This window comes from Nocardioides dubius (genome assembly GCF_039528155.1).
In the GTDB taxonomy this organism is placed as follows: Bacteria; Actinomycetota; Actinomycetes; order Propionibacteriales; family Nocardioidaceae; genus Nocardioides; species Nocardioides dubius.
In genome coordinates this window covers 152985-208256 of the sequence record NZ_BAAALG010000008.1, presented here as the reverse complement: position 1 = coordinate 208256, position 55272 = coordinate 152985, and the positions used below count along the sequence as shown (strand labels likewise).

Genomic DNA, 55272 nt, shown 5'->3' with positions numbered 1-55272 from the left:
TCGGCGAGTCGGTAGGCGGCGCGACGGTCTTCATGGAGGAGGCCTTCATCACCGCCCCCTTCTACCCGCCGCAGAGCCTGGTCAAGGGCATCGTGGTGAACAAGCTCGGCCAGCGCTTCGTGGCCGAGGACTCCTACCACGCACGCACCTCCGGCTTCGTGATGGACCAGCCGGACCATGCCGCCTACCTGATCGTCGACAGCGAGCACATCGAGCACCCCGACTTCCCGCTCGCGCCCTTCATCGACGGCTGGGAGACGGTGGCCGAGATGGAGAGCGGCCTCGGCCTGCCGGCCGGCTCGCTGGCGGCGACGCTGGAGCGCTACAACGAGCACGCCGCCCGCGGCGAGGACCCGGACTTCCACAAGCAGCCGGCCTGGCTGGCGCCGCAGAGCACCGGTCCGTGGGGCGCCTACGACCTCACCCTCGGCAAGGCCCTCTACGCCGGCTTCACGATGGGCGGGTTGACCACCGACGTCGACGGCCGGGTGCTGCGCGCCGACCGCTCCGTGATCGACGGCCTCTACGCGGCCGGCGCCTGCGCCTCCAACATCGCCCAGGACGCCAAGGGCTACTCCACCGGCACCCAGCTCGGGGAGGGCTCCTTCTTCGGGCGTCGCGCCGGACGGCACGCAGCCGCGAGCTGACGTCGTTCTCATCGGCCGGCACCCCCGCGGCTCGCAACGGACGACGTCCCCGAGAGGGGACGGCGAAAGGGCAGGCAGACTAGGCGCATGAGCGACCGTTTCACCGTGGCCAGTCGGGCCGCCGTCCCTCCGTTCCATGTGATGGACCTGCTGGCGGCTGCCGAGCAGCGGCAGCGCAGCCATGGCGACCTGGTGAACATGGTCGCCGGACAGCCCAGCACCGGCGCCCCGGGCCCGGTGCGCGACGAGGCGATCCGGCTGCTCGGCTCCGGCGACCCGCTCGGCTACTCGGTCGCCGTCGGCCTGCCGGAGCTGCGCGAGCAGATCGCCGGCCACCACAAGCGCTGGCACGGCGTCGACGCCAGCGCGGACGACGTCGTGGTCACGACCGGTTCCAGCGGCGGCTTCCTGCTCGCCTTCCTTGCCGCCTTCGAGATCGGCGACCGGGTCGCGATGGCCCGCCCGGGCTACCCCTGCTACCGCAATGTCCTGCAGGCGTTGGGCTGTGACGTCGTCGAGGTCGACTGCGGACCGGAGACCCGGTTCCAGCCGACCGTCGCCCAGCTGGAGGAGCTGGTGGCGCGGACCGGCCCGATCAAGGGCCTGGTGATCGCCAGTCCGGCCAACCCGACCGGCACCATGCTCGCCGCCACCGAGCTGGCCGCTCTCGCCTCCTGGTGCGAGACGCACGGCGTGCAGCTGATCAGCGACGAGATCTACCACGGCATCGAGTACGACCCCGCGCACAGCCGTGCCTCGGCCTGGTCCACCTCGCGCGAGGCGATCGTCTTCTGCTCGTTCTCCAAGTACTTCTCGATGACCGGCTGGCGGATCGGCTGGATGCTGGTGCCCGAGCGGCTGCGCCGCGCCGTCGACGTGCTCACCGGGAACTTCACCATCTGTCCTCCGGTGATCGCCCAGCGCGCCGCCGTCGCCGCCTTCACCGAGGAGTCGTACCGGGAGCTCGACGGGCACGTCGCGCGCTACGCCGAGAACCGCACCCTGCTGTTGGAAGGCCTGCCCCGGCTGGGGATCGACAAGCTGGCCCCGGCCGACGGTGCCTTCTACGCCTACGCCGACGTGTCGCACCTGACCACCGACTCGATGGCCTGGTCGCTGGACCTGCTGGCACGCACCGGCGTCGCCGTGGCACCGGGCATCGACTTCGACACCCGCGACGGCGGCCACCACGTGCGGTTCTCCTTCGCCGGCTCCGCGGCGGAGATCAACCGCGGCCTGGAGCGGCTCGCGGACGTCGTCTGAACCGCGCCTCTGCTCGGGGTCGTCCCTAACGTTTTGGCTGCTGGGGATCGGCGATCGCAGCCAAAACGTTAGGGACGACCCCGAGGTGGGATGGGTGCCTAGGCCTTCCAGGAGCGCGTCGTGCCCTCGTTGCTCCCGCTCACCCGCAGCAGCTTGGCGTAGCAGTGCGCGGGCTCGCGCCCGGACTCCTTGCACCAGGTGATCGCCGGGCCCGGCTTGGCTGAAGGCACCCCGGCCACGCTGACCCAGTAGTCGTCGTGCTCGAAGGCGGCGAAGTCGCCGCTCCAGATCAACCGCACCTCGGGGTACTCCAGACGGAGCCGCAGGTGCTCCTCGTAGATCGCCGTGTAGTCGTAGGTCTGCTGGTCGATCCGGTCGTGGGTGCCGTCCTGCTTCGACGACAGCTGCGGCACCCAGGAGCCGGCGAGATCCGCCTGTACCGCGGGACGGTCCTCAGCGGCCAGGCGCCGCAGCGCGGTGAGGCTGTTCTCCTCCCGGGTGTCAGGATCGACGACCACGTCAGTGCTCCCCGAGTCGGCACCGCCCGAGTCGGTGGCCTCCGGGGTCACCGGCAGGTGGCGGTCCTCGGCCTGGCCTGCGGCCTCGTCCTCGCAGTCGACCACCACCGAGCCGCCCTGGATCGCACTGCCGATCTCCTCAGGCGTCGCCCAGACCTGGCTGACCGGGAACCGGAGGGCCACCTTGGAACCCTCGCCCGACTCCGCCTGCGGCACCCAGATCGGATCGTCGGAGAAGTCGAAGAAGCCCTGGGCCAGGGTCTGGACGCCGACCGCAGTCGCGGGCATGCCGGTGACCGACATCCGGTAGCCGGCCGAGTCGAGCCACTGCCCCTGCGGACAGGTCGCGACCACGTCGAAGGTCACCTCGACCGCACCCTCGGCGCTGACCGCCTCGACCGGCACGAACTCCGGCTCGCTGCCGCACTTCGTGACGTACTCGTCGCTGAGCTCGAGGTCGTCCGCGGCTCCGGTCGCCGAGTCGCGCACCGCGCCGTCGGCAAGCAGGTCCTCCGCCGGCGTGCCGAAGTCGCCGTAGCCCCACATGGACGGTCCGGAGGTGACCACGATCGCGTCCGCCGTGGTGCCGATGTCGGCCCCGCGGCTGTAGGAGTCCTCGCCGGTGCCCTCGGTCAGCTCGATGTCACGTCGCCAGGCCAGCTTGCCGTTGCGCAGGCTGCGGACCTCGAAGACCTCGCTGCTCTCGCCGATGCTGAGGAAGGCGTCCTCGGTCGCTCCGTAGTTGCCGCGGCCCTCGGCGTCGGTCCACAGCACCGTTCCGGAGTCGACGTCCTGGAAGCTGATCTCCTCGGTGTACTCCTCGTTGCCCGCCTCGTCGTAGTCCGACCACTCGGTGACCCGCAGGACGTCGTCGCTCAGCCAGCTGGCGTGCACGTTGTCGCTCGGCGCGATCTCGCGCACCAGTTCCTGGGCCTCGAGGTCGTAGAGCCCGTTGCCGGCGCCGACCAGGCCCTTGCGCACCACCGCGCCCGAGGTCAGGTCGCCCCACGGGTAGTCGTCGAGGACCAGCTCCTCGTGGCCCGCGAACCAGAACCGCTCCCAGTCCTCATCGTGCTGGAGCGTCAGCGCTGCGCCGTTCTCGTCGAGCACCCGGACGCCGCTGCCGTCAGGGCGGGAGCTGCCGTCGTCCGGATCGAGGACGTAGCCCGACGAGAGGGCGATGTGGACGCCGGCCGCATCCGCGCTGAGCCCGATCCCGCCGTCGCCGCCGCCGTTGTCCGAACGGTCCTCCAGCTCGGTGGTCCACCCGCCGTCGGGGTCGTCGAGCGTGCCGGCCGAGACCGTCGCCGTGGTGACCTCGGTGACGGAGTCGTAGCTGGTCCCGGCTGCGTAGACGGCGTCCCCGCGGCCGGTCACCTCCTGCACGATGTGGTCGTAGCCGGCCTCGGCGATCGCCTTGCCGCTCTCCACGTCGTGGATCCACACCTGGCCGGTCTCGGCCTCCCAGTCCCCGTTCCAGCAGGCGAAGCGGGTGGTGGTCAGCTCCGCGCAGGCGTACGCCTCGGTCTCGACCAGCCAGCGACGCTTGCCGGTACCCGAGTCGAGCCCGACGATCCAGCGCTTGCTCTCCTCGGTGACCTCGTCCCAGTAGCTGACCGCGGCGACCACCGTGTGCGCGAAGAGGAAGGGTCGGTACGACTCCCCCTCGACCGGGACCATCGCGGTGAATGCAGCGCCCGGTTGTCCGGTCAGCTCGTCGGCAGAGGCCGTCCACTCGCGGTCCGGGGTGCCGAGGACCGACCCGTCGGGCTCCGCTGCGGCCGGCGCGCTGCCGGGGTCGTCGTCCTCGTCGGCGAGCACGAACGCCAGCCCGGCGGCGCCGACTCCGAGAAGCAGAACGGCAGCGAGGACGCCGGCGATCAGCCTGCCGCGGCGCTTGCGCGGGGCTGCGGCCGTCGGGAGCGGCGCAGCGGCCGTCGCAGGCGGTTCGGGGGCAACCGCGGGCTCGGGCGGAACCGGCGGCATCCGGACGGCGGTCGCCTCCACCGGCGGGACGTCGTCCGCTCCGGGTGCCGGGGCGACGTCGCCCACCGGGGGTACCGGGGACACCGGGGGTGCCGGGGACACCGGGGGTGCCGGGGACACCGGGGGTGCCGGGGACACCGGGGGTGCCGGGGGTGCGATCGCCTGGGTGCCACACCCGGTACAGAAGCGGGTGGTCAGCGGCTGACCACACTCCACACAGAAGTTCTGGGCCACGGGGTCCCCCGACATCGCAGTAACGACCAAATCGGAAATATGAGACCACGCGGATCGGCCGCGGCGCAGCCGTTGAACCAACTGGCTAGTGCCACCATCATGCGCTGCCGAACGTTTCGCCCCTGAGATCGCCGATTTCAGGGGCCGAACGCCAGGGACTATCGGGAACTGCGGGCGGTGCGACCCCGGGTGATGCCGACGAAGGTCTGGGTGTCCTCGCCGTCGCGGTCGATCAGCCAGATCAGGCCCATCTCGGTCGGGTCGAGGTCGCTGACCGGGCGCTGGACGACGTCCTTGCGCTGGTAGAGCCGCGCCACCGACATCGGCATGATCGCCACTCCCGTGCCGGCGGCCACCGTCTCGACGGCGTCCTTCTCGGTCATCTCCGGCCAGGCCAGCTGCTCGGCGTCCGGGGTCCAGCCGCTGGCGTGCGGGCGCACCAGCTGCTCGCCGGCCAGGTCGGCAAGCGCCACCTCGTCGTCGGCGGCCGCGATGAAGTGCTCCTTCGAGGCGACCACCACCGGCACCTCCTCGTAGAGCCGGATGCAGTGCAGGCCGGCCCGCTCCACCGGCAGCCGCACGATCGCCATGTCGACGCGCCCCTCGCGCACCGCCTGCTCCTGCTCCGGCTCGGTCAGCGGAACCAGCTCCAGCGGCTCCGGGCGACGCTCGCGCCAGGCGCGCGCCCACTTGTCGGGAGTGGCACCGGTGACGAAGCCCAGGCGGAAGGTCATGGGCCCAGGCTATGTCGCAGGTTTGGCCGCCGGAACTCGTGGGCAGGTAGTTTGCGACGAGGGGTTTGGGCTCTGCCGCGCTGGGGAACGTGGCTCGTTGAGGCGAGGTAGGTGATCCATGTACGGCGATACCGCCGCGATGCGCAAGCGCGCATCACAGTTGCGCGAGCAGGCGACCGAGCTGCGCACCATGGCCGACCAGCTGGTCGGCCAGATGGAGACGATCGGCTGGCAGGGGCGCGCGGTCACCGACCTGCGGGGCCGGGTCGCCGACCGGGCCGCTCAGCTCAAGGACGCCGCCGACCGGCACGAGACGGCCGCCGACTCGCTCGCCAAGCACGCCGCCGAGATCGAGCGGCTCAAGGAGGCGATCGACGACACCGAGCGCAGCGCCTCCTCCTTGATCGCCGAAGCGCGCAACCGGATCGCCCGACTGCCGTCGGCGTTCGACGGCGTCCGGGTCGAGGCCACCGACGCCGATCGCCAGCTCGACCAGTTCGCCCCGCCGGCCAGCGGCCACAAGGACTGGCTCACCGTCACCCTCCCAGGACTCTGAGATGCCGACCATCGACCTCACCACGCCGCCTCCCCCGCCTGCGGGCACCTTGGAGGGCCTGCCGCGCCGGATCTCGCTCACCCTCGCCGAGCTGCAGCTGCTCGCCGAGCGCGCCGGCAACGCGCCCCTGCCGTTCGAGCTCGCCGAGGTCGCCGCCCCCAGTGCGCTGGAGGGCCGCCTCGGGGCCTCCGCGCAGAGCGGTGACGACGCCCGCTACCGAGCCGCCGTCGCCGAGCTGTCCGACCCGCTCGACTCGCTCACCCGCCGCGGCCTCGCCGACGGCGACGCCACCGACCCGGGCGCCCTGGGCGCGCTCGGCCTGCTCGCCAAGCCTGCCGTCGCCGTCGACCTCGACGTGACCATCGACGGCGCCCGGGCGCGGGCCTGGCACCGCACCCGCGGCGGAGCCGTCGCCACGCTGGCCACCGCCGACGGCCTGGTCTTCGAGCTGGCCTGGTTCGACTCCGCCCAGTGGGCCACCGAGCTGGGCCGGGTCGCCGCGCTGCCCGCCGAGGCCGGCAGCACCGCCTCCCAGGTGCCCGCCGACGCCGACCTCCCCTTCGAGCTGCTCGACGCCGGCTCCGAGGCGATCCGCTCCGGACGCACCGACCTGCTCGCCGCGATCGTCGGCCACCACCACGCGGCCGCGCACGACGGCAGCGGGGCTGCGCTGACCGACGCCCAGGTGCAGGCCCTGATCAGCGCTCTCGGCGCCGAGACCCACGGGCGACTGCGAGCACTGGTCGCCGACGTCGAGGCCGGTGGCAGCACCGTCGGCGTCGTCTCGCTGGTCCTGCTCGCCGACGGCTGGCGCGCACTCACCCCCTACCGCGACGGCAAGGCCAACCGGGTCCGGATCCGCGCGGTGCAACCGAATGATCTGGCGGGGCTGCTGGCTCCGGTCCTGGCAGAGGTGTCGGCATGAGCACGGACGACAGGTACACCCGCTTCACCGCTCTCGCCGAGCTCTTCGACGCGACCGCCGACCAGCTCCGCGAGCGGGCCACGCTGGGCGCGACGGTGCTCGGCGACGACGACGTGGCCGACTCCGCCGAGCTCTCGCCGCGCACCTTCGCCCAGGCCGAGGAGGAGATCCTCGCCGCGACCACCGGCAAGCACGGTCTGCTCGGCCGCTCCACCGAGTTCGACGCCGACGCCCTGATCGTGCGGGCCACGGTGCGCACCTACCGCTGGATCGACGACCTCCAGGACGCCGCCTACCGCACCCTCGGCTCGATCGCGGCCCGCGCCGTCGGCTACCTGGCACCCGAGGTCGAGCTCGGTGGCGCGATCGTCGCTGCCGGCCTGATCGAGACCGACGCCCTGGACCGCGACGGCCTGGCCGCCTACCTCAACGAGCTGGCCGAGGCGAACCCCGACCTGATGGAGCACTTCGTCAGCGGCGGCGGGGGCCTGGTGGAGAGCCTGCAGCTGCGTGCCCTGCTCACCAACGCCGCCCTGGGCGCCGAGCACGGCAGCGCGATCACCCGCGGCGGTCTGCGCGCGGTCGGCGCACCCGACTTCGCCGACGACTTCTCCTCGGCGCTGCGCGACGTGGCCGGTGGCCTGGTCGCGGTCGACGCCGAGGCGAGCAAGGCCGCTGTGCCCAGCGCTGCTGCCCAGCCCTCCTCGGTGGAGGAGATCGTCGCCACGCTGGCCTCGCTGGAGGCCGACCTGTGGGTGCAGTCGCTGCCCGGCGGACGCTTCGCGCTCTACCTGACCGGTGCCCCCAGCGGCTCGTCGACGGACCGCGTGGTGCTCGCCGACGGTGACGTCGCCACCCGGGTGGAGCGCGCGGCCCAGGCACTGCGCACCGCGATCGGCTCGACGTCCGGTGCCCGGGTGCTGCTCGCCGGCTCCGGCCACGGGGGCGTGGTGGCCACCGCGCTCGCCAGCCTGCCGAGCGACGCCTGGGTGGTGGACCAGGTGATCACCGCCGGCTCGCCGGCCGCCCAGGCGACGGCCGTGCCGCCGTCGGTTCCGGTGCTCGCATTGGAGGACCGCTCCGACCCGGTGGCGCTGCTCGGCTCGCTGCTCAATGCCGGCGTCACCAATCGGCTGACGGTGGTCTTCGACGGAGGCTCCGCGACCGGCGTCCGCGCCTACCTGGCCGGTGGCCGGGCGGTCGACACCAGCACCCACGACGACCTGCGCGCCGCCGTCCAGCGGCTCCGGGAGCTCGGCTACCTGCGCTGAGCAGCTCGCGGGCAGGCTCCTAGAGGATGTCGTGCACGAACTCGCCCAGCTGGGCGAGGTTGCGGCACTCCACCATCGGCACGATCTCGGCATAGGCGGGCGCCGCGGAGTCACCGGTGCCCCAGTTGCGGGGATGCTCGGGGTTGAGCCACCAGGCGTGCCGGGCCCGGGAGGCGAGCGCCTTGAACCGGTGCAGCTCGGGGTCGGCGTAGTTGGAGCGCGCGTCGCCGAGGATCAGCAGTGAGGTCCTCGGCCCGATCGCGTCGGCGAACTCCTCCTCGAAGACCTTGAAGGCGCGCGGGTAGTTGGTGCGACCCCAGAGCGCCGCCTGGCTGGCGGAGGCGGCCAGCCGCTCCATCACCTCGACCGGGTCGCCGCCCGGCACCAGGTCCTCGGTGACCTCGTGCACGTGGTCGACGAAGGTGAAGGCGCGCAGCTTGGTGAACTGGTCGCGCAGCGCGTGCACCAACAGCAGGGTGAACTGGGCGAAGTTCGCCACCGAGCCGCTGACGTCGCAGAGCACCACCAGCTCCGAGCGGTGCGGACGCTTGGGGCGCTGGTGGGTCACCAAGGGCACTCCGCCGGTAGCGATCGACGCACGCACCGTGCGCCGGAAGTCCAGCGGGCCGCGGCGCATCGCGTGGTGCTCCTGGGTGAGCCGGGTCGCCAGCCTCCGTGCCAGCGGGTAGATCTCGCGACGCAGCTCGACCAGGTCGCTCTTGCGCGCGCTGAGGAAGTCGAGCCGATCGATGGTGGGCCGCAGCGTCGAGCTCGCCACGTGTTGGGCGCCCTTCTCCGCAGCAAGCCGGCGCAGCGCGTCGGACTGGACCTGCTGGGTGAACCGCTCCAGCACCCGCTGCGCGCGGCGCCGGGCCACCGGCTCCGAGTCCCCGGCCGCCATCAAACCGTCGACGAGCTGCTGCACCAGGCGCTCGGGCTGGATCCGCATCAGCGCCTGGTACGCACTCCACGAGGACATCCCGCGAGCCCGCCCGGGCATCGCGCCGAAGGTGCCGACGGCGGCGATCGCGAGCTCGGCCATCGCCTGGCCGCTGGCTCCGTCGCTGCCCGCCTCGGCTGCCTCCCGCATCGCCTCCAGCAGGTCCGCTCGGATCTGCTGGAGCGCGGCAGCGGTATCGGTGGGCTCTGCAGCCGCCGTGGGCCCTCCGGGCTCGACCTCGCCCGCGGCAAGGAGCTCCTCGAGGCTCGCTCCCGCGACCGTCAGGCCGTCGCCGATCAGCGGCGGGAACCAGAGATCGAAGATCGCGTCGAACTGCGGACGGTGCGCCACCCGCTTGACCACGGTCGCGGCGTAGACCGACCGGAGCCGCTCCCGCTCGGCCAGTCCGACCACCTCGACGGCCCGCGCGGCGTCGATGTCCTCGGCCACCGAGACCGGCAGGCCAGCTGTGCGCAACGCCTCGATGAAGGCGACGTGGCGGTCGAGGAGAGACATGCCGCCAGTCTCCCTCATCGGCCCCGGCACCGCGGAGCAGGTGAGCCAGGCCACACGCCGGAGCGCGGTGTTGTCCGATTTCAACCATGCCCTGTCCTGCCGCGACCGGGTCTTCGCCGCGAGATCGAGCAACTATTGACCATCAGCAACATACGGACCGAATTCGTCGCACCGGCGGCATCCTGAGGGAGTGAGCACCTTGACCAGCATCTCGATCATCGGCGGAACCGGCTACGCCGGCAGCAACATCGCCCGCGAGGCGGTACGCCGCGGACACACCGTGACCGCCTGGGCCCGCACCGAGCCCACCGCGCCGATCGACGGCGTCCAGTACCGGATCGGCTCGGTCCTCGACGCCGACACGGTGCGCGAGGCGGCCGGCGACGACGTCCTGGTGCTCGCCACGCACGCCCAGCTGGGCGACGACCGCACCCTGGGCGAGGTGCTGCCCCAGCTCGTGCAGGCCAGCGTCGACCACCAGACCCGGCTGGCGGTCGTCGGTGGCGCCGGCAGCTCCCTGGTAGCCGAGGGCGGCCCGCGCCTGGTCGACACCGCCGAGTTCCCGGCCGAGTTCAAGCCGGAGGCACTGGCCCACGCCGAGGTGCTGGAGCAGCTGCGCGCCGGCGAGACCAACCTGGACTGGTTCTACGTCAGCCCGGCAGCCTCCTTCGGCGCCTGGAACGCGGGCGAAGCCACCGGCAGCTACCGCACGGGCGGTGACCTGCTGGTCGCCGACGAGCAGGGCGACTCCTCGATCTCGGGTGCCGACTACGCCCTCGCCTTCGTCGACGAGATCGAGCAGCCGAAGCACACCCGCCAGCGCTTCACCGTCGGCTACTGAGCCGAGCCCCACCCGGGGCGCACCAACAGCACCAGCAAGCGGGCCGGGCGAGGCTCGCCTAGCGGCTCACCGCCGCCAGGCGAAGCTCTCGCACGGCCCGTTCCTGATCGGTCGCGTGCTTGAGCACCACGCCCAGCGTGCGGCGCGCGGCAGCGGCATCGAGGTCGCCGATCTGCAGCGCGACCATGGTCTGCGCCCAGTCGATGGACTCCGCGATCGAGGGCGCCTTCTTCAGCTCGAGCTCGCGCAGCCGGGCCACCATCTCCACGATCTGGCGCGCCAGGGTCTCGTCGAGGCCGGGCACCGCGCCGAGCAGGATCTCCCGCTCGCGCTCGGCGTCCGGGTAGTCGAGGTGCAGGTAGAGGCAGCGGCGCTTGACCGCCTCCGAGAGCTCGCGGGTGGCGTTCGAGGTCAGCACCACGAACGGACGCCGGACGGCAGTGAGGGTGCCCAGCTCGGGGATGGTGACCTGGAAGTCGGAGAGCACCTCCAGCAGCAGACCCTCCACCTCGACGTCGGTCTTGTCGACCTCGTCGATCAGCAGCACGGTCGGCTCGTCGCGCCGGATCGCGGTGAGCAGCGGCCGGGTCAGCAGGAACTCGTCGGTGAAGATGTCGTCGTGGGTCTCCTCCCACGACGCGTCTCCGGCCGATGCCTGGATCCGCAGCAGCTGCTTCTTGTAGTTCCACTCGTACAGCGCACGCGCCTCATCCAGCCCCTCGTAGCACTGCAGACGCACCAGCTCGGCGCCGATCGAGGAGGCGACGGCCTTCGCGAACTCGGTCTTCCCGACGCCGGCCGGGCCCTCGATCAGCAGCGGCTTGCCCAGGGCTCCGGAGAGGAAGGCGGCCGTCGCCGTCTCCTCCTCGGCGAGGTAGCCGGCCTTGGCCAGCCGGGCGGCCGCATCGTCGGGCGAGTCGAACCACGGATGCGTTGTCGTCGAGGTCACGGCGCGAGCATAGCCGCGGCCAACGAGGACCGCCGTCGGCGTGACGATGGATCGGCAGCGCGCAACAGGGGGCATTGCTGGCGGGGGTCCAGCTGCACTGCCGACACACGGATGTCACTCCGACGGCGGCGACCGGTGACGGGGGGCTCGACCGGTCAACGCACTGTACGTCGGCCATCGACCGCCAAGAGGCGAATTCCGGAATTGAAAGACAACTCGGACAGACAAAACTAGAACGTGTTTCAGGTACGGTGGCGGGAGCCGACCCCAGGAGGAGCACATGAAGCAGCGCGACGTCGTCCAGATGAGCCCGGAGGAGGTCAGCGAATTCCTGACCCGCCAACGCAGCGCCACCGTGGCCACCATCGGCCGCGACGGCCAGATCCACCTGGTCGGCATGTGGTACGCCTACCTGGACGGGCAGCTGTGGCTGGAGACCAAGGGCAAGTCGCAGAAGGCCGTGAACCTGCGCCGCAACGACCGGATCTCGTTGCTGGTCGAGGCCGGGCACACCTACGACAAGCTGCGCGGGGTCGCCGTCGAGGGCCGCGGCGTGCTGATCGAGGACGACGCCGACCAGCTCTGGGCCGTCTGCGTGAACATCTTCGAGCGCTACAACGGTCCCTACTCCGAGGAGATGCGGCCGTTCGTCGAGGCGATGGCCAAGAACCGCGTGCTGGTGCGCATCGACGTCGACGCGACCCGCAGCTGGGACCACCGCAAGCTGGGCCTGCCCGACATGCCGGTCGGCGGCACCAGTGCCGCCGCGATCACCGAGCCGTAGAGGGCCCAGAAATCCAGAGGCGGTCGGGCCCCTCCCTCCGAGGCCCGACCGCTCGCTGAACCAACCCCCGTTCGGTACAGGTGAGACGGCTCAGCGAGACGGCCATGACGCAGTTCCCCGAAAACTTTTCGCTCAATGTGACTTCAGCGCTGCGAATCGCCCGAATTCCGAGCCGTCAGGTCACATTGAGCGGCCGAACGGCCGACTGCCCGAGCGGCAGGAACGAGCCGGTCCCGAACTCGGTGCCGAAGCCGGGCGCGAACTCGCCGCCCTCCCAGACCACGCGCCCACCGATCACGGTGGCATGCACCGCGGCGTCATTGCGGTTCACCATCCGGCTGATGCCGCCTAGCTCGGCCAGCGGCGCCTCGTGGTACTCGTCGACGGAGCCGTCGAGGCCTGCGGGATCGATCACCACCAGATCCGCGCGGTCGCCCTCACGGATCCGGCCGGCGTCGAGGCGGTAGAAGTCGGCGAGCTCGCCGGTCAGCTTGTGCACCGCCTGCTCGCGGGCGATGAACGGCTTGCCGTTCGCCTCGGCGCGGTGCATCCGGTCGAGCAGGCAGACGCCGAAGTTGTAGAAGGCCATGTTGCGCAGGTGGGCGCCGGCGTCCGAGAAGCCGATGGTCACGCCCGGGGTGTTCACCAGCCGGTTGGCGACCTTCTCGCGGGCGTTGGCGATCACCGTGGTCCACCGGAACGCGGTGCCGTGCTCGACGACCAGGTCCAGGAAGCAGTCGACGGGGTGCACGCCACGCTCGCGGGCGACGTCGCCGACCGAGCGGCCGACCAGTGCGGCGTCGGGACACTCGGTGATCCGGGCGTCGTCGAAGTCGCGGTGCCAGACCCGCGGCGAGAACCGCTTCTCGAAGTCGGCGCGGAACCAGCGGCGGTAGGACTCGTCGCGGAGCAGGTCGTTGCGGCCCATCTCCTCCTTGAGGTGGATCGCCTCCCGGCCCGAGCCGAACTCCTCGAAGACCACCAGGTCGATGCCGTCGGCCCAGACCTGGAAGGTCGTCGGCAGGTGCTGCCAGACGAACTTGCCGCGGCCGATCCGGTTGGCCAGGAAGGCCAACGGGGCGAAGATCCGGTTCACCCACGGCTCGGCGCGGGTGTCGGCGGCGCTGAGCAGGGAGACCCGCAACGGCTTGCGGAACAGGCCGGTGGAGGTGGCCAGGTAGAAGCCGACGTCGTACTTGGTGTTCAGGTTCGGCACCCCTTGCAGCACCGCGTCACGACTGCGCAGGAGCTTGCTGATCCGCCGGAACTCCTTCCAGCTCGCGTGCGTCGACGGCAGCGTGCGCGAGCGGTAGCGGTCGCCGTCGAGCTTGTCCCAGGGGTTGGTCATCGTGGAGACGCCGAGGAAGCCGGCGTCGAGCGCCTCGTCGATCCGGCGCTCGATCTCCTTGGCCTCCGCGCGGGTCGGCTTCTGCGCCGGGTCGGTGGAGCGACCCAGCCCCATCACCGAGGCCCGCACGTCGGAGTGGCCGAGGAAGGAGGCGACGTTCGGGCCGAGGGCCAGCTCGTCGAGCGCCTTGGCCCAGTCGCCCGGGGTGGACCACGTCTTCTTCTCCCGCAGCGCCGCCAGCACCGCCTCGCGCGGCAGCGCCTCGACCCGGCTGAACAGGTCGGCGACGTCGAGCGCCTCGGCGTAGACCGCCGAGATCGAGCAGTTGTCGACCAGGACCGTGGTGACGCCGTGGCGCACCGACTCCGTCAGGCCCGGCGCCACGATCAGCTCGGCGTCGTAGTGGGTGTGGGTGTCGATGAAGCCGGGCATCACCCAGCGGCCACGGGCGTCGACCACCCGGTCGGCGCTGCTGACGTCGAGACCGGCCTCGCTGACGGCGACGATCCGCCCGTCCGCGATGCCCACGTCGGCTGGTCGCCCAGGCGCTCCGGTTCCGTCGAAGTAGAGACCTCCGCGAACCAGCACATCGAACTCGCTCATTCCCGCATTCTGCGCTCAATGCGACCTGAGCGCTCCGAAATCGCGGTGAACAGCGCGCTCAGGTCACATGGAGCGGGGGTTCGGTCTTGTCGCGGATCTCGGCCTCGCTGACCCCGGGGGCCAGCTCGACGAGCCGCAGCACGCGGTCGCCGGCGGTTCCGGCCTCGGCGAAGGTGCCGGTGGCCGGGTCGATCACGTCGATCACGCCGAGGTCGGTGATGATCCGCTGGACGACGCCGAGGCCGGTATAGGGCAGCGAGCACTCCTCGACGATCTTGAAGCCACCGTCGCGAGCCACGTGCTCCATCAGCACGACGACCTTCTTGGCGCCGTGCACCAGGTCCATCGCGCCGCCCATCCCCTTGACCATCTTTCCGGGGATCATCCAGTTCGCGATGTCGCCGCGGACCGAGACCTGCATGGCACCGAGGATCGCGGCATCGATCTTGCCGCCGCGGATCATCCCGAAGGAGGTCGCAGAGTCGAAGATCGAGGCACCGCGGTTGAGGGTGACGGTCTCCTTGCCGGCATTGATCAGGTCGGCGTCGACGGCGTCCTCCGTCGGGTACGGCCCGACACCCAGGAGGCCGTTCTCGGACTGAAGCACCAGGTCGACGCCGTCCGGGACGTAGTTGGGCACCAAGGTCGGCAGGCCGATGCCGAGGTTCACGTAGCTGCCGTCGGTCAGCTCGGCGGCAGCGCGGGCCGCCATCTGCTCACGGGTCCAGGCCATCTCAGTTGCCTCCCTCGCGCACGGTGCGCTTCTCGATCCGCTTCTCGGCGGCCTGCTCCGGGGTGAGCGGGACGACGCGGTGCACGTAGACGCCCGGGGTGTGGATCTCGTTGGGGTCGAGCTCACCCGGCTCGACCAGCTCCTCGACCTCGGCGATGGTGATCCGGCCACACATCGCGGCCAGCGGGTTGAAGTTGCGCGCCGAGTCGCGGTAGACGAGGTTGCCGTGCCGGTCGCCCTTCCAGGCCCGCACCAGACCGAAGTCGGCCACGATCGCCCGCTCCATCACGTAGTCGCGACCGTCGAAGCGGCGCACCTCCTTGGCCGGCGAGGCGATCTCCACGTTGCCGGCGTCGTCGTACTTCCAGGGCAGGCCGCCGTCCGCGACCTGGGTGCCGACGCCGGTGGCGGTGAAGAACGCCGGGATGCCGGAGCCGCCGGCCCGCATCCGCTCGGCGAGCGTGCCCTGCGGGGTGAGCTCCACCTCGAGCTCGCCGGAGAGGTACTGCCGCGCGAACTCCTTGTTCTCCCCGACGTAGGAGGAGATCATCCGGCGGATCCGTCGCTGACCGAGCAGCAGGCCGAGCCCCCAGTCGTCGACGCCGCAGTTGTTGGAGGCGACCTCGAGGTCGCTCGCGCCCTGCTCCAGCAGGGCTTGGATCAGCACCGACGGAATTCCGCAGAGTCCGAATCCGCCGACCGAGAGGGTCGCGCCGCTGCCGATGTCTGCCACCGCCGCCTGCGCCGAGTCCACGACTTTGTCCATGCCGCCATTGCACTCCCGGGCAGCGGTGACGGTCAACGACCGGACGGCGACGCGGCGGGGATTGCTCGGTGCGTGGCCACTGCGAGGCTGTAGCGTTCATTCAGTGGACACCCCCGTAAGCGTCGTGGAACGAGTACATCTGGTGCTGCGCGAGGTGGGCGCCCATGAGCCGGATGGCGTGAACACCACTCAGATCGCCCGGGCCATCGGGCTACCTCGACCCACCGTGCACCGGCTCCTCGGCTCGCTGCGCGAGGTCGGCATGGTGGAGCGCGAGACCGACAGCGACCGCTGGGTGGTCGGCTCCGAGCTGTACGTGCTCGGTGCCGTGGCCGCCCGTCGCCACGACGTCACGCAGTACGCGCTGCCGATCGTGCGCGAGCTGGCGGTGGCCACCGGCGAGAGCGCGTTCTTCTCGGTGCGCCGCGGCAACGACACGATTTGTCTGCTCGCCGAGGACGGCGCCTTCCCGTTGCGCAGCCATGTGCTGCACGAGGGCGCGCGGTTCCCGCTCGGCGTGGTCTCGGCCGGGTTGGCGATCCTGGCCCACCTCGACGACCGTGAGATCGCCGACTACCTCGACGCCGTCGATCTGGCCACGCAGTTCGGGCCCGCGCATGGCCGCGACGCCGTGCTGGAGCGGGTGGCGACCACCCGCCGTCACGGATACGCGGTGAACCCGGGCTTGGTCGTCGAGGGCAGCTGGGGCATGGCAGCGGTGGTCTTCGACGTCGCCGAGCAACCGCGGTGGGCACTCACCCTGACCGGCGTCGAGCACCGCTTCTCCCCGGAGCGCCACGCTGAGCTGGGCGACCTGCTGCTCCGCGCCGCGCACACGCTCTCCACCAGGATCGCGCGCGGCACCGGACGGCGCTGAGCGCGTCGTCTCGTCGGCCTGCATGAATCACGCCGGTCCGGGAACCGTCGCAGAAGACCCGCGGCGGTTCTCGGAGCACGCGGGCTGTTGGAACGGAGGCAGTCGATGGCGAACGATCCCCATACCGCACCGCACCGAGCCGAGGAGCCGACGACCGGGCAGCTGCTCGTCCAGGCCTCGCAGGAGATGCGGGAGCTGGTGCGCAGCGAGATGCGCCTCGCCCAGGTGGAGCTGACGACAAAGGCGAAGGGGATCGGGGTGGGCGCCGGCATGCTCAGCGGCGCCGGCCTGATCGCCCTGTACGGCGTGGGCGTCGTGCTCGCTGCGGCCGTGCTGGCCCTCGCCCTGGTGATGGACGCCTGGCTCGCGGCGCTCATCGTCGGCGTTGCCCTGCTGGCGATCGCGGCCGTGGTCGGCATGGTCGGCAAGAGCCGGGTCCAGGCGGCGGCACCGCCCGCCCCCACCGAGACCCTCGACAACGTGAAGCAGGACGTCGCCGCTGTGAAGGGAGGACTGCACCGATGAGTGACCACGAGTCCACACCGGAGTCCGTCGCCGCCGCCGAGCACGCCGTCGAGCAGGCTCGCGCCGACGTGGCGGAGACCCTCGACGCGTTGGCCGCCAAGTTCGACGTCAAGGCGCGGGCGACGGAGCGCGCCCACGCCACCGCCGATGCCGCCAAGGAGCAGGCGCACCTGCTCGCCGACCGCGTCACCACCGAGCGTGGCGGTCCCGAGCCGTGGCTGATCGCGGCTGCGGTCGGCGTGGTCGTGGGCATCGTCGGCGTCGTGGTGCTGCACCGACGGCGGTAGCCGCATGGAAGCTCGGCGGGCGGGAACCGAAGACCGGTGACCACATCATCACCGGCGTCGCGGACGCCGGTGCGATCTCAGGAGGCAGAGATGGGGAAGCTCGGATTCCTCGCAGGCGCAGGCGTCGGCTACGTGCTCGGAGCACGCGCCGGTCGTGAGCGCTACGAGCAGATCAAGCACCTGACACAGCGGGCGTGGCACAACCCGCGGGTTCAGCGGCAGGCCGCGCACGCACAGGCGGTCGTCGCCGAGAAGGCCTCCCAGGCTCAGGACGTGGTGGGTGAGAAGGCCACCCACGCCGCGAGCTACGTGCAGGAGGCGGTCAAGGAGCAGGTGCACGGGATGACCGGACACGGCGAGACAGCGCCCGGCTCCAGCGGGACGACGCCGCCGCGGCCGTGAGCCCGGCCAAGGGCGCGCACGTCGAGCCCGACGCAGCGAGCAAGCCCGATTCACCCACCGACCTGACCAAGCACTCGTGGCTCTACGTGGTGCGCAAGACGGCGCGCGAGTTCACCAAGGACCAGTGCACCGATCTCGCGGCCGCACTCACCTACTACGCAGTGCTCGCGGCGTTCCCGGCGATGATCGCGTTGCTCTCCCTGGTCGGCGTGTTCGGGCAGGGACAACGGACCGTCGACACCCTGCTCCAGATCCTCGACGACGTGGGCGCCGGATCGGCTGCCGACACCGTCGAGCCGATCCTGACCCGGCTCAGCGAGACCCCGAACGCCGGGCTCGGGTTGATCCTCGGACTGGTGGTCGCCCTGTGGTCGGCCTCCGGCTACGTCGGAGCCTTCGCGCGCGGCATGAACCGGATCTACGAGGTCGGCGAGGGGCGCCCGATCTGGAAGCTGCGGCCGCTGATGCTGCTGCTCACGCTGGTCCTGGTGGTGCTGGTGGCGCTGGTCGCCCTCGGCCTCGTCGTCACCGGTGCCGCAGCCGAGGCGGTCGGGGACGCGATCGGGTTGGGCGACGCGGCGATCACCGTCTGGAGCATCGCGAAGTGGCCGGTCATGCTGGCGGTGGTGGTGCTGATCGTGGCGCTGCTCTACTACGTGACGCCGAACGTGCAGCAGCCCCGGTTCCGCTGGGTCAGTGTGGGTGCGGTGCTGGCGATCGTGACCTGGGCACTCGCCTCGGCCGGCTTCGGTCTCTACGTCGCGGGCTTCTCGTCCTACGACAAGACCTACGGCTCCCTGGCCGGTGCCATCGTCTTCCTGCTCTGGCTGTGGATCACGAACCTCGCGTTGCTCTTCGGCGCCGAGCTGGACGCCGAGCTCGAGCGCGGCCGCGAGCTGCAGGCCGGGATCCCCGCCGAGCGGCGCATCCAGCTCCCCCTGCGCGACGACCGGAACACCGAGAAGGTGGCCGAGAAGCAGCGCGAGGACGTCGAGCGGGGCCACGCCCTACGCCGCTCGCGCGGCACCGACGACGGCGAGTAGCCGCTCCCGACACGACTGTGCCGTCGTCCGGTGCCGCAGGTGGCACCGGACGACGGCACAGTCGAGCGAGGCTGGGGATCAGCCGGCCACGTACTCCTTGAGCCGCCTGATGTCCTCCACCTGGCGGGCGTGGGCGCCGGCCAGCGGGCGCACGTTCAGGGTGGTCACGCCGGCCTCGGCGAAGGCGGCGGCGCGCTCGCGGACGTGGCCGGGTGCGCCGATCAGGGCCACGCCGTGCACCAGCGCATCCGGGACGGCGGCAGCGGCAGCCGCCCGGTCGCCGTCCAGGAAGTGCTTCTGGACCTGCTCCGCCTCGGCCTCGAAGCCGTAGCGCGACGCCAGGTTGAAGTAGTAGTTCTTCCCCTTGGCGCCCATCCCGCCGATGTAGAGCGCGAGGTGTGCGCGGACCTCGGCGATCCCGGCCGCCAGCTCGTCGGCGTCCTCACTGACCAGCAGCTGCGTGTCGACCATGACGTCGAGCTCCCCCAGCTCCGGCGCACGCTTGGCACGGCCCTGGTCGAGCGACTCACCGAAGACCTCACCGGCCCGCTCGGGCAGGTAGAAGATCGGCTCCCAGCCCTCGCAGAGCTCGGCGGCGAGCGCGACGTTCTTCGGCCCGAGCGCGGCCAGCACGATCGGGATCCGCGAGCGCAGCGGCGTGTTGATCAGCTTCAGCGGCTTGCCGAGACCGGTTCCGCCGGCCTCCTCCGTCAGCGGCACCTGATAGTGCTTGCCCGCGTGCTGCACCCGCTGACCGCTCCACACCTGCCGGCAGATGTCGACGACCTCACGGGTCCGGCCCAGCGGCGCGTCGAACTTCACGCCGTGGAAGCCCTCCACCACCTGCACGCCGGACGAGCCGATGCCGAGAACGAACCGCCCACCCGACACGTAGTCCACGCCGGCGGCGGTCATCGCCAGCAGGGTGGGCGTGCGCGAGTAGATGTTCAGGATGCTGGTGGCGATCTGCACGGTGCTGGTCTTCGCCGCGATATAGCCGAGCTGGCTGACCGAGTCGAAGGTGTACGCCTCCGGCAGCAGCACGATGTCGAGCCCGGCGTCCTCGAACTCGCGCAGACCCTCGACGGTCTCGTCGATGCCGCCCGAGTACTTCAGCGGCATCCCGATCCTCATGCGGACCCCAGCGGGCTCAGCTCGGCGACCCGGCCCAGCTCGTTCTTGGCGATCGTGCGCAGGTGCACCTCGTCCGGACCGTCGAAGATCCGCATCGCGCGGTGCCAGCCGTACATCGCGGTCAGCGGCACGTCGTCGCTGACGCCGGCACCGCCGTGAACCTGGATCGCGCGGTCGATGACATCGAGTGCCACGCGCGGCACCGAGACCTTCGCCATCGACACATACGGGGCCGCGGCCTTGTTGCCACGCTCGTCGATCACCTTCGAGGTGTACTGGCACAGCAGTCGTGCCTGCTCGATCGCGAGCCGCGACTCAGCCATCTGCTGCTGCACCATTCCCTGCTCAGCAAGGGGCTTGCCGAACGCGATCCGGCTCTGCACCCGCTGCGACATCAGCTGCATCGCCCGCTCCGCGGCACCCAGTGCGCGCATGCAGTGGTGGATGCGGCCCGGGCCGAGGCGGGCCTGCGCCAGCGCGAAGCCCTCCCCCTCGCCACCGAGCAGGTTGGTCGCCGGCACCCGCACGTCGGTGAACAGCACCTCGCAGTGACCGTGCTGGTCGTGGCGGCCGAAGACAGGGACGTCGCGCACGATCTCCACGCCCGGCGTCTCGATCGGGACCAGGATCATCGACTGCTGGCGGTGCCGCGCCAGCGTGGGGTCGGTCTTGCCCATCACGATCAGCACCTTGCAGCGCGGGTCGGCCGCACCGCTGGTCCACCACTTGCGACCGTTGATCACGTACTCGTCGCCGTCGCGCACGATGCTGGTCTCGATGTTCGTCGCGTCGGAGGAGGCGACCGCGATCTCGGTCATCGCGAACGCGGAGCGGATCGTTCCGTCCAGCAGGGGCTGCAGGTACTGCTCCTTCTGCTCCGGCGTGCCGAACAGGTGCAGCAGCTCCATGTTGCCGGTGTCAGGCGCCTGGCAGTTCAAGGCCTCCGGGGCGATCTCCAGGCTCCAACCGGTGATCTCGGCGAGTGCCGAGTAGTCCAGGTTGGAGATGCCGGAGACCGCGGGCAGGAAGAGGTTCCACAGCCCGCGCTCCTTCGCCTTCACCTTGAGCTCCTCGACCACCGGCGGCACGGTGTGGTCGTCGGGCCCGTTCGCCTTGCGGTGCGCGTGGTAGGCGTGCTCGGCCGGGAAGACCTCGTTGTTCATGAACTCGATCAGCGTCTTGCGCAGGTCACGAGCACGAGGGGACAGGGTCAGGTCTGCTTCGACGAGACCGGAGAGATCAGGCGACATGGGGGCTCCTGAGGTTGAGGAATGAGGGAACGAAGTGGCGGACAGCGCTCAGCCGGCGCGCAACAGGGCGCGGCTGAGCAACGGCGCCACCATCGCGCCGATGTCGTCGAAGCCCTCGCCGGTGGTCTCGCCCTTGAGGTGACGGTGGTGGATCTGCTCCAAGATCACCGCGAGCTTGAAGTCGGAGAAGGCCAGGTACCACTCGATGCCCTCGACGTCGATGCCACGGCGCTCGGCGTAGCGCTCCACCACGTGGCTCGCCGTGGAGAACCCCTCGTGCGCGGTGGCACCGGCGGAGATCGGGTTCCACGGCTGGCCCGGCTCGTCCCAGAAGCTGACCAGGAAGCCCAGGTCGGCGATGGTGTCGCCGACGGTGGCCATCTCCCAGTCCAGGACGCCGAGGATGCGGCCCGGAGCGTCCGGGTCGACCATCACGTTGTCGATCTTGTAGTCACCGTGCACGATCCCCGTGTGCCGGGTCTCCGGCAGGCCGTCGTAGAGCAGCCGCAGCAGATCGCTGACGCCGTCGTTGGGCGCCGTCTTGACGACGTCCCACTGCCGGGCCCAGCGGTCCAGCTGTCGCTTCAGGTAGCCGTCAGGGCGACCGAGGTTCTCCAGGCCCACCGCGGCCGGGTCGATCTCGTGCAGGTGCACCAGCGTCTCCACCATCGCCTCCGCGAGCGCGGCGCGCTGCTCCACCGACAGCTCGGCCGTGTCCTGGTGGGTGCGGAAGGTGCGACCGGGAATCCGGTCCATCACATAGAACGGCGCCCCCAGGACGTCCTCGTCGGTGCAGTGCGCGACCACGTTGGGCACCGGCACCGGGGTGTCGCGCAGCGCCGAGACCACCCGTGCCTCACGGCCGACGTCGTGGGCGTTCGCCCAGACCTGCCCGTACGGCGGGCGACGGAGCACCCAGTCGTGGGTGCCGTCGCTGAGCAGGTAGGTCGGGTTGCTGCGTCCACCCGCGATCAGCGAGGCGTCGAGGTCGCCGGCCAGGCCGGCATGGCCCTGCTCCTGCAGCGTGGCATGGAGATAGTCCTGCAGGGCAGGGAGCGCGAGCTGGTCGGCGCTCCCTGCCGTGGGAAGGTCGTTCATGGTGTCCTAACTGAGCGTTGAGAGTCAGACGACGGCGCGTGCGATCAGGCGCCGAGATACGCCTTGCGGACGGCGTCCGAGGAACGGATCTCGTGCGAGGGCCCGGAGGCGACGACGGCGCCGTGCTCGAGCACGTGGGCCTCGGTCGCCAGCTCCAGGGCGGCGTCCACCCGCTGCTCGATCAGCAGCACGCCGGCACCGGTCTGCTCGGTGATCATGGAGATCAGCCGGAAGACCTCGAAGCTCAGCCGCGGGCTGAGTCCGAGCGACGGCTCGTCGAGCAGCAGGTAGCGCGGTTGCGAGGCGGCAGCACGGGTCAGCGCGACCATCTGCTGCTCGCCACCCGAGAGCAGGCCGGCCCGCTGTCCCCACCGCTCGCGCAGCACCGGGAAGCTGTCCAGCAGGCTCTCGACGACGTCGTCGCCCTTGCGCCTGCCGACTGCGTGGCGGCCCATCGCGATGTTCTCGGCGACGGTGAGCCCGCCGAAGAGCCGGCGCCCCTCGGGCACGTGGATCAGGCCGAGGCCGGCTCGCTTCTCCGGTGCCATCCGCTGGATCGGCGTGCCGTCGAGCTCGATGGTGCCGGAGGTGGCGCGGAGCAGGCCGCTGAGGGTGAGCGCCAGGGTGGACTTGCCGGCGCCGTTGGCCCCGACGACCGAGGCCACGGTGCCCGGTGCGATCTCCATCGACACCTCCTGCAGCACGCGCAGGCGGCCGTAGCCGGAGACCAGGTTGTTGACGATGAGACTCATGCGTTGTCCGTCCTCTCCAACGGTGCGCCGGCCGGCTCCGCGACCGCGGAGACGCCGAGGTAGGCCTCGACCACGTGCGGGTCGGCGAGCACCTCGGCAGGCTTGCCATGGGCGAGCACCGAGCCGGTGTTCATGCAGGTGACCTCGTCGGAGACCATCGTGACGAGCTCCATGTGGTGCTCGACGATGATCATCGCGAGCCCCCGGGCACGCAGGCGCAGCATCAGCTGGCCGAGCTCGGCGGTCTCCGCGGTGTTGAGGCCCGCAGCGGGCTCGTCGAGGATCAGCAGGCTCGGGTCGCTGGCCAGCGCGCGGGCGATCTCCAGTGCCCGCTGCTTGCCGTAGGAGAGGCTGCCGGCCTCGAGGTGCTCGAAGCCCTTGAGGCCCACCAGCTCCATCAGCTCGGCGGTGCGCTCGCGCATCACCCGGTCGCGGCGGTACTCGCTCGGCAGCTTCAGCCAGGCCTTCCAGAACGGCAGCGTGCCGGTGTGCGCGAAGCCGGAGAGCACGTTCTCCTCGACGGTCTCGTGACCGAAGAGCAGCGGCGTCTGGAAGGTGCGGGCAATCCCGGAGCGGATGATCCGGTAGGTCGGTGCGGTGTCGATCCGCTGTCCACGCAGGGCGATCTCGCCCTCGTTGGGCGCGTACACGCCGGTGATCAGGTTGGCCAGCGTGGTCTTGCCGGCTCCGTTGGGCCCGATCAGCGCATGCACCTGGCCGGCCCGGACGGTGAGGTCGACGCCGTCGACGGCGGTCAGGCCGCCGAACATCCGGCGCACGCCGCGCACGGTGAGCAGGACGTCCTCGCCGGAGGTCTCGCGAGGGGACTCCTCCTGCTCGGTCATCTCCGCAGCCTCCGCGGTCGGGGCCGCGGCGCCGGCGTCCGGCTCGACGTCGGCGTTCACCGCAGCCGGGCGGAAGCGGTGCACCAGGCCCTGCACGCCGCCGACCAGGCCTTGCGGCAGCACGGCGAGGGTGAGGATCAGCAGCAGGCCGATCAGGCCCGGGGTGGAGAGGTACCAGCTCTCGCTGATGTTCTTCTGCGCGGTGACCAGCGGCTGCAGGACGTCGGTCTGCTGCAGCAGCACGATCACGATCGAGCCGACGATCGGGCCGAGCACCGTCCCGGCACCGCCCAGCATCACGGCCAGGATGATCGTGATCGACAGGTAGATGTTGAACGACTCCGGCTGCAGGTGAGCGAAGACCTGCACGTAGAAGACACCGCCGACGGCACCGTAGACCGAGGCCACCGCCATCGCGGCGACCTTGCGGGCGTAGACGTTGACGCCGAGGTGCGCGGCCAGGTGCTCACTCGTGCCGATCGCGCGCAGCGAGCGACCCCACGAGGACTGGGACACGTTGCGGTAGCCGTACAGCGCGACCACCAGGACGATCAGGATCGCCAGGATGACGTCGGCAGGGATCCCGGCGAAGAGCGGCGGGTCGAGCTCCATGCCGAAGACCTTGATCGGCTCGAGCAGGCCGCTGCCGTGGTCGAGCGTGTTCGGGTAGCCGGAGAGCCGGCCGAGCGGGGCCCACTCGACGAGGATCCGCTCGACCAGGATCGTGACGACGAGCGTGATCATCGCGAAGGACGGGCCGCGCAGGCGCATCGAGGCCATCGCCAGCAGGGCGCCGATGACACCCGCGATGACGAGAGCGGCGACCATCGCGAGCAGCGGGTGCCACCCGCCGTCCAGGGTCAGCCAGGCACTGGCATAGGCGCCGATCGCGAAGAACGCGCCCTGGCCCAGCGAGACCAGGCGGGCATGACCGACCAGGAAGTTGAGGCCCACAGCCGCGACCATGATCGCGCAGATGGAGCCGAGGATCTGGCTGTCGGCAAGGGTGATGCCCTCACCCGACATGGCTGGGCGCGAGGCCCAGAAGGCGATCAGGCCGAGGGCGAGGACCCAGAGCAGATCGCGCAGTGCGGGGCGCTTGCGCACCGTCGCTGCGAGTTCGGTCAGCCGCGCCATCACAGCTTCGCCTCCATACGTCGACCCAGCAGGCCCTCAGGTCGGATGACCAGGACCACGATCACGAGGAGCAGGCCGAAGACCTGACCCCACAGCGCACCCACCTGGTACGAGCCGACCTGGACGACCACGGCGAAGAGCGCGCCGCCGACCAGGGGCCCCCAGAAGGAGGTGAGTCCGCCGATGACGCCGACCGCGAAGGCCGACACCAGGATGTGCACGCCGAGCCCCGGCGTCGCGCCGACCTCGGCCGCCCACAGGATGCCCGCGAGACCGGCGATCGCCGAGGCCAGGGCGTAGGCCATCACGCCGACCCGGCGCGGGGAGACGCCCATCAGCGAGACCGCCTGCGGGTCCTCGGCGGTGGCACGCATCAGCACGCCCGCCGAGGTGAAGCGCGAGCCGAGGACGAGGGCGACGGTGACCAGCACCGCGACCAGCGCGATCCACAGCTGCTGCTTGTTGACCGCCACCCCCAGCAGGGAGGTGGTGCCCTCGGCACGGGCGAACGGCAGCTTCTGCGGGTTCGCGCCCTCGGCGTGGGTCAGCAGGTTGAGCAGCACGTAGGACAGGCCCACGGTGCTGAGCAGCCAGCGGCTGTCGTGCTCACTGCGGGCGAAGGGGACCACCAGCAGCCGATAGGCGATGGCACCGATGATGCCGGCCGCCACGACCCCGACCGCCACCTTGCCCGGGGTGGGGAGCCAGCTCCAGCTCCCCACCCCCAGGGCGACGAAGGCGCCGATAGCGAGGAATTCACCCGAGGCGAAGTTGATCGTCCGTGATGTGACGTACGTGAGGACGAATCCTTGCGCCACCAGGGCGTACAGGCCACCGAGGACCAGTCCGCTCACTATCGCGTCCATTGTTGCCTTCCGTTTCTAGCGATGTGCGTTGGGCGTCAGCAGGTGCCCGAGAGGCACTCTTCGAGGTTGCCGCGCATCTCGAGGTCGCCCTTGTCGTTGAAGCCGAAGACGTTCCAGGCGGACGGGTCCTCGGCCTCGTAGAGCTCGTGGTCGCCGGCGGCGAACGGAGCGTCGATGGTGTCGGCGCCGACGGAGACGGAGGCGATGCCCTCCATCGCCTTGCGCACGGCGTCGTAGTCGCCGGCGTCGCCGGCCTCGGCCACGCCCGCCAGGTAGGCGTCGATGGCGGCCATCACGCTGTACACGTTGGTGGGCAGGATCGGCGCCTCGTCGAACTTCGCCTGGTAGTCCTTGGCGATGGTGGCGAGGTTCTCACCGACCAGGTCGCGCGGGTCGACGAAGACCAGGTTCTCCCACTGGCCCGGGTCGGCCAGCTCGGCGAAGTCGGCCATGATCGTGGCGTTGGTGACCACGCGCTTGGGCTTGAGGCCCTGCTGCGCGATCGTCTTGGTGACGGTCGAGGTGTCGGCGCCCGCGGTGATCGCGAGGAAGACGGAGTCGACGCCGGCGGCCTTGAGGCGCGAGATGCCGGCGCTGAAGTCGGTGGCGCCGGGCTGGATCGCCTCGACGGCGGCGACCGTCTTGCCGAGCTTCTTGGCCTCGGCCTTGACCGAGTCGACGCCGCTCTGGCCGTAGGCGTCGGCCGAGTGGACGACACCGACCTTGGCGTCGTCGGCGAAGAGCAGCGAGGCGACGACCTCACTGAGGTCGGCCGAGTTGTAGTTGGTGCGGAAGAGCCAGTTCTGCTCGAGCGACTCGTCCATGATCTCCGGCGCGATGGCCGGGGAGAGCCACGGGCGACCGGTGCGCTGGATGACGTCGGCCACCTGGAGCGCGTTGCCGGACAGCGGCGGACCGAGGATCGCGTCGACGTTCTCCTCGTTCAGCAGCTTCTGCACCGCACGCGACGCGCCGTCGGGGGTGCCCTGGTCGTCGACCTCGACCAGCTCGACCTTGAGGTCGTACTTCTCAGCGAGCTGCGCGACTGCGAGCTCCGCCGGACGGATCAGGTCGGTGTAGTACTGCGGCGCCGGGCCGGTCTCAGGACCGACGACACCGATCCGCACGGTGCCATCCGACGAGCCACCTTCGCTCGATCCGCCACAGGCCGACAGGGCCAGGGCGGCGGTGGCCAACGCGACAATCGCGAGCTTCTTCATGCCGAACTCCTCATTCATCCACACCCCAAGCGAGCGTGATCGGCCTCACCTTAGGACGCAGGTCACAGGAAAAACAATACCGAACGCTCGTTAAAAATATTTTCTTGGGTCGAAAGCCTGCTCAGAGCACCCCGAAGCAGCCGTCGAACGGGGTGGGGAGACACCCCCTCGAGAGGTCCGGGAGTGGAGCAAGGGCACCCGTCGGCGCGCAGATGCAACTAGAGTCGTGCCTGATCCAGACACAGGAGGACCCACAGGTGGCCAAGCAGGCTCGCGGAGGACGCAGCGTGATCCTCAATGCGGCAACGACGTTGTTCTACCGCGTGGGGTACCACGGAGCGTCGATCCGCGACATCGCCCGAGAGGCCGACATCACCGTCGCCTCGATCTACTACCACTTCGCCTCGAAGCAGGAGATCCTGCAGGAGATCATGGTCGCCCTGCTCTCCGAGGTGATGCAGGAGACCCGCGCCGCAGTCCTTGGCGCAGGCGAGAAACCGGAGGATCAGCTCAGCGCGATCATGCGGGCCTGGGTCGCCTTCCACATCCGCGAGCAGGCGAAGGCGACCATCGGCGCCACCGAGATCCGCAGCCTCGACGACGAAGGGCGGACCAAGGTCGTGGCCCTTCGCGACGAGCAGGAGAACCTCTTCCGCGCGGTCATCCAGCACGGCGCGGACCAGGGTCGGTTCGCCACCCCCGACCCGGTCGAGGCGGCCCGCGCCGTGGTCAGCCTGGGCCGCAACATCGTGAGCTGGTACCGGCCCGACGGCCCGAAGTCTCCCCAGCAGTTCGCCGACGACTACGCACGCTTCGCCGTCGCCCTGGTGGAGTTCGTCGACCTGAACTAGTTCACCCCCAGGCCCGCGATCTGATCGGCCCCAGGGTCTTCCATTTATAGCGAGCGTTATACATACTGGCCGTTATGAGCTTCATCGACGACCATGCTGCCCGGACCCCGGAGAAGGCCGCGTACATCCTCGGCGACCAGGTGGTCACCTACCGCGAGCTGACCGACGCATCGATCCAGATCGCGAACTTCATCCGGGCGCAGGACGTCGGGCCGGGCGACGTCGTCGCGCTGCTGCTCCCCAACGCAGTCGGCATCCTCGAGGCGGCCTGGGCCTGCCAGCGCTCCGGCCTGCGCTACACCGCGATCTCCGACCGGCTCACCGCCGCGGAGATCGAGTACATCCTGCGCGACAGCGGCGCCAAGCTGCTGATCACCGCGCAGCGCTACGACGCCGTCGTCACCGCGGCACTCGCGGCGTCGTCGTCACCGATCCCCGCGTACGGGATCGACGGTGCCGGCGAAGGCTTCGCAGACCTGCGCCCGCTGATCGCCGAGCAGCCGACCACGCCGACCGGCCCGGAGAGCGAGGGCGTGGACCTGCTCTACTCGTCGGGCACCACCGGACGCCCCAAGGGCGTTGCGGCTCGCCTCGACAATCTGCCGCTGGGCACCGCGAGCGGCACCGGGCCGTTCCTCCAGGCGACCTGGGACTTCAACGAGGAGAGCATCTACCTCTCCCCCGCGCCGCTGTACCACGCAGCGCCGATGCGCACCTCGATGACGGTGCAGCGCTTCGGCGGCACCGTCGTGGTGATGGCGAAGTTCGACGCCGCCGAGGCGCTGCGGCTGATCGAGAAGCACCAGGTGACGCACACCCAGATGGTGCCGACCATGTTCGTCCGGATGCTCAACCTGCCCGCCGAGGAGCGCGACCGGGCGGACGTCTCCAGTCTCAAGGCCGTGATCCACGCCGCCGCACCCTGCCCGCCGGCGGTGAAGCGCGCGATGATCGAATGGATGGGTCCGATCGTGGATGAGTTCTACTCCTCCACCGAGGCCATCCTGATGACGCTGATCCGCTCCGAGGAGGCGCTGCGCAAGCCGGGCTCGGTGGGCCGCGCGATCCTCGGCACCCCGCACATCCTCGACGAGAGCGGCAACGAGCTGCCCGCCGGCGTGCCCGGCATCATCTGGTCGGAGGGTGGGCTCGACTTCGAGTACCTCAACTCGCCCGAGAAGACCGCCGGCACCCGCAACGAGCAGGGCTGGCGGACCGTGGGCGACATCGGCTACCTCGACGACGAGGGCTACCTGTTCCTCAGCGACCGGCGTGAGGACCTGATCCTGGTCGGCGGCGTCAACGTCTACCCGCAGGAGGCCGAGAACCTGCTGCTCGAGCACCCGCTGGTCCTCGACGCCGGAGTCTTCGGCGCCTCCCACCCGGAGTACGGCCAGGAGGTGCGCGCCGTGGTCCAGCTCAAGCCCGGCATCGAGCCGAGCGAGGCACTGGCCGAGGAGCTGATCGCGTTCACCCGCGAGCGGCTCGCCAAGGTGAAGTGCCCGCGGGTCCTGGAGTTCAGCGAGACGCTGCCCCGCACCCCCACCGGCAAGCTGCTGCGCCGCGAGCTTCGCCGCGTCGCCGACGAGGCCTGAGCGCCCCGTCCCCCGATCCGTCCGTCGCCTCGCGCCGTTCCCCACAGTTCGAACGCGGCGGACGCACTGACGACGGACCCCGAGCCCCACGGGGTCCGTCGTCCCCACGCTCAATGTGACCTCAGCGTCCGGTTACAGCCCTGAAAGCCGCCCTGAGGTCACATTGAGCGGGCCGGGCGGGTTGCGGTCGCCCACCGCGCACCCCAACCGGCCACGATCAGGCCGAACGCCAGCAGCACTGCCGCGGTCGGGATGACGTGGTAGGCGTAGAGGCCCGCCACATCGCCGTCGCTGCTGTCCGCGACGTCGGCAGCGGCCTCAGGCCGCACCACCTCCGCGACCACGTTCATCAGCACCAGCACCGCGATGCCGACTCCCACCAGGATCGACCACCGCACCAGACTGCGCTCCATCACGTCACTTCCTTCTGACCTCGGATGCTCGGATCATCGCAGCACCGGAGCCGACGCGGAGCGGGAACGCATTCTGCGGCGGGGAGCCGCCTCCTCTACTAGCGTGTGCCTTCCCCCGTCCAAGGAGGCTGCATGATCGACGACGACGCGTTGCTCGCCGCCGAGCAGCGACGGATCGAGACCGTGCTCCGACGGATCTGCTACGCCCTTGCGCTGATCGGGCTGCCCTGGTTGGTTTTCATGCGCGTCGAAGGCACCTGCCCTGAGGATGCCAGCGACTGCCATGTACTCATCTTCGAGGGCCTGTTCTGGGCGTTCTGCACCTTTGTTGCGACCGCGGCCGTCTGCACGATCATCGCCATCCGCATCGACCTGAAGCGGCGGTTCGGACCGAAGCGACCAGGGTGAGCCCGGGTCGCGACAGGCTCAACCAACGGGCCGAAAACGAGAGAACCCGCCTGGTCTCCCAGGCGGGTTCTCTGCTGGCGGTGCCGGAGGGATTTGAACCCTCGGTGGACTTGCACCCACAAACGCTTTCGAGGCGTTCTCCTTAGGCCGCTCGGACACGGCACCGCGGAAGAATCTACCGGACGACGGCCCGCACTTGAAATCGGGGGCTCGCCCACGGACGCCACAGGTCGAGTCAGCGGTGCCCGTCGAAGAAGTCGAGCAGCAACCGCTGGGCCTCGGCCTGCAGGACGCCGGCGACCACCTCCGGGCGGTGGTTCAACCGCCGATCGCGGACGACGTCCCACAACGAGGCGACGGCCCCCGCCTTCTCGTCGAACGCGCCGAAGACCAGGCGTTCCACCCGCGACAGCACGATCGCGCCGGCGCACATCGTGCAGGGCTCGAGCGTGACCACCAGCGTGCAGCCCGAGAGCCGCCACTCGCCACGGGTGCGTGCGGCCTCGCGCAGCGCCACCACCTCGGCATGCCCGGTCGGGTCGGCGTCGGCCTCACGGGTGTTGCGACCGCGACCGATCACCGCGCCATCGGCGTCCAGCACCACCGCGCCGATCGGCACGTCCCCGGTCGCCCGGGCAGCCTCGCCCTCGGCCAGGGCAAGACGCATCGCGGGCTCGAACTCTCGACTCATCAGGAGGAAGTCAACCCGACGGCACGGTCGAAGGCCGCACCGAACCCCAGCAGCGCCGCCACCTCCGAGAGCACCTCGTCGGCGTAGCGGTCCTCGTCCACCAACTGCGCGAGCGTGTCGGCGTCGACCCCGAGGTCGCTCAACAGGGTGAGGTCACCGGCCGGTGCCTCCTCGTCGTCGTCCTCGGGGAAGGGCAGGCCGAGGTGCTCCACCGCGGTGCGGGCCAGCTCCCACTCGTCGGCGGTGGTGATGTCGGAGAGCAGGAGCCGGGTCTGCGCCACCGAGGTGCGCACCACCAGGAACGCGTCCTCGTCGAGCCCGATCAGTGCCAGCGCGCCGCCGTCCGCGGGGAACCGGTGCAGGCCCGCCGCCAGCGTCTCGACGTCCACGAGCACCGACTCGGTCAGCTGCTCGACCTGCCACTCGCCGTCGCGGTGGAAAGCAGCCAGTGCGAACTCGACGCTGGTCAAGCCAACCATGGTGCCTCCCTGGACCGCGCGGACCTGTGATCCAGACTGGCAGAGGTTGGTAGCAGTTCCAAGCCCAACCTCGGCTAGGTTTGAAGCCATGCGCACCCACGTCGTTGACCACCCGCTGGTGGCCCACAAGCTCACCACGCTCCGCGACAAGTCCACCGACAGCCCGACCTTCCGCCGTCTGACCGACGAGCTGGTCACGCTGCTGGCCTACGAGGCGACCCGCGACGTCCGCGTCGACGAGGTCTCGATCGAGACCCCGGTCGCGTCCACCAGCGGCATCAAGCTGGCCTCCCCGAAGCCGCTGGTCGTGCCGATCCTGCGGGCCGGCCTGGGCATGCTCGACGGCATGGTCCGGCTGCTGCCGACCGCCGAGGTCGGCTTCCTGGGCATGATCCGCAACGAGGAGACCCTGGAGGCCTCCACCTACGCCGAGCGGCTGCCCGACGACCTCTCCGGCCGCCAGTGCTACGTGCTGGACCCGATGCTCGCCACCGGCGGCACCCTGGCCGCCGCGATCCGGTTCCTGGTGGACCGCGGCGCCGACCACATCACCGCGATCTGTCTGCTGGTCGCCCCCGAGGGCGTGGCCCGCCTCGAGCAGGAGCTGGCCGACATCGACGTGCCGGTCACCATCGTCACCGCCGCCCTCGACGAGCGGCTCAACGAGCTCGGCTACATCGTGCCGGGCCTCGGCGACGCCGGCGACCGCCTCTACGGTGTCGCCCACTGATCCGAGGGCTCAGGAATAGCGCCCGAGAGCGCACAAATGGTCCCCGAGGGCGCACAAGTAGCAGACGAGATCGTTCTCTCGCTTGCCATTTGTGCGCCCTCGGCGCTTGGTCAGGAGCCGGCGAGCGGAGCGACCGGCTCCGACTGCAGCACCCGGAAGGTGTACGCCGTGCCGACCACGGTGATCGGGTAGGCCACCACGATGCCGACGCAGCAGGCCAGGACGCCCAGCACCGAGACGCCGACCGCGAGCAGCGCGAAGAGCAGCACCGCGCCGAAGTTCGCCGCGGTGAGCGAGACGCTCGACTTGATCGCGGTGATCGCGTCCTGCTCCTTGCCGATGATGAAGTACGTCGTCAGGTAGGTCAGGAACATCACCGCCACGCCGGGCAGGATGCAGAGCATCAGGCCGAGGGTGGTGAGCGCGCCGAGCACGATCGAGGCGATGATCAGCTGCCCGAAGTTGATCCGGTCGAACATCGTCGACAACGACGGTTGCCGGCCGTCGACGACGTCGAAGGCGATCCGGATCGCACCGGCGGACAGGATCATGGTCAGCACCGCCGAGGCGATGTTGAAGACCAGTGCCAGCGGGTTGAAGTCGAAGGCGAAGCTGCCGCCGTCGGTCGAGCCGCTCGCCTCGAAGACCGAGCCGCCGGTGATCACGGAGCCGATGCCCTGGACGATGCCCGGCACCACCAGCGCCAGGATGCCCGCCACGATCAGCGGTCCGGTGAAGGTGGTGAACGCCTTCCAGCCGTAGCCGATCGCTGCGGTCGCGCTGTAGCTCGCCGGGCCGGGCGCACCGCCGTAGGGCGGCTGCCCCCAACCGGGCGGACCGCTCGGCGGCCCGCCCCAGCCCGGGGGCGGAGGCGGGGGCGGAGCACCCCATCCGGGGCCGTTCGGCGGAGGCTGTTGACCCCAGTTCGGCGGCTGCTGACCCGGGTTCGGGTCCTGCGGCGGGTAGGGAGGCTGGTTGCTCATGCCGCTGAGCCTAGGGACATCTCCCGCTCAATGTGAGCACAGCGCGCGCATCCCGTCGGAAAGTGCGCGCTGAGGTCACATGGAGACGAGGGACAGCAGCTGGGTCGCGCGGGTCAGCACCACGTACAACGTCGCCCGCCCGGTTGCGGACTCGTCCTCGATCTCCTGAGGCTCGACGACGACGATGCCGTCGAACTCCAGGCCCTTGGTGTCCAGGCCGGTGAGCACCACGATCCGGTCCTCGCCACTGGGCACGTCGCCGGGGTTCACCGCACCACGCGCCTCCTCGGCGAACTCGGGCCAGGAGGCCAGCCAGCCGTTCACCTCGGCACGGCGCGAGACCGGGACCACGATGCCGACCGTGCCACCGACCTCGGCGGCCAGCCGCTGCACCTCGGCACGCACCGCCGCCTCGATGTCGCCGACCCCGCTGTGCACGACCGGGTCGACGCCGGTCGAGCGGACCGCCGTCGGCAGGTCCGCATCCAGGCCGACCCGCTGCGCGTAGGCCGCCGCGTAGGCGTAGATCTCCGACGAGTTGCGGTAGTTGGTGGACAGGTGGAAGGCGTGGATCTCCTTGCCGGCAAGGGCTTCGGCCCGCGCCTCGTCCGCCTCGGCAGCGACCGGCCACGACGACTGCGCCGGGTCGCCGACGATCGTCCACGACGCCGTCCGCCCGCGCCGCCCGACCATCCGCCACTGCATCGGGGTGAGGTCCTGCGCCTCGTCGATCAGCACGTGCGCGAACGGGTCGTCCTCGATCCGGTTCGTCGGCGGACGCCAGCCCGGCCCGGTCGCGAACTCGCGATCCGACGCGGTGGTGAGCTCCTGGATGTTGCCGCCGACGTGGTCGGAGTACTCGTCGCCCTCCGCCGCGTTCTTCTCCGGCAGGTCGCCCAGCGCATAGCGGGCCTCGTCGAGGAGCGGGATGTCCTCGATGGAGAGGCCGTCGTGCTGCCACGACTTGTGCAACAGTGCCTGCTCCTGCTGGTCGATGACGCCGTCGCCCACGCGCGCCAGGAAGTCGGCGTCACGCAGCCAGGCCATCACCTGGCTCGCCTCCAGCGGCGGCCACCAGCGCAGCGCGAACTCCACGAAGACGTCGTTGCCGAGCATCTCGGCAGTGAACTCCTCTTTGCCACGCTCGCGCCCGCGCTCGCTGCGCACCTGGCGCCACAGCGCGTCGATCAGCGTCGAGGCCACCCGCGGGATCTGCTTGTTGCGCTTGCCCTGGCTGAGCAGCTGACGGCGCAGCCGGCCGAGCAGCTGACGGTCGAGCCGCAGCACGTCGTCGCGGTAGAAGATCTGGAACTCCCGCGGCCCGCCGGGCACCGCCTGGCGGGCGGCGCGGCGCACCACCTCGGCCATCCGCGCGGCACCCTTGACGTCGGCGACCCGCGGCTCGTCGTGCCGGGTCGCGCGGACCCCGTCCACCACCTCGCCGAGCGAGCGCAGCGCCACCGCCGTCTCACCGAGGCTGGGCAGCACCCGCTCGATGTAGCGCATGAAGACGCCCGACGGGCCGACGATCAGCACGCCGCCGCTCTCATAGCGCCGGCGGTCGGTGTAGAGCAGGTAGGCGGCGCGGTGCAGCGCGACCACCGTCTTGCCGGTGCCGGGGCCGCCGGAGATGGAGACCACGCCGCGCGAGGGGGCACGGATCGCCTGGTCCTGCTCGGCCTGGATGGTCGCCACGATCGAGTGCATGGAGCGGTCGCGGGCCCGCGAGAGCTGCGCCATCAGGGCGCCCTCGCCGACGATCGGCAGGTCGGCCGCGTTGTCGGCGTCCGGGTCGAGGAGCTCGTCCTCGACGCCGATCACGGTGCGGGCCGCGGCCCGCAGGACCCGGCGGCGCACCACGTCGTGCGGGGTGGCGGCGGTCGCCTGGTAGAAGACCGCAGCAGCCGGGGCGCGCCAGTCGATCAGGAGGGAGTCGCGGTTCTCGTCGCGCAGGCCGATCCGGCCGATGTAGCGCGGCTCCGGGTCGACGTCGCCGCGCAGGTCGAGGCGGCCGAAGACCAGGCCCTCGTGCGCGGCGTCGAGCTGGGCGATCCGCTTGGCCGCCTGGAAGACCATCGCGTCGCGCTCGACGAGGCCGCCCTCGTGGCCGAGCTGGCCTCGCTCGTGACCCTCGCGGGCGAGCTCCTGGGCGTTGCGGGTGGACGAGTCGAGCTGGGTGTAGACCCGGTCCACGAAGCTCTGCTCGGCAGCGATCTCACGCTGCGCGACGGCGTCGGCGTCAGTGGGGGCGTTGGGCTCGACCTCGGGCACTGCAGGTCCTCATCTCCAGGTGACAGGAACGATCAACTTTACCGAGGTCACCCACCCCGTGCGACGCCAACGTCGCCATTCAGACGGTTGCTGGAACCCGCGGGCCGCGCTCGGCCATCCAGAAGGCGGCCAGCCCGCCGCCGATCGCGCCGAACAGGTGGCCCTGCCAGGAGACGCCCGGGGTGCCCGGGAAGACGCCCCACAGGATGCTGCCGTAGATCGCGAGCACGACCAGGCCGATCAGGATCTGCCCGACGCTGCGGTTGAAGAAGCCGCGCATGATCAGGAAGACCAGCCAGCCGAAGATCAGCACCGACGCACCCAGGTGCAGCGTGTTCTCCCCGCCTGTCAGCCAGGTGCCGACGCCGCCGACCACCCAGATGATCGCGGTCGCCCTGGCCCACACGGTGATCCCCGACATCAGGATCAGGAAGCCCAGGATCAGCAGCGGGAGGGTGTTCGCCGCGAGGTGCCCCCAGCCGCTGTGCAGCAGCGGCGCGAAGAGGATCCCCCACAGGCCGTCGGCCTCGCGCGGCTCGATGCCCAGGCCGTCGAGCCGGTTGTTCGCGATCTGGTCGATCATCTCCAACAGCCAGAGCACGCCGACGAAGGTGCCGATCACGGTGGCGGCGTCCGCCCAGCGCGAGCTCTCTTGCTCCGACGTCATGCCGACCAGCGTACGCACCGCTCAATGTGACCTCAGCGCGCATCTCAGCGCGCAATCTGCGCGCTGAGGTCACATTGAGCGGCGTGTCAGGAAGGCGGTCATCGCCTCGCGGGCCTCGTCGGAGCCGAAAAGCCGCGCCGACAGCTTGGCCAGGTCGCCACCGTGCTCGTCGATGTTGCGCACCAGGTGACGCCCCAACAGCAGCTTCGTCTCGCGCAGGCCCTGCGGCGCGCCGGTGGCCAGGGCCGCGCAGACGGCGTCGACCTCGGCATCCAGCTCGGCCTCGGGGACCGCCTTGGTGACCAGGCCCATCGCGGCCGCCGCGGCACCGTCGAAGGTCTCACCGGTCAGGAAGGTGAGCGCTGCGGCCCGGTCGGTCATCCGCGGCAGCACGGTCAGCGAGATCGCGGCCGGGGTGAGCGCGAGCTTCACCTCGGTGAAGGCGTAGCTGGCGTCGTCCGCGCTGATCGCGACGTCGGAGGCGGCGACGATGCCGATGCCGCCGGCCCGCACCGCCCCGTGCAGGCGGGTGACCACCGGCTTCGGGCAGGTGACGATCCGGCGCTGCAGGTCGACGATCCCCAGCGCGCCCTGCTCCATTCCGCCCGACGACGCCTCGGAGAGGTCGGCGCCGGAGCAGAAGGTCCGGCCCTCGGCGCGGATCACGATCACCCGGACGGCGGCGTCCGCCTCGGCCGCATCGAGACCGCGGTACAGCTCGCTGACCAGCTGGCGGGAGAGCGCATTGCGGTTGTGCGGCGAGTCGAAGGTGATCGTCGCGACGGCGTCGACGGTGCGGTAGTGGACGAGCTCAGCCTCAGTCATGGCGCCATCCTGCCAGCGGCTCCGCGCGCCGTCATGCGTTGCCCGCAAGCGGGTGCGCCGTCCTGACGCCGTCTCGACGACGTCCCGGGACGGTGGGATGCCCGGCGATGGGGACAATGGTCGGGTGAGCACTGCTTCTGCCCCGTCGCGTCCGATCCGCTACCCCGTCGCGCTGATCGCCGACGCGCTGGTGCTGCTGGTCTTCGCCGCCGTCGGACGCCGTGAGCACGACAGCGGCAACCCGGTCCTCGGCGTCTTCGACACCGCCTGGCCGTTCCTGGCCGGCGCGCTGGCCGGGCATCTGATCGTGCTCGCGTTACGTCGCCCGCCGGGCGCACTCGGCTCCGGCGTGGTGGTCTGGGTGACGGCGGTGGCCGGCGGCATGCTGCTGCGCCAGGCGACCGGGGACGGCACCGCCTTCTCCTTCATCGTGGTCGCGACCTGCTTCACCGGCTTCTTCCTGCTCGGCTGGCGGCTGGTGGCAGCGCTGGTCGCGCGCCGCCGGGGGTAGTTCGCCACGAGCGCCCGGCCGCGGATCAGCCGAGTAGCGCCGCCTCCTCGTCGGTGAACAGCCGCGAGCGGATCAGGAAGCGCACCCCTTCGGGTGCCTCCAGCGAGAAGCCCGCACCGCGGCCCTTGACCACGTCGATGGTCAGGTGGGTGTGCTTCCAGTACTCGAACTGAGCCGCTGACATCCAGACCGGGACCGTGCGCTCCAGCCCGACGTCGAGGTCGCCCAGGTGGACGTCGGCGGCGCCGGTCTTGAACTCGCCGTCCGGGTAGCACATCGGCGAGCTGCCGTCGCAGCACCCGCCGGACTGGTGGAACATCACCGGCCCGTGCTGGCCGACCAGGCGGCGGATCATCTCCGCCGCCTGGTCGCTGACAGCGACCCGCTCGACGGCGGGGGTCTGCCCCGCTTGCGAGCCGCCGGTCATCAGAAGAACCCGAGCTTGTCCGGGCTGTAGGAGACGAGCAGGTTCTTGGTCTGCTGGTAGTGGTCGAGCATCATCTTGTGGTTCTCGCGACCGATGCCGGACTGCTTGTAGCCGCCGAACGCCGCGTGCGCGGGGTAGGCGTGGTAGCAGTTGGTCCAGACCCGGCCGGCCTGGATCGCCTTGCCTGCTCGGAACGCCTGCGCGCCGTCACGGCTCCAGACGCCGGCGCCGAGGCCGTAGAGCGTGTCGTTGGCGATCTTGAGCGCATCGGCCTCGTCGTCGAAGGAGGTCAGCGAGACGACGGGCCCGAAGATCTCCTCCTGGAAGATCCGCATCGCGTTGTCGCCCTCGAAGACCGTCGGCTGCACGTAGTAGCCCTCGGCGAGGTCCCCGTCGAGAACCAACCGCTCGCCGCCGGTGAGCACCTTGGCGCCCTCCTGCTTGCCGATGTCGAGGTAGGACAGGATCTTCTCGAGCTGGTCGTTGGAGGCCTGGGCGCCCATCATCGTGGTGTCGTCGAGCGGGTTGCCCTGCTTGATCGCCTTGACCCGCTCGATCGCGTCCGGGATGAACTGGTCGTACATGGACCGCTGGACGAGGGCGCGCGACGGGCAGGTGCAGACCTCGCCCTGGTTGAGCGCGAACATGGTGAATCCCTCGAGAGCCTTGTCGTAGAAGGCGTCCCGCTCGGCGGCGACGTTGTCGAAGAAGATGTTCGGCGACTTGCCGCCCAGCTCCAGGGTGACCGGAATGATGTTCTCGCTGGCGTACTGCATGATCAGGCGTCCGGTGGTGGTCTCACCCGTGAAGGCGATCTTCGAGATCCGCGGGTTGGAGGCCAGCGGCTTGCCCGCCTCGACGCCGAAGCCGTTCACGATGTTGACCACGCCGGCCGGGAGCAGGTCGCCGACGAGCTCGAACATCTTCAGGATCGACCACGGGGTCTGCTCGGCCGGCTTGAGCACCACGCAGTTGCCGGCGGCGAGCGCGGGCGCCAGCTTCCAGACCGCCATCAGGATCGGGAAGTTCCACGGGATGATCTGGCCGACGACGCCGAGCGGCTCGTGGAAGTGGTAGGCGATCGTGGTCTCGTCGATCTCGCTGATCCCGCCCTCCTGGGCGCGCAGGGCGCCCGCGAAGTAGCGGAAGTGGTCGATCGCGAGCGGCAGGTCGGCGTTCAGGGTCTCGCGGACCGCCTTGCCGTTGTCCCAGGTCTCGATCACCGCCAGGTCGGCCAGGTTCGCCTCCATCCGGTCGGCGATCTTGAGCAGGATGTTCGACCGCTCGGTGGTCGAGGTGCGGCCCCAGGCGTCAGCGGCGGCGTGGGCGGCGTCGAGGGCGGCTTCGATGTCCTCGGCGGTGCCGCGAGCGATCTCGGTGAACGGCTTGCCGTTGACCGGCGAGATGTTCTCGAAGTACTGACCCTTGACCGGGTCGACCCACTGGCCCCCGATGAAGTGGCCGTAGCGGCTCTCGACCTTGATGTTCGAGTCCGCGGTGCCAGGCGCTGCGTAGACGGTCATGCTCGATCTCCCAACGTGGTGGCGCCGAGCGCCTCGTCGGCGTCGGCAGTGACGTGCCTCACACGCTAGAAACAGCAACGTTGCATCCCCGTTGCATCGGTTCGCGGCGCGGACGAGCGCAAGTTCGGGGGTTAACAAGCGCAAGTTCGGGCTAGGTGAGCTCGCGGTCGAGGCGGGCCAGCTGGCCGGCGATCAGCGGCAGCAGTGGAGAGGTCGCGCCGACGGCGTCGCGTTGGGCGAGCCACATCTCGTAGTCGTCGGCACCCCACGAGGAGCGGGTCCAGGCCGACATCAGGTCGGCCCGGCCGCCGTGCAGGACGGCGCTGCGCACACTGGCCTCCACGCCGGCACGCAACCGCACCACCCCGGGCGCGACCGAGCGCGGCAGCACCGGACCGCGGTAGCTGCGCATCGCGCCGACCACGTCGCCGGCCGCGAGCTGGGCCTCCACCCCGAGCCAGTCACCGGCCACCTCGGCCGTGAGCCGGTACGGGCGCGAGGCCAACAGCTCCTCGCCCAGCAGGTTGCGCAGCCGCTTGAGCTCGGCACGCAGGGTCGAGGCGTTGCTGTCCTCCTCGTAGAGCAGGGCGTTCAGCTCGTCGCCGGACATCCCGCGCGGCGCCGCGGCCAGCAGCAGCACGATCTCGCTGTGCCGCGGGCTCAGTCGCAGCGAGGCCGAGCGCCCGGACCGATCCTCCAGGTGCAGCAGGGCCTCGTGCCGGCCCATCGCCTCGATCCGCAGCGCACGCCGCGGCACCACCGGGCCGACCGCCTCACTTCGCCGGTTGTAGGCCAGCTCCGTCTCCGCCATCCGGACGGCGGCCCGCACCATCGCCATCGTCTGCGGCACCACGATCTGGTCGCCACCGGTGATGTCGAGGACCCCCAGCAGCTCGCCGCTGTGCGGGTCGTGGATCGGCGAGGCGGCGCAGCTCCACCGCTGCACCGAGTGCCGGAAGTGCTCCGAGCCGATGATGCTGACCGGCTGGTCCAGGGTGAGCGCCGTCCCCGGCGCGTTGGTGCCGGCGAACCGCTCGTCCCAGTTCGCGCCCTCCACGAAGCCGATCCGCTCGGCCTTGCGCAACGCGGCCGGGTGCCCGCAGACCCAAAGCAGCTGGGCGGCGGCGTCCGAGACGGCCATCACCGCATCGCAGTCGCGCGCCGCCTGGCCGAGCACGTCGTCGAGCAGCGGGAAGACGGCGGCCAGCGGATGCGCCTCACGGTGGTCGCGCAGGACGTCGGCGTCGAGGGTGATCGGCGCCTCGGGGGCGTCCACGCTCACCCCGGCCGCGGCCGAGCGCTGCCACGACTCCGCGACCTGAGCGCGCATCTCCTGGTTGCCCACGCTCCCAGTGAACCCGACGGAGGTCTCCTACGCCACCACTCAATGTGACCTGACGGCCGTCAAAGTGGCCTCGACACGACCCTCAGGTCACATTGAGCAATCCGGATCGCGGTCGGCGACGAATCCCTCGGTATGGACCCCTCTTCAGGATCGGGCAGCCGCTGGCTGTGGGCGGGCTTCGGCCTGCTCGCCTCCCTTGCCGGCATCGCCGCCGCACATCTGGTCGCCGCCGCGACCACCCCCGCCGCCTCGCCGGTGCTCGCGGTCGGCTCCGCCGTCATCGACCGGACCCCGACCCCGGTCAAGACCTGGGCCATCCGCGAGTTCGGCAACGCCGACAAGCCGATCCTGATCGGCTCGGTCTTCGCGGGCGTCCTGCTGCTGGCCGCGGTCGCCGGGCTGCTCGCCCGGCGCCGGGTCGAGCTCGGCGTCGCGCTCGTCCTGGTCCTGGCCGCCGTCGCCGGCTATGCGGCCCTGGCGCGTCCGGTCGCCACCACGGTCGACCTGCTGCCCGCGCTCACTGCGGCTCTGGTCGGCGCGGGGGTGTTGACCTACCTGGCCCGGTTGGCCCGCACCGGCGAGCCCCGGCCGGAGGCCGAGGAAGTCCAGCCAGGAGCCCAGGAAGCCCAGGCCGCGGCCGAGAAGCCGAGCGCCGCCACCTCGCCGGGAGACCCGGGTGACCCGGGCGGCCCGGGCCCGGACCAGGAGCCCACGGCAGGCGTGCGCCGTCGCAGCGTGCTGGGCGCTGCCGCGGTGATCGGTGCCGCCTCGGCGCTGACCGCCGCCGGCGGCGAGTGGCTGGCCCGGGTGCGCACCCGGATCACCGACATCGCCCTGCCCAAGCCGGCCAGCGCCGCACCACCGCTGCCGGCCGACCTGGCGAACCTGAACCCCGAGATCTCGGCGCTGCAGACCCCGCGCGGCGAGTTCTACCGCGTGGACATCAACCTCAGCCTGCCGATCGTGCCCGCCGACGACTGGGACCTGCGCATCGACGGCGACGTCGACAAGCCGTACCGGCTCACCTTCGACGAGTTGCTCGCGATGCCGTTGATCGAGCGCGACATCACCTTGACCTGCGTCTCCAACGAGGTCGGCGGACGCTACGTCGGCGGCGCGCGCTGGCTCGGGGTGCGGCTCGGCGACCTGCTGGAGCGGGCCGGCGTCCGGGAGGGCAACGACCAGCTGCTCAGCACCGCCGAGGACGGCTTCACGATCAGCACTCCCCTGGAGATCGCGCTGAAGAACCCCGACGCGATGGTCGCGGTCGGGATGAACGGCAAGTCGCTGCCGGGCGAGCACGGCTTCCCGGCCCGGCTGGTGGTGCCGGGCCTCTACGGCTACGTCGGTGCGACCAAGTGGCTGCGCCGGCTCACCGTCACCACCTACGACTCCGAGGAGGCCTACTGGACCCAGCGCGGCTGGTCCATCGACGGCCCGATCAAGGCCTCCGCCCGGATCGACACACCGCGCCCCTTCGCCGACCTCGACGCCGGCACCGTGGTCATCGGTGGCGTCGCCTGGGCCCAGGGCCACGGGGTCGCCCAGGTCGAGGTGCAGATCGACGACGGCCCCTGGCAGCGCGCGATCCTGGGCGGCGACGTCGGTCTCGACTACTGGCGCCAGTGGTACCTGCCGTGGGAGGCGACCAGCGGCAGCCACAGCCTCAGCGTGCGCACCACCACCCAGGACGGCGAGGTGCAGACGGCGGCGCGCGCCACCCCGTACCCCGACGGGTCGACGGGCATCCAGCAGATCCAGGTCAAGGTCGGCTGATCGCCGTCCGGGCCGACGGCGAGAAGAAGTCCGAATCTTCTTGCCAGGTAGACCAATCCGCCGCTGCGACGGCACCGAATCACCTACGACATCCCCCAAGAAAGGCTCCACCGATGAAGCGCACCTTCACCCGCAACGCAGCCGTCACCGCAGCCGTCTTGACCTTGAGCCTCTCGCTCGCCGCGTGCGGTGACGACGATGATTCCAACGACAACGCCAACGACTCGAGCAACGACTCCTCGATGACGTCCGACGACCCGATGACCGACACGGAGAGCCCGTCCATGACCGGTGCCGAGCCGTTCGGCGAGGGCTGCAAGCTGATCCCCGCGGACGGCGCAGGCTCCTTCACCGGCATGGCCAGCGAGCCGGTCGCCACCGCCGCGTCCGCCAACCCGCTGCTCAAGACGCTGGTCAGCGCGGTCCAGACCGCCGGCCTGGTCGACACCCTCAACGGTGCCGAGGCCCTGACCGTCTTCGCACCCACCGACGACGCCTTCGCGAAGATCGACAAGAAGACCCTCGACGGCGTGCTCGCCGACAAGGAGACGCTGACCACGATCCTCACCCATCACGTGGTGGCTGGAAAGCTGAGCCCCGACATGGTCGCCGGCGAGCACGAGACCCTGGCAGGTGACACCATCAACGTCAGCGGTTCCGGCGAGATGTTCACCGTCGGCAAGGAGAAGGCCTCAGTCCTCTGCGGCAACATCCAGACCGCGAACGCCACGGTCTACGTGGTCGACACCGTTCTGATGCCCTGACCTGCTCTCTGAGAGAACAAGGAACGAATCGTGACCGAGATCGGACCGGCCTTCGGTGCATCGCCACCGGACACCGCGCCCCACGATCCCCTCATCGAGCTGCTTCGGCGCTCGGCCCGGGGGGATGAGGCCGCCTTCGCGCAGCTCTACGACGCCACCGCGTCCCGGCTGCACGGACTCGTGCTGAGGGTGCTGCGCGATCCCGCGCAGGCCGACGAGGTCACCCAGGAGGCGTTCCTGGAGATCTGGCGCTCCGCCGCCCGCTTCGACCCGGCCCGAGGCCGCGCCCTGTCATGGCTGATGACGATCGGCCACCGAAAGGCCGTGGACCGGGTTCGGGCGGCGGAGGCCGCCTCCCAACGCGAGCACACCTACCAGCACCGCAATGCCGAGGTGGAGCACGACACCACCGCCGACACGGTGCATGACGACCTCGAGGCCCGGCGGGTCCGGGCAGCACTGGACGACCTGACGCCGATCCAGCGCCAAGCCATCGAGCTCGCCTACTTCGGCGGCTACACCCACACCGAGGTGGCCGCCCTCCTCGACCTGCCGGTCGGGACCGCCAAGACCCGCATCCGCGATGGTCTGATCCGCCTGCGCGACACGATGGGAGTCGGCCAGTGAACGACATCCACGCCCTGACCGGCGCCTACGCCATCGACGCCCTAGACGACGCCGAGCGCATCGCCTTCGAGGCACACCTCGACGAGTGCGAGGACTGCCGGACCGAGGTGGCCGAGCTCACCGAGACCGCCACTCTGCTCAGCGGGCTCGCCAGCACCGAGCCGCCGGCCGGACAGCGCGCCGCGGTGCTTGCCGCGATCAGCACCGTCCGCCCGCTTCCGCCGCTGCCGCAGCAGGACGCTCCGGCGAAGGAGGAGCAGGCCCAGCCGATCCCGCTCGCCCCGGCCGCGCGCCGCCGTCCGGTGCGCCGCTTCGCCACCTGGGCCGCAGCCGCCGCCGTGATCGTCGGCATCGGCACCGGCGTCGCCGTCACCCAGCCCTGGGCCGACGACCCGGAGGGCTTCACGCCCAGCGCCAGCACCCAGGTGCTGACCGCCGACGACGCCGAGCGGGTGACGCTGAGCTTCCCCGACGGCGCCCAGGCGACCCTGGTCCGCTCGGTGACCGAGGGCCGCGCGGTGCTGATCACCAAGGACATGCCGGCCCCGCCGGAGGGCAAGGTCTACCAGGTCTGGCTGCAGAGCCCGACCGGGCCGATGGAGCCCGCCGCGGTGATGCCGATCCGTCCCGACCAGACCGTCCTGCTCGACGGCGACGCCTCGACCGCGACCGCGGCCGGGATCACCGTGGAGCCGACCGGCGGGTCACCGGAGCCGACCACCGAGCCGATCGCCCTGTTCGACCTGGCGGGCTCCGCATGAGCCCGGCCGCGGGCCAGCGGGTCGCGGTCGTCGGCAGCGGAGTCGCCGGATTGGTGGCGGCCCACGAGCTGGGCCGCCACGTCCGGGTCACCCTCTACGAGGCCGACGACCGGCTCGGTGGGCACGCCGACACCCACGAGGTCGACGGTCTGGGCATCGACACCGGGTTCATCGTGCACAACGCCCGCACCTACCCGCACCTGCTGCGCATCTTCGCCGAGCTGGGCGTGGAGACCCAGCCCTCGGAGATGTCGCTCTCGGTGCGCGACGACGCCTCCGGACTGGAGTGGGCCGGAGCGCTCGGGTTGCGGGGCCTCTTCCCCACCTCGGCGAACCTGCGCGACGCCGACTACCTGCGCACCCTGACCGAGATCCCGCGCTTCCACCGCGCCGCCAAGCGGCTGCTGGGGCGGGACGGCACCCCGGGCCACGAGCAGACCCTCGGCGACTTCCTCGACCGCGGCAGGTTCAGCGCGCACTTCCGCCGGCACTTCATGGCGCCGCTGGTCGCCGCGGTCTGGTCCTGCGACCCGCGCACCGCGCTGGAGTACCCGGCCCGCTACCTGTTCACCTTCCTGGCACATCACGGGATGCTCCAGGTCTTCGGCTCCCCGCAATGGCGGACCGTCACCGGTGGCTCGCGCGGGTACGTGGAGCGGATCGCCAAGGAGATCGACGAGGTCCACCTCGGCACCGCGGTGCGCGCGATCAGCGAGTCCGCCGACGGCGTCGTCGTCCGCGACGAGTACGACAACGAGCGGACCTTCGACGCGGTGGTGATCGCCGCCCATCCCGAGCAGGCATTGACGATGCTCACGGAACCGAGCCCGGCACAGCGCGAGATCCTGGGCGCGATCGGGTACACCCCGAACACGGCGGTCCTGCACACCGACACCTCGCTGATGCCGCGGGCCCGCAACGCCTGGGCCTCCTGGAACCACCTCGCGCGCCCCGATCGCGAGGGAGTCACGGTCACCTATGACCTGACCCGGCTGCAGCGGCTGGCGACCGACACCCACTACCTGGTCACCTTGGGCGGCGAGGACCTGATCGACCCGGCCCAGGTGATCGCCCGGCGCGAGTACGCCCACCCGAGCTACACGCCCGACTCGGTCGCCGCCCGCGACCGCCAGCGCGAGCTCGACACCGCCCGGATCCACTTCGCCGGCGCCTGGCAGGGCTGGGGATTCCACGAGGACGGCGCCCGCTCCGGCGTCGAGGCCGCCCGGCGGGTGGCCGCCCTGCTCAGCGAGGCACCGCGGCGCACCGCCTCCCCCTCCTCCGAGCCCACCCTCGGGCTCTACCGCACCACGGTGCGGCACACCCGCCGCAAGCCGTGGCGCCGCAGCTTCACCCACCGGTCGCAGCATTGGCTGGTCGACCTGGATGCGCTGCCCGACCACGGCGTCCTGGGGCGCTTCGTCGCCCGCGACCATCTCGGCGACCCCGAGGCCTCGATCCGCAGCAACGTGGACAACTTCCTCGCCCAGCGTGGGATTCAACTCGACGGCGGTCGGGTACTGATGGCAGCCCAGCCCCGCGCGTGGGGCTTCTGTTTCAACCCGATCAGCGTCTTCTGGTGCTTCGGCGGCGGCGGACGCCAACACGTCCTGGAGGCGGTGGTGGTGGAGGTGCACAACACCTACGGCGACCGGCATGCCTACCTGGTCCGGCCGGACCACCACGGTGCGGCCGCCACCGAGAAGGCGATGTACGTCTCGCCCTTCCACGACGACCGCGGACAGTACCGGCTGCACGTCCCCGTCCCCGAGGGCCGGCTGGACGTCGGCGTGCAGCTGACCACCGCCGACGGCGCCACCTTCTCCGCCTCCCTGGAGGGGGAGCCGGTCCCCACCGGCGCGGGTGCGCTGCTCCGCTCCTCGCTGGCCTCTCTCATCGGCGCCGCACTGATCCGGATGCACGGCATCACGCTCTGGCTGCGCCGCCTGCCGATCCAACCCCGTCCCCAACATCGCCCCCAGCGAGGAGTCCGATGACTAGCCTCGACACCATGACCGCCACTCCGACCGACGTGCCGGACCCGAGCCACTGGCCGGACCTCGCGGACTACCCGCGCGGGCTGCGCGCCGACGTGCAGGCCGCGGTGGTCCGCCGCCTTCTCGACGCCGCTGCCAAGCGGGCCGGGGTGAACGTGGTCGAAGGCCTCGACGCCTATCCCCTCGACGGGCGGCCGGTGCTGGTGATCTACCGACCGGAGGAGTTCTTCGCGCGGGTCGGCAGCGACGGCCTGATCGGCTTCGGCGAGGCCTGGCAGACGGGCGCCTGGAGCTCACCGGACGTCGTCGCCCTGCTGACCGCGCTGGCCCGGCATCTGCCCGAGCTGGTGCCGCCGTTCCTGCAGCGGTTGCGCCACGCCTACGTGGCCCGCCCGCCGGTCGCGCACCGCAACGAGGTCGGCAACACGCGGAGCAACATCTCCGCCCACTACGACCTGTCCAACGACCTGTTCGCCAGCTTCCTCGACCCGACGATGAGCTACTCCTCGGCGCTCTTCACCACCGCGCCGTTCGACCAGCAGACCCTCGAGCAGGCGCAGAGCCGCAAGATCGACCGGATCCTGAACCAGGCCCGCGTCGGCGAGGGCACCCGGCTGCTGGAGATCGGCACCGGATGGGGCGAGCTCGCGATCCGGGCAGCGCAGCGCGGTGCGGAGGTGCTCTCGGTGACCCTCTCCGCCGAGCAGCAGCACCTGGCCCGCACCATGGCGCATGCAGCCGGGGTCGACGACGCCGTCCGGATCGAGCTGTGCGACTACCGCGAGGTCGAGGGCAGCTACGACGCCGTGGTCTCGGTGGAGATGATCGAGGCGGTGGGCCACCAGTACTGGCCGACCTACTTCGCCACCATCGACAAGCTGCTGGTGCCCGGCGGGCGCGCGGTGATCCAGGCGATCACCATGCCGCACGACCGGATGCTCGCCACCCAGAGCACCTGGACCTGGATCAACAAGTACATCTTCCCCGGCGGCTTCCTGCCCTCGGTGCAGGCGATGGACGAGGTGGTCGCCGAGCACACCTCCCTGCAGCGTCTGGAGGATCTCGCCTTCGGCCTGCACTACGCGGAGACCCTGCGCCGCTGGCGTGAGCGGTTCATCGCCAAGCAGGAGCGGGTGATGGCGCTCGGCTTCGACGAGACCTTCTGCCGCACCTGGGAGTTCTACCTGGCCTACTCCGAGGCCGGCTTCGCCGCCGGCTACCTCGACGTGCACCAGTTGACCCTGCAGAAGGAGGACGCGTGATCGGCGACCTGCTGACGGTCTCCGGCGCCTGTCTGCTCGCGACCGCGGTGGTGATGACGATCGCCGCGGTGATCGGCCGTCGTCAGGGCCGGTTCGTGGTGGTGGACACCGCCTGGGGTGCGGGGTTCGTCGTGGTGGCGATCGTGGCCGGCGTCCTCGGCGACGGCGACCTCGTCCGGCGGCTGCTGCTGACCGCGCTGGTGGCGATCTCCGGCTCCCGCCTCGCCTGGTACATGTACCAGCGCACCGCCGCGACGGACCAGGAGGACAAGCGCTACGCCGACCTGGTCGCGGGCCTCTCCTACCCGACGGCGGTCCGCAAGGTCTTCGTCACCCAGGGCCTCGCGCTCTGGTTCGTCTCGCTCCCGGTCCAGGTCTCGGCGGTCGTCGACACCCCGGTCAGCGGCCTGCCGGCAGTGGTCCTCGGTCTGGGAACCGCCTTGTGGGCAACGGGATTCGCCTTCGAGACCATCGGCGACCGGCAGCTCGCCGCGTTCAAGGCGGACCCGAGCAACCGGGGCAAGGTCATGGACCGCGGACTGTGGGCCTGGACCCGGCATCCGAACTACTTCGGCGACTTCTGCGTGTGGTGGGGCGTGTGGCTGATCGCGGCCTCCGCCTGGCCCGGCGTGCTCACCGTCCTCTCGCCGATCGCGATGACCTACTTCCTGGTGGTGGCCACCGGCGCCCAGCGCCTGGAGCGCTACATGGCGCAGCGGCCCGGGTGGGACGCCTACGCGGCCCGCACCCCGATGTTCGTCCCGCGGCCGCCCCAGCGCGCCTGACCACGCGCTGAGCAGCGGAGCAACGCGGCGCTCGCCGCCGCGCGCTCCGCTGCGCTCTCGCCAACGTTGAGTGGCGCAAGGGGGCACCACTCAACGTTGGCCGGCGCAGGGGTGCACCACCCAACGGGTGGGCGTCGTCAGTCGGCGAGCGTGCGGTTCGCCCAGCGGTAGTCCGCCTTGCCGCTCGGCGAGCGCAGCACCTCGTCGACCAGCACCACCTTGGCCGGCACCTTGTAGCCGGCCAGCGTCGCGCGGGTGAAGGTGCGCAGCTCCTCGACGTCGAATCCCTCGACGCCGTCGCGCAGCTGGACCACGGCACCCACCCGGTGGCCGAACCGCTCGTCGGGCACGCCGGCCACGAGCACGTCCATCACGTCGGGGTGCGCCTTCACGGCCTGCTCCACCTCCTCCGGGAAGATCTTCTCGCCGCCGGAGTTGATGCAGCCCGAGCCTCGCCCGTGGACCACGATCGCACCGTCCTCCTCGACCTCCGCGAGGTCACCGAGGATCGCCCAGCGCACCCCGTCGATGACCGGGAAGGTCTCCGCGGTCTTCTTCTCGTCGCCGTAGTAGGCCAACGGCACATTGCCCTTGCGGGCCAGGCGGCCGAGCTCGCCGGAGCCGGGAGCCACGTCGCGCAGGTGCTCGTCGATCACCCGCACGTTCGGCGACGGCTGGAGCCGCATCTTGCCGTCCTCGCCGGTGGCGACCGTGCCATCCGCGCCGGACTCCGAGGCCCCGAAGCTGTTGCGGATCATCCGGTCCGGGAGCAGCGCGAGCAGGTCGGCCTGCACGCTCGCGGAGAGGATCGCGCCACCGGAGCCGACCACGAAGACCGAGGAGAGGTCGTACTCGCCCTCGTGGGCCCGGATCGCGTCGACGATCGGGCGGGCCTGGGCATCGCCGACCAGCGCGATGATCTGCACCTTGAGCCGCTCCGCGTCACGCAGCGCCTCCACCGCGTCGAAGGTGCGCAGCAGCGCCACGTGTGCGCCGCCGAGCAGCCCCATGAAGAGGGTGTAGCAGGCGGCTCCGTGCATCAGCGGCATGCAGAGCAGGTAGGTGAGCGGGAAGCCGTTCTCCAGCCCTGCGACCACCTCGTCGACCGAGCCGTACGGGTCGCCGTAGGGGTTGCCGCCCATCAGCGCGGCGAAGTGGAAGTCCTCCTGGCGCCAGACCACGCCCTTGGGCAGGCCGGTGGTGCCGCCGGTGTAGATGATCAGCTGGTCGTCGGCGCTGAGGTCATCGCGCGGAGCGGTCGCGCCGTCGAACGGCGCCAGCGCCTTCTCGTAGTCGACCACACTCACCTGGGACGACCAGGTGACCGCAGAGGCCTCGGCCTCGTCGACGATGACGACGTGACGCAGGTCGGGGCTGGAGTCGACCAGCGGGGCGATCCGGTCGGCGTACTCGGCGCCCGCGATCACCGCGACCAGGTCGCCGTCGGTGAACAGGTGCAGCAGCTCGTGCTCGGTGTAGCGGTAGTTGATGTTCACCGGCACCGCGCGGGCCTTGAAGCAGCCGAGCAGGCTCTCCACGTACTCGACGCCGTTGAGCATCTGCAGGCCGACGTTCTCGCCCGGCTTGATCCCGGCCTCGACGAGGTGCTGGGCGAGCCGGTTCGCACGGCGGTCCAGCTCGGCGTAGCTCAGCGTGGTGGGCCCGCAGGTCACCGCCGGGCGGTCCGGAACCGCCTTCGCAACGGCTTCGATCATGGTGGCGATGTTGAGCGTCATGGCTTCCCTCGTTGTGGCGCGCGATCGGATGCGGCGGGCCCACTCCCGAGGGAGGCCCACCATGGCAGAGATTAGACCCTGATCCAGAAATTTTTTAGAACGCGTTCCAGTGATCGGGACCACATCGCACTAGGCTGACCGGCACCCGACCAGGACCGGACCGACCCGAGGGAGCCTGCGATGGCACCGAGCTACGACCCGTTCGATCCGGCGTTCCGCGCCGACCCCTACCCGGTCTACGCCGCCCTCCGAGCCGAGCAGCCGGTCGCCCACCATCCGGCCGGCCCCGGCCGGCCTGAGTTCTGGGCGCTCACCCGCTTCGCCGACGTCTGGGACGCCGTGCGCGCACCCGAGACCTTCTCCTCGGCGTCCGGATTGACGTTCTTCCCCGACGAGATCGGCAGCCTCGGCCTGCCACCCACCCTGGTGATGCTCGACCCGCCGGTGCAGACCCGGCTGCGCGGCCTGATCGGCCGGGCCTTCACGCCGCGCCGGATCGCCGAGCTGGAGCAGAAGATCCGGGGCTTCGCCAAGGAGCGGATCGCCGAGCTGACCGCCCGCGCCGCCGACGGCGAGACGCCGGACCTGCACCAGGTCCTCTCCGCGCCGATCCCGGTCTTCGTGCTCGCCGACCTGCTCGGCGTCCCGGAACGGGACCGGGCCAGCTTCACGCCGTGGGTCTCCGCCCTGACCGAGATCCAGAACGACGGGTTTGCCGTCGACCTGAACGACGGCGAGAGCACCGGCCTGCACGCGGTCACCGAGATGATGGGCTACTTCAGCGACGCGATCGCGCATCGGCGCACGTGCGAGCACGACGACCTGATCGGGGCCCTGGTCGCCGCCGAGCTGGACGGCCAGCGGCTCACCGACTGGGACATCCTCGGCTTCTGCTTCGTGATGGTGGCCGGCGGGAGCGACACCACCGCGAGCCTGATCTCGCACGCGATCACCCTGCTCACCGAGGCCCCCGCCCAGCGGGAGGTCCTGCTCGCCGAGCCGGAGCGGATCGGCACCTCGGTGCTGGAGTTCCTGCGCCTCGAGTCGTCGGTGCAGGCCCTGGCCCGGACGACGACGCGCGAGGTGAGCGTCGCCGGCGTCACCATCCCGGCACGCGCCAAGGTGATGATGGTCTACGGCTCCGCCAACCGCGATCCCGAGGAGTTCGGACCCGACGCCCACCTGCTCGACGTGCGCCGCTCCCCCGACCGGCACCTGGCCTTCAGCAGCGGTCCGCACTTCTGCATCGGCAGCCACGCAGCCCGGCTGCAGGCCACCGTCGCCCTGCAGGAGCTGCTCGCCGCGCACCCCCGGATCACCGCGGACGCCGACGCCGGAGTGCGCCACGACTCCTACTTCGTGCGGGCCTGGAAGAGCCTGCCCTGTGGCGACCTGAGCGCCTAGCGGACGTCGTGGCGACCTGAGCTGTTAGTGGACGTCGCGGCGCGCGAACGCCGCCTGCGCCGCCACCCACAGCACGATGACGACGCCGCCCAACGCGATCACCGGCGTCCAGGCGAACGCCTCCACCGGCACCAGGGCCGGGTGCCGGTACGGGGACAGGTCCATCACCAGCGAGGGGAACGAGAGCACCTCCCCGAAGAGCATCACCACGACACTCAGTGCCAAGCCCGCCCAGGCCCACGGCGCCCAGCGCGCGGAGAGGCCGTAGAGCAGGCGGGCAACCCCGACCCACACCAGCGAGGCCAGGCTCATCGTCGACGCGTTGACGAGGAAGTCGCCCCACCGGTCCCACTGCGAGGTGACCAGCCCGAAGCCGAGCCCGAGGCCCAGGGCTCCCGCCAGTCCGACCAGCACGGTGCCGACGACGGTGACCACGCCGTGCCCCGCGAACCAGCGGCCCCGCGGCAGCGCCGTGGCCAGCAGAGACTCGACCCGGCCGCCCTCCTCCTCGACCCGCGGGCGCAGTGCCGAGGAGATCGAGAACCCCGCTGCCACCAGGGCCAGCATCCAGGCCGAGGAGGCGAGGAACCCGTCCACCGGGTCCGCCAGTCCGGCGGCGAGCATCGCGTCGGAGAGCTCGGAGTCACCGAACATGTCGGCAGCGTCGTTGCCGATCGAGCCGTAGGCCAGGCCGCAGACGAAGAGGCCCACCAGCCAGCCGTAGAGGGAGCCGCGCTGCAGGCGCCAGGCCAGGCCGAACGCACCCTGGAGATCGCGGCCTGCCGTCGCCGGGCCCGGGCGTGCGGCCAGCACCCCACTGCCGACGTCGCGGCGCTCGAAGATCGCGAAGGCCAGTGCCACCGAGCAGATCAGCGCCGCGACGAAGAGCAGGGCCGGCCAGAGACGGTCGCCGGAGAAGGCCCACATCGCCTGGCCCCAGCCGATCGGCGAGAGCCAGGAGAGCCAAGGCGTGCCGACGTCACCGACGGCGCGGAGCAGGTAGGCCAGGCCGATCGCCACTCCGGTCAGCCCGTACATGCCACGCACGCTCTGGGTCAGCTGCGCAGCGACCAGCGCCACCCCGGCGAAGGTGGCGCCGCTGAGTCCGGCCTGGAGGCCGCTGGCCAGCGAGCCCATGCCCGGCAGGCCGTACGCCCACAGGCTCAGCCCGACGCCCAGACCCACCGCCAGGTTGGCGATCAGGGCCACCAACAACGCCGCGGTCTGCGGTGCGTGGCGGCCGACCACCGCCGAGCGCAGCAGTTCGTCGCGCCCGGACTCCTCCTCGGCGCGGGTATGCCGGCCGATCAGGAACATGCTCATCAGCCCGGCGGTGATCGCGCCGAAGGCGGCGGCCTGCCAGGTGACCTGGCCGCCCACGGTGTTCAGTGCCCGCGCCGGGCCGGCCATCGCGATCAGCGCCGCGTTGCGCTCCATCGCCTCCGCCGCACGGTCGAACTCGGCCTGGTCGGCATAGAGCCCCTCGACGCCGATCGCCTGGGAGACGTAGAGCAGGCTGATCCCGGCCGTCCAACAGCCGATCATCAGCGCGTCGCGCCGCAGGAAGGCCGGCAACAGGACCCGCAGGCCCACCACCTCGCGGCCCAGCAGGCGACTCATCCGACGGCCTCGGGCTCCGTGGGGATCTCGTCGCCGTAGTGCCGCAGGAAGAGCTCCTCCAGCGTCGGCGGCTGACAGACCAACGACGTGATCGTGAAGCCACGCAAGGCTCCCAAGGCCGCATCCAGCTGCTCGGTGTCGATCTCGAACGCCACCCGATGGCCGTCGACGGTCAGGTCGTGCAGGCCGCTCAGCGTCTCGAGCCCGTGCGGAGGCTGCGCCAGCTCGGCCTGGATCGAGGTACGGGTCAGGTGCCGCAGCTCGCTCAGGGTTCCGGTCTCGACGGCGACGCCGTTGCGGATGATCGTCACCTTGTCGCAGAGCCGTTCGACCTCGGCCAGGATGTGGCTCGACAGCAGCACGCTGTGGCCCCGCGAGCGGAACTCCCGCACGCACTCCTGGAACGCGGCCTCCTTGATCGGGTCCAGCCCGCTGGTCGGCTCGTCGAGCACCAGCAGCTCGACGTCCGAGGCCAGCGCCGCGATCAGGGCAACCTTCTGCCGGTTGCCCTTGGAGTAGCTGCGCCCCTTCTTGGTGGGGTCCAGCTCGAAGAGGTCGATGAGCTCGGCCCGGCGGCGGGCGTCGAGACCGCCGCGCAACCGGCCGAGCAGGTCGATCACCTCGCCGCCGGTCAGGTTCGGCCAGAGGTTGACGTCGCCGGGGACGTAGGCCAGCCGGCGGTGGATCGCCGCTGCGTCACGCCACGGATCGCCGTCCAGGATCCGCACGGTGCCGCCGTCCGCCCGCAGCAGGCCGAGCAGGATCCGGATCGCGGTGGACTTGCCGGCGCCGTTCGGCCCGAGGAAGCCATGCACCTCGCCGGGGCCGACCTGCAGGTCGAGGCCGTCCAAGGCGGTGAAGTGGCCGAAGCGCTTGACCAGGCCGTGGATCTCTACGACGTCCATGCATCGACGGTAGTCGCCCGGGCCCGCAGGATTGGGGATGACCGGAAACCTCAGGCGGTCGCATCGTGAAGGAACCAACCAAGGAGGCGACGATGCCTGAGTTCATGGACGTGCACACCGGGATGGCCGGGATCACTCCGGAGGGTCTGCTCGAGGCCCACAACGCCGATCTGGCGATCCAGGGTGAGGAAGGCGTGGACTTCAAGCACGCCTGGGCCGACCCCGAGTCCGGCATGGTCTTCTGCCTGTCCGAGGCGCCCGACGCCGAGGCAGTGCAGCGGATCCACGAGCGCGCCGGTCACCCGGCCGACTCCATCTATCAAGTTCCCGTTCAGGCCTGACCCGGCTCGGGTGCGGCGTCGGGGCGCTGCACCTGCGCGGCCAGGCCCTCGGGCGCCTGCAGGCAGTAGGAGTCGAGCAGCAGCTCGCCGACCTCGGACCAGTCCGTGCCGTCGTCGAGCACCATGCCGATCACGTTGTCGCCCCAGCCGGCCCGGAAGTAGGGCCCGCCGAGGTGCTCGAAGGCAGCCACCTCGTCCGGCTCGCCGCGCAGGGTGATCCGGATCAGGCCGTCCTCGCCGCCGAAGAGATGGGCGACGGTGGCGCTCCCGATCCGCCACCGCACGCCCACCCAGGCACTCTCCTCGTAGGCGCGCGGCAGCGGATCGACGATCTTGCGGACCTGTTCGACCATCCAGACCGGCACTTCGGCACGCTGCTTCTTTCCCACAGGTCCAGAGTGCCACCCGCCCCCGACAACAAGCGCAGGGTCGAGCGTTAACAAGCGCAGGTTCGGGGGTGAACAGGCGCAGGTTCGGCTAGTAGGACTTGGGGAGGCCGAGGCTGTGCATGGCGACGAAGTTGAG

At 70.8% G+C, this 55272-nt stretch carries 54 protein-coding genes and 1 tRNA gene (1 of these 55 cut by a window edge); 26 read left to right on the top strand and 29 right to left on the bottom strand.

Annotated elements, in window-relative coordinates; genetic code table 11:
* Window positions 1-647, top strand: partial view of an FAD-binding protein gene (locus ABD151_RS10915; protein WP_343994202.1) — the 3' portion only. It extends 802 nt beyond the left edge of the window; 647 of the gene's 1449 nt are visible here — the last part of the coding sequence; the start codon falls outside the window, past its left edge; its stop codon occupies window positions 645-647.
* Window positions 648-734: 87 nt separating this feature from the next.
* Window positions 735-1910, top strand: a complete 1176-nt coding sequence (locus tag ABD151_RS10910) for a pyridoxal phosphate-dependent aminotransferase (protein ID WP_343994200.1) — start codon at window positions 735-737, stop codon at window positions 1908-1910.
* Between the two features lie 98 nt (window positions 1911-2008).
* Here the strand turns inward: ABD151_RS10910 and ABD151_RS10905 are convergent, their stop codons facing one another.
* Window positions 2009-4498 (bottom strand): flagellar basal body-associated FliL family protein, encoded by a 2490-nt coding sequence (locus ABD151_RS10905; protein WP_343994198.1) that lies wholly within the window; start codon window positions 4496-4498, stop codon window positions 2009-2011.
* Between the two features lie 308 nt (window positions 4499-4806).
* Window positions 4807-5382: a LysR family substrate-binding domain-containing protein gene (locus tag ABD151_RS10900; protein WP_343994196.1), complete on the bottom strand. Its 576-nt coding sequence runs from the start codon at window positions 5380-5382 to the stop codon at window positions 4807-4809.
* Window positions 5383-5500: 118 nt separating this feature from the next.
* Here ABD151_RS10900 and ABD151_RS10895 point away from each other — a divergent pair, with 118 nt between their 5' ends.
* Genes ABD151_RS10895 through ABD151_RS10885 form a run of 3 tightly spaced genes read left to right on the top strand, consistent with a single transcriptional unit; the run spans window position 5501 to window position 8134 of the window.
* Entirely contained in the window at window positions 5501-5938 is a 438-nt protein-coding gene (locus ABD151_RS10895) for a hypothetical protein (RefSeq protein WP_343994194.1), read from the top strand.
* A gap of 1 nt (window position 5939) precedes the next feature.
* Entirely contained in the window at window positions 5940-6863 is a 924-nt protein-coding gene (locus ABD151_RS10890; protein WP_343994192.1) for a hypothetical protein, read from the top strand.
* Window positions 6860-8134: a hypothetical protein gene (locus ABD151_RS10885; RefSeq protein WP_343994190.1), complete on the top strand. Its 1275-nt coding sequence runs from the start codon at window positions 6860-6862 to the stop codon at window positions 8132-8134. Before ABD151_RS10890 ends, ABD151_RS10885 begins: the two co-directional genes overlap by 4 nt.
* A 19-nt stretch (window positions 8135-8153) precedes the next feature.
* Here the strand turns inward: ABD151_RS10885 and ABD151_RS10880 are convergent, their stop codons facing one another.
* Entirely contained in the window at window positions 8154-9590 is a 1437-nt protein-coding gene (locus ABD151_RS10880) for a vWA domain-containing protein (RefSeq protein WP_343994188.1), read from the bottom strand.
* A 190-nt stretch (window positions 9591-9780) separates the two neighbouring features.
* Here ABD151_RS10880 and ABD151_RS10875 point away from each other — a divergent pair, with 190 nt between their 5' ends.
* Window positions 9781-10431 carry an NAD(P)-dependent oxidoreductase gene (locus ABD151_RS10875; RefSeq protein ID WP_343994186.1) on the top strand — a complete coding sequence of 217 codons (651 nt, stop codon included), beginning with the start codon at window positions 9781-9783 and terminating at the stop codon, window positions 10429-10431.
* Between the two features lie 58 nt (window positions 10432-10489).
* On the opposite strand, the gene ABD151_RS10870 is transcribed toward ABD151_RS10875, so the two are convergent.
* Window positions 10490-11380, bottom strand: a complete 891-nt coding sequence (locus ABD151_RS10870; RefSeq protein WP_343994184.1) for an AAA family ATPase — start codon at window positions 11378-11380, stop codon at window positions 10490-10492.
* A 280-nt stretch (window positions 11381-11660) separates the two neighbouring features.
* On the opposite strand from ABD151_RS10870, the gene ABD151_RS10865 reads away from it, so the two are divergent.
* Window positions 11661-12164, top strand: coding sequence for a pyridoxamine 5'-phosphate oxidase family protein (locus ABD151_RS10865; protein ID WP_343994182.1), 504 nt, complete (start codon window positions 11661-11663; stop codon window positions 12162-12164).
* Window positions 12165-12339: 175 nt separating this feature from the next.
* Here the strand turns inward: ABD151_RS10865 and ABD151_RS10860 are convergent, their stop codons facing one another.
* The 3 genes from ABD151_RS10860 to ABD151_RS10850 are packed head-to-tail and all read right to left on the bottom strand — an operon-like array spanning window position 12340 to window position 15614.
* Complete coding sequence (locus tag ABD151_RS10860) at window positions 12340-14115, bottom strand: N-acyl-D-amino-acid deacylase family protein (protein ID WP_343994180.1); 1776 nt, start codon at window positions 14113-14115, stop codon at window positions 12340-12342.
* 58 nt (window positions 14116-14173) lie between these two features.
* On the bottom strand, window positions 14174-14848 hold the full coding sequence (locus ABD151_RS10855) for a 3-oxoacid CoA-transferase subunit B (RefSeq protein WP_343994178.1): 675 nt from the start codon (window positions 14846-14848) through the stop codon (window positions 14174-14176).
* A gap of 1 nt (window position 14849) precedes the next feature.
* Window positions 14850-15614, bottom strand: a complete 765-nt coding sequence (locus ABD151_RS10850; protein WP_343994176.1) for a CoA transferase subunit A — start codon at window positions 15612-15614, stop codon at window positions 14850-14852.
* 124 nt (window positions 15615-15738) lie between these two features.
* On the opposite strand from ABD151_RS10850, the gene ABD151_RS10845 reads away from it, so the two are divergent.
* From ABD151_RS10845 to ABD151_RS10825, 5 genes are all read left to right on the top strand, one after another.
* On the top strand, window positions 15739-16491 hold the full coding sequence (locus ABD151_RS10845) for an IclR family transcriptional regulator (protein ID WP_343994174.1): 753 nt from the start codon (window positions 15739-15741) through the stop codon (window positions 16489-16491).
* Between the two features lie 105 nt (window positions 16492-16596).
* Window positions 16597-17016, top strand: a complete 420-nt coding sequence (locus ABD151_RS10840; protein WP_343994172.1) for a phage holin family protein — start codon at window positions 16597-16599, stop codon at window positions 17014-17016.
* Window positions 17013-17303: a DUF3618 domain-containing protein gene (locus tag ABD151_RS10835; RefSeq protein WP_343994170.1), complete on the top strand. Its 291-nt coding sequence runs from the start codon at window positions 17013-17015 to the stop codon at window positions 17301-17303. Before ABD151_RS10840 ends, ABD151_RS10835 begins: the two co-directional genes overlap by 4 nt.
* 90 nt (window positions 17304-17393) lie before the next feature.
* Window positions 17394-17705 (top strand): YtxH domain-containing protein, encoded by a 312-nt coding sequence (locus ABD151_RS10830; RefSeq protein WP_343994168.1) that lies wholly within the window; start codon window positions 17394-17396, stop codon window positions 17703-17705.
* Window positions 17702-18748, top strand: coding sequence for a YihY/virulence factor BrkB family protein (locus ABD151_RS10825; protein ID WP_343994166.1), 1047 nt, complete (start codon window positions 17702-17704; stop codon window positions 18746-18748). The genes ABD151_RS10830 and ABD151_RS10825 overlap by 4 nt, the downstream gene beginning before the upstream one ends.
* Window positions 18749-18826: 78 nt before the next feature.
* On the opposite strand, the gene ABD151_RS10820 is transcribed toward ABD151_RS10825, so the two are convergent.
* The 7 genes from ABD151_RS10820 to ABD151_RS10790 are packed head-to-tail and all read right to left on the bottom strand — an operon-like array spanning window position 18827 to window position 27050.
* On the bottom strand, window positions 18827-19870 hold the full coding sequence (locus ABD151_RS10820; RefSeq protein WP_343994164.1) for an LLM class F420-dependent oxidoreductase: 1044 nt from the start codon (window positions 19868-19870) through the stop codon (window positions 18827-18829).
* An 8-nt stretch (window positions 19871-19878) separates the two neighbouring features.
* Window positions 19879-21132, bottom strand: a complete 1254-nt coding sequence (locus ABD151_RS10815) for an acyl-CoA dehydrogenase family protein (protein ID WP_343994162.1) — start codon at window positions 21130-21132, stop codon at window positions 19879-19881.
* A 48-nt stretch (window positions 21133-21180) separates the two neighbouring features.
* Window positions 21181-22230, bottom strand: a complete 1050-nt coding sequence (locus tag ABD151_RS10810) for a phosphotransferase family protein (RefSeq protein ID WP_343994160.1) — start codon at window positions 22228-22230, stop codon at window positions 21181-21183.
* Between the two features lie 44 nt (window positions 22231-22274).
* Window positions 22275-22982, bottom strand: coding sequence for an ABC transporter ATP-binding protein (locus ABD151_RS10805; protein ID WP_343994158.1), 708 nt, complete (start codon window positions 22980-22982; stop codon window positions 22275-22277).
* Complete coding sequence (locus ABD151_RS10800) at window positions 22979-24964, bottom strand: branched-chain amino acid ABC transporter ATP-binding protein/permease (RefSeq protein WP_343994156.1); 1986 nt, start codon at window positions 24962-24964, stop codon at window positions 22979-22981. Before ABD151_RS10800 ends, ABD151_RS10805 begins: the two co-directional genes overlap by 4 nt.
* The gene (locus tag ABD151_RS10795; RefSeq protein WP_343994154.1) at window positions 24964-25830 is read right to left on the bottom strand and encodes a branched-chain amino acid ABC transporter permease; all 867 of its coding nucleotides are present in this window, start codon (window positions 25828-25830) and stop codon (window positions 24964-24966) included. Before ABD151_RS10795 ends, ABD151_RS10800 begins: the two co-directional genes overlap by 1 nt.
* A gap of 35 nt (window positions 25831-25865) precedes the next feature.
* Window positions 25866-27050, bottom strand: a complete 1185-nt coding sequence (locus ABD151_RS10790; RefSeq protein ID WP_343994152.1) for an ABC transporter substrate-binding protein — start codon at window positions 27048-27050, stop codon at window positions 25866-25868.
* Between the two features lie 257 nt (window positions 27051-27307).
* Here ABD151_RS10790 and ABD151_RS10785 point away from each other — a divergent pair, with 257 nt between their 5' ends.
* Complete coding sequence (locus ABD151_RS10785) at window positions 27308-27901, top strand: TetR-type transcription factor C-terminal domain-containing protein (RefSeq protein WP_343994150.1); 594 nt, start codon at window positions 27308-27310, stop codon at window positions 27899-27901.
* A 74-nt stretch (window positions 27902-27975) separates the two neighbouring features.
* A complete protein-coding gene (locus tag ABD151_RS10780; RefSeq protein WP_343994148.1) occupies window positions 27976-29496 on the top strand; it encodes an AMP-binding protein in 1521 nt (506 codons plus the stop codon).
* Window positions 29497-29654: 158 nt separating this feature from the next.
* On the opposite strand, the gene ABD151_RS10775 is transcribed toward ABD151_RS10780, so the two are convergent.
* A complete protein-coding gene (locus ABD151_RS10775) occupies window positions 29655-29909 on the bottom strand; it encodes a hypothetical protein (RefSeq protein ID WP_343994146.1) in 255 nt (84 codons plus the stop codon).
* 132 nt (window positions 29910-30041) lie between these two features.
* Here ABD151_RS10775 and ABD151_RS10770 point away from each other — a divergent pair, with 132 nt between their 5' ends.
* The gene (locus ABD151_RS10770) at window positions 30042-30317 is read left to right on the top strand and encodes a hypothetical protein (protein WP_343994144.1); all 276 of its coding nucleotides are present in this window, start codon (window positions 30042-30044) and stop codon (window positions 30315-30317) included.
* A 75-nt stretch (window positions 30318-30392) separates the two neighbouring features.
* Here the strand turns inward: ABD151_RS10770 and ABD151_RS10765 are convergent.
* From ABD151_RS10765 to ABD151_RS10755, 3 genes are all read right to left on the bottom strand, one after another.
* A tRNA-Ser gene (locus ABD151_RS10765) sits at window positions 30393-30482 on the bottom strand.
* A 70-nt stretch (window positions 30483-30552) separates the two neighbouring features.
* Window positions 30553-30984, bottom strand: a complete 432-nt coding sequence (locus ABD151_RS10760; protein WP_343994228.1) for a nucleoside deaminase — start codon at window positions 30982-30984, stop codon at window positions 30553-30555.
* Window positions 30985-31007: 23 nt separating this feature from the next.
* Window positions 31008-31478: a tRNA adenosine deaminase-associated protein gene (locus ABD151_RS10755; RefSeq protein ID WP_343994142.1), complete on the bottom strand. Its 471-nt coding sequence runs from the start codon at window positions 31476-31478 to the stop codon at window positions 31008-31010.
* A gap of 97 nt (window positions 31479-31575) precedes the next feature.
* On the opposite strand from ABD151_RS10755, the gene upp reads away from it, so the two are divergent.
* Complete coding sequence (gene upp / locus ABD151_RS10750; RefSeq protein ID WP_343994140.1) at window positions 31576-32217, top strand: uracil phosphoribosyltransferase; 642 nt, start codon at window positions 31576-31578, stop codon at window positions 32215-32217.
* A 110-nt stretch (window positions 32218-32327) separates the two neighbouring features.
* Here upp and ABD151_RS10745 read toward each other — a convergent pair whose 3' ends face one another.
* The 4 genes from ABD151_RS10745 to ABD151_RS10730 all read right to left on the bottom strand — a co-directional run bounded on the left by ABD151_RS10745 (window position 32328) and on the right by ABD151_RS10730 (window position 36963).
* Window positions 32328-33200, bottom strand: a complete 873-nt coding sequence (locus ABD151_RS10745) for a hypothetical protein (protein WP_343994138.1) — start codon at window positions 33198-33200, stop codon at window positions 32328-32330.
* Between the two features lie 75 nt (window positions 33201-33275).
* Complete coding sequence (locus tag ABD151_RS10740; protein ID WP_343994136.1) at window positions 33276-35471, bottom strand: HelD family protein; 2196 nt, start codon at window positions 35469-35471, stop codon at window positions 33276-33278.
* A gap of 79 nt (window positions 35472-35550) precedes the next feature.
* Window positions 35551-36138: a rhomboid family intramembrane serine protease gene (locus ABD151_RS10735; RefSeq protein WP_343994134.1), complete on the bottom strand. Its 588-nt coding sequence runs from the start codon at window positions 36136-36138 to the stop codon at window positions 35551-35553.
* A 69-nt stretch (window positions 36139-36207) separates the two neighbouring features.
* The gene (locus tag ABD151_RS10730; protein ID WP_343994132.1) at window positions 36208-36963 is read right to left on the bottom strand and encodes an enoyl-CoA hydratase family protein; all 756 of its coding nucleotides are present in this window, start codon (window positions 36961-36963) and stop codon (window positions 36208-36210) included.
* A 124-nt stretch (window positions 36964-37087) separates the two neighbouring features.
* Here ABD151_RS10730 and ABD151_RS10725 point away from each other — a divergent pair, with 124 nt between their 5' ends.
* Window positions 37088-37474, top strand: a complete 387-nt coding sequence (locus ABD151_RS10725; RefSeq protein WP_343994130.1) for a DUF3054 domain-containing protein — start codon at window positions 37088-37090, stop codon at window positions 37472-37474.
* 25 nt (window positions 37475-37499) lie between these two features.
* Here the strand turns inward: ABD151_RS10725 and ABD151_RS10720 are convergent, their stop codons facing one another.
* From ABD151_RS10720 to ABD151_RS10710, 3 genes are all read right to left on the bottom strand, one after another.
* Window positions 37500-37901 (bottom strand): DUF779 domain-containing protein, encoded by a 402-nt coding sequence (locus tag ABD151_RS10720; RefSeq protein WP_343994128.1) that lies wholly within the window; start codon window positions 37899-37901, stop codon window positions 37500-37502.
* Entirely contained in the window at window positions 37901-39424 is a 1524-nt protein-coding gene (gene adh, locus ABD151_RS10715) for an aldehyde dehydrogenase (protein WP_343994126.1), read from the bottom strand. Before adh ends, ABD151_RS10720 begins: the two co-directional genes overlap by 1 nt.
* 151 nt (window positions 39425-39575) lie before the next feature.
* The gene (locus ABD151_RS10710) at window positions 39576-40769 is read right to left on the bottom strand and encodes a GAF domain-containing protein (RefSeq protein WP_343994124.1); all 1194 of its coding nucleotides are present in this window, start codon (window positions 40767-40769) and stop codon (window positions 39576-39578) included.
* A gap of 132 nt (window positions 40770-40901) precedes the next feature.
* Between ABD151_RS10710 and ABD151_RS10705 the strand changes: the two genes are divergently transcribed.
* The 7 genes from ABD151_RS10705 (at window position 40902) to ABD151_RS10675 (ending at window position 48741) form a co-directional block, all read left to right on the top strand.
* Window positions 40902-42545 (top strand): molybdopterin-dependent oxidoreductase, encoded by a 1644-nt coding sequence (locus ABD151_RS10705; RefSeq protein ID WP_343994121.1) that lies wholly within the window; start codon window positions 40902-40904, stop codon window positions 42543-42545.
* 113 nt (window positions 42546-42658) lie between these two features.
* Window positions 42659-43309 (top strand): fasciclin domain-containing protein, encoded by a 651-nt coding sequence (locus ABD151_RS10700; protein ID WP_343994119.1) that lies wholly within the window; start codon window positions 42659-42661, stop codon window positions 43307-43309.
* Between the two features lie 30 nt (window positions 43310-43339).
* Entirely contained in the window at window positions 43340-43936 is a 597-nt protein-coding gene (gene sigK, locus ABD151_RS10695) for an ECF RNA polymerase sigma factor SigK (RefSeq protein ID WP_343994116.1), read from the top strand.
* Entirely contained in the window at window positions 43933-44697 is a 765-nt protein-coding gene (locus tag ABD151_RS10690; protein ID WP_343994114.1) for an anti-sigma factor, read from the top strand. The genes sigK and ABD151_RS10690 overlap by 4 nt, the downstream gene beginning before the upstream one ends.
* Complete coding sequence (locus tag ABD151_RS10685) at window positions 44694-46694, top strand: FAD-dependent oxidoreductase (RefSeq protein ID WP_343994112.1); 2001 nt, start codon at window positions 44694-44696, stop codon at window positions 46692-46694. The genes ABD151_RS10690 and ABD151_RS10685 overlap by 4 nt, the downstream gene beginning before the upstream one ends.
* A gap of 14 nt (window positions 46695-46708) precedes the next feature.
* Window positions 46709-47956, top strand: a complete 1248-nt coding sequence (locus ABD151_RS10680; protein ID WP_343994110.1) for a class I SAM-dependent methyltransferase — start codon at window positions 46709-46711, stop codon at window positions 47954-47956.
* Complete coding sequence (locus ABD151_RS10675; protein ID WP_343994108.1) at window positions 47953-48741, top strand: DUF1295 domain-containing protein; 789 nt, start codon at window positions 47953-47955, stop codon at window positions 48739-48741. The genes ABD151_RS10680 and ABD151_RS10675 overlap by 4 nt, the downstream gene beginning before the upstream one ends.
* A 137-nt stretch (window positions 48742-48878) precedes the next feature.
* Here the strand turns inward: ABD151_RS10675 and ABD151_RS10670 are convergent, their stop codons facing one another.
* On the bottom strand, window positions 48879-50477 hold the full coding sequence (locus ABD151_RS10670; RefSeq protein ID WP_343994106.1) for an acyl-CoA synthetase: 1599 nt from the start codon (window positions 50475-50477) through the stop codon (window positions 48879-48881).
* A gap of 180 nt (window positions 50478-50657) precedes the next feature.
* Here ABD151_RS10670 and ABD151_RS10665 point away from each other — a divergent pair, with 180 nt between their 5' ends.
* Entirely contained in the window at window positions 50658-51881 is a 1224-nt protein-coding gene (locus ABD151_RS10665) for a cytochrome P450 (RefSeq protein WP_343994104.1), read from the top strand.
* Window positions 51882-51905: 24 nt separating this feature from the next.
* Here the strand turns inward: ABD151_RS10665 and ABD151_RS10660 are convergent, their stop codons facing one another.
* On the bottom strand, window positions 51906-53501 hold the full coding sequence (locus tag ABD151_RS10660; RefSeq protein ID WP_343994102.1) for an ABC transporter permease: 1596 nt from the start codon (window positions 53499-53501) through the stop codon (window positions 51906-51908).
* Window positions 53498-54406 (bottom strand): ABC transporter ATP-binding protein, encoded by a 909-nt coding sequence (locus ABD151_RS10655; protein ID WP_343994100.1) that lies wholly within the window; start codon window positions 54404-54406, stop codon window positions 53498-53500. The genes ABD151_RS10660 and ABD151_RS10655 overlap by 4 nt, the downstream gene beginning before the upstream one ends.
* A 92-nt stretch (window positions 54407-54498) precedes the next feature.
* Here ABD151_RS10655 and ABD151_RS10650 point away from each other — a divergent pair, with 92 nt between their 5' ends.
* Window positions 54499-54747: an SCO4226 family nickel-binding protein gene (locus tag ABD151_RS10650; RefSeq protein WP_343994098.1), complete on the top strand. Its 249-nt coding sequence runs from the start codon at window positions 54499-54501 to the stop codon at window positions 54745-54747.
* Here ABD151_RS10650 and ABD151_RS10645 read toward each other — a convergent pair.
* Window positions 54738-55136 (bottom strand): MmcQ/YjbR family DNA-binding protein, encoded by a 399-nt coding sequence (locus tag ABD151_RS10645; protein ID WP_343994096.1) that lies wholly within the window; start codon window positions 55134-55136, stop codon window positions 54738-54740. The two genes, ABD151_RS10650 and ABD151_RS10645, sit on opposite strands and share 10 nt — an antisense overlap.
* Between the last annotated feature and the right edge of the window lie 136 nt (window positions 55137-55272).

What these genes read in the sequence shown, in the direction of transcription:
- ABD151_RS10910 (WP_343994200.1), top strand. Translation starts at nt 735, where the DNA reads ATGAGCGACCGTTTCACCGTGGCCAGTCGGGCCGCCGTCCCTCCGTTC.
- ABD151_RS10900 (WP_343994196.1), bottom strand. Translation starts at nt 5,382, where the DNA reads ATGACCTTCCGCCTGGGCTTCGTCACCGGTGCCACTCCCGACAAGTGG.
- ABD151_RS10895 (WP_343994194.1), top strand. Translation starts at nt 5,501, where the DNA reads ATGTACGGCGATACCGCCGCGATGCGCAAGCGCGCATCACAGTTGCGC.
- ABD151_RS10890 (WP_343994192.1), top strand. Translation starts at nt 5,940, where the DNA reads ATGCCGACCATCGACCTCACCACGCCGCCTCCCCCGCCTGCGGGCACC.
- ABD151_RS10885 (WP_343994190.1), top strand. Translation starts at nt 6,860, where the DNA reads ATGAGCACGGACGACAGGTACACCCGCTTCACCGCTCTCGCCGAGCTC.
- ABD151_RS10880 (WP_343994188.1), bottom strand. Translation starts at nt 9,590, where the DNA reads ATGTCTCTCCTCGACCGCCACGTCGCCTTCATCGAGGCGTTGCGCACA.
- ABD151_RS10865 (WP_343994182.1), top strand. Translation starts at nt 11,661, where the DNA reads ATGAAGCAGCGCGACGTCGTCCAGATGAGCCCGGAGGAGGTCAGCGAA.
- ABD151_RS10860 (WP_343994180.1), bottom strand. Translation starts at nt 14,115, where the DNA reads ATGAGCGAGTTCGATGTGCTGGTTCGCGGAGGTCTCTACTTCGACGGA.
- ABD151_RS10855 (WP_343994178.1), bottom strand. Translation starts at nt 14,848, where the DNA reads ATGGCCTGGACCCGTGAGCAGATGGCGGCCCGCGCTGCCGCCGAGCTG.
- ABD151_RS10850 (WP_343994176.1), bottom strand. Translation starts at nt 15,614, where the DNA reads ATGGACAAAGTCGTGGACTCGGCGCAGGCGGCGGTGGCAGACATCGGC.
- ABD151_RS10840 (WP_343994172.1), top strand. Translation starts at nt 16,597, where the DNA reads ATGGCGAACGATCCCCATACCGCACCGCACCGAGCCGAGGAGCCGACG.
- ABD151_RS10835 (WP_343994170.1), top strand. Translation starts at nt 17,013, where the DNA reads ATGAGTGACCACGAGTCCACACCGGAGTCCGTCGCCGCCGCCGAGCAC.
- ABD151_RS10830 (WP_343994168.1), top strand. Translation starts at nt 17,394, where the DNA reads ATGGGGAAGCTCGGATTCCTCGCAGGCGCAGGCGTCGGCTACGTGCTC.
- ABD151_RS10820 (WP_343994164.1), bottom strand. Translation starts at nt 19,870, where the DNA reads ATGCCGCTGAAGTACTCGGGCGGCATCGACGAGACCGTCGAGGGTCTG.
- ABD151_RS10815 (WP_343994162.1), bottom strand. Translation starts at nt 21,132, where the DNA reads ATGTCGCCTGATCTCTCCGGTCTCGTCGAAGCAGACCTGACCCTGTCC.
- ABD151_RS10810 (WP_343994160.1), bottom strand. Translation starts at nt 22,230, where the DNA reads ATGAACGACCTTCCCACGGCAGGGAGCGCCGACCAGCTCGCGCTCCCT.
- ABD151_RS10805 (WP_343994158.1), bottom strand. Translation starts at nt 22,982, where the DNA reads ATGAGTCTCATCGTCAACAACCTGGTCTCCGGCTACGGCCGCCTGCGC.
- ABD151_RS10800 (WP_343994156.1), bottom strand. Translation starts at nt 24,964, where the DNA reads ATGGCGCGGCTGACCGAACTCGCAGCGACGGTGCGCAAGCGCCCCGCA.
- ABD151_RS10795 (WP_343994154.1), bottom strand. Translation starts at nt 25,830, where the DNA reads ATGGACGCGATAGTGAGCGGACTGGTCCTCGGTGGCCTGTACGCCCTG.
- ABD151_RS10790 (WP_343994152.1), bottom strand. Translation starts at nt 27,050, where the DNA reads ATGAAGAAGCTCGCGATTGTCGCGTTGGCCACCGCCGCCCTGGCCCTG.
- ABD151_RS10780 (WP_343994148.1), top strand. Translation starts at nt 27,976, where the DNA reads ATGAGCTTCATCGACGACCATGCTGCCCGGACCCCGGAGAAGGCCGCG.
- ABD151_RS10775 (WP_343994146.1), bottom strand. Translation starts at nt 29,909, where the DNA reads ATGGAGCGCAGTCTGGTGCGGTGGTCGATCCTGGTGGGAGTCGGCATC.
- ABD151_RS10770 (WP_343994144.1), top strand. Translation starts at nt 30,042, where the DNA reads ATGATCGACGACGACGCGTTGCTCGCCGCCGAGCAGCGACGGATCGAG.
- ABD151_RS10760 (WP_343994228.1), bottom strand. Translation starts at nt 30,984, where the DNA reads ATGCGTCTTGCCCTGGCCGAGGGCGAGGCTGCCCGGGCGACCGGGGAC.
- upp (WP_343994140.1), top strand. Translation starts at nt 31,576, where the DNA reads ATGCGCACCCACGTCGTTGACCACCCGCTGGTGGCCCACAAGCTCACC.
- ABD151_RS10745 (WP_343994138.1), bottom strand. Translation starts at nt 33,200, where the DNA reads ATGAGCAACCAGCCTCCCTACCCGCCGCAGGACCCGAACCCGGGTCAG.
- ABD151_RS10735 (WP_343994134.1), bottom strand. Translation starts at nt 36,138, where the DNA reads ATGACGTCGGAGCAAGAGAGCTCGCGCTGGGCGGACGCCGCCACCGTG.
- ABD151_RS10730 (WP_343994132.1), bottom strand. Translation starts at nt 36,963, where the DNA reads ATGACTGAGGCTGAGCTCGTCCACTACCGCACCGTCGACGCCGTCGCG.
- ABD151_RS10720 (WP_343994128.1), bottom strand. Translation starts at nt 37,901, where the DNA reads ATGACCGGCGGCTCGCAAGCGGGGCAGACCCCCGCCGTCGAGCGGGTC.
- adh (WP_343994126.1), bottom strand. Translation starts at nt 39,424, where the DNA reads ATGACCGTCTACGCAGCGCCTGGCACCGCGGACTCGAACATCAAGGTC.
- ABD151_RS10705 (WP_343994121.1), top strand. Translation starts at nt 40,902, where the DNA reads ATGGACCCCTCTTCAGGATCGGGCAGCCGCTGGCTGTGGGCGGGCTTC.
- ABD151_RS10700 (WP_343994119.1), top strand. Translation starts at nt 42,659, where the DNA reads ATGAAGCGCACCTTCACCCGCAACGCAGCCGTCACCGCAGCCGTCTTG.
- ABD151_RS10685 (WP_343994112.1), top strand. Translation starts at nt 44,694, where the DNA reads ATGAGCCCGGCCGCGGGCCAGCGGGTCGCGGTCGTCGGCAGCGGAGTC.
- ABD151_RS10680 (WP_343994110.1), top strand. Translation starts at nt 46,709, where the DNA reads ATGACCGCCACTCCGACCGACGTGCCGGACCCGAGCCACTGGCCGGAC.
- ABD151_RS10670 (WP_343994106.1), bottom strand. Translation starts at nt 50,477, where the DNA reads ATGACGCTCAACATCGCCACCATGATCGAAGCCGTTGCGAAGGCGGTT.
- ABD151_RS10665 (WP_343994104.1), top strand. Translation starts at nt 50,658, where the DNA reads ATGGCACCGAGCTACGACCCGTTCGATCCGGCGTTCCGCGCCGACCCC.
- ABD151_RS10660 (WP_343994102.1), bottom strand. Translation starts at nt 53,501, where the DNA reads ATGAGTCGCCTGCTGGGCCGCGAGGTGGTGGGCCTGCGGGTCCTGTTG.
- ABD151_RS10655 (WP_343994100.1), bottom strand. Translation starts at nt 54,406, where the DNA reads ATGGACGTCGTAGAGATCCACGGCCTGGTCAAGCGCTTCGGCCACTTC.
- ABD151_RS10650 (WP_343994098.1), top strand. Translation starts at nt 54,499, where the DNA reads ATGCCTGAGTTCATGGACGTGCACACCGGGATGGCCGGGATCACTCCG.